This window comes from Pseudomonas fortuita (assembly GCF_026898135.2).
In the GTDB taxonomy this organism is placed as follows: domain Bacteria; phylum Pseudomonadota; class Gammaproteobacteria; order Pseudomonadales; family Pseudomonadaceae; genus Aquipseudomonas; species Aquipseudomonas fortuita.
This window is the reverse complement of the sequence record NZ_CP114035.2, coordinates 1,565,528-1,623,198: the sequence shown is the minus strand read 5'-3', so window position 1 is coordinate 1,623,198 and position 57,671 is coordinate 1,565,528. Positions and strand designations below refer to the sequence as shown.

Annotated in this window: 49 protein-coding genes and 1 tRNA gene (2 of these 50 running past the window's edge); 11 read left to right on the top strand and 39 right to left on the bottom strand. The window is 61.2% G+C overall.

From position 1 onward, the window contains the following. Window positions 1-127, top strand: partial view of an HlyD family secretion protein gene (locus OZ911_RS07335; RefSeq protein WP_023047685.1) — the end only. Its footprint begins 929 nt before the window's first position; the window shows 127 of its 1,056 coding nt (coding positions 930-1,056); the start codon falls outside the window, past its left edge; it ends in the stop codon at window positions 125-127. After that, window positions 117-1,667 carry an MDR family MFS transporter gene (locus OZ911_RS07330; RefSeq protein WP_016485502.1) on the top strand — a complete coding sequence of 517 codons (1,551 nt, stop codon included), beginning with the start codon at window positions 117-119 and terminating at the stop codon, window positions 1,665-1,667. The genes OZ911_RS07335 and OZ911_RS07330 overlap by 11 nt, the downstream gene beginning before the upstream one ends. A gap of 122 nt (window positions 1,668-1,789) precedes the next feature. Here OZ911_RS07330 and uvrB read toward each other — a convergent pair whose 3' ends face one another. Next, window positions 1,790-3,805, bottom strand: coding sequence for an excinuclease ABC subunit UvrB (gene uvrB / locus OZ911_RS07325; RefSeq protein ID WP_016485501.1), 2,016 nt, complete (start codon window positions 3,803-3,805; stop codon window positions 1,790-1,792). 287 nt (window positions 3,806-4,092) lie between these two features. On the opposite strand from uvrB, the gene OZ911_RS07320 reads away from it, so the two are divergent. Together OZ911_RS07320 and OZ911_RS07315 are read left to right on the top strand one after the other, a co-directional pair. Then, the gene (locus tag OZ911_RS07320; RefSeq protein ID WP_016485500.1) at window positions 4,093-5,289 is read left to right on the top strand and encodes an amino acid aminotransferase; all 1,197 of its coding nucleotides are present in this window, start codon (window positions 4,093-4,095) and stop codon (window positions 5,287-5,289) included. Window positions 5,290-5,351: 62 nt separating this feature from the next. After that, a tRNA-Asn gene (locus tag OZ911_RS07315) sits at window positions 5,352-5,427 on the top strand. A 58-nt stretch (window positions 5,428-5,485) separates the two neighbouring features. Here OZ911_RS07315 and OZ911_RS07310 read toward each other — a convergent pair. The 17 genes from OZ911_RS07310 to OZ911_RS07230 form a co-directional block, all read right to left on the bottom strand. Beyond that, the gene (locus OZ911_RS07310) at window positions 5,486-5,887 is read right to left on the bottom strand and encodes a cupin domain-containing protein (RefSeq protein ID WP_016485499.1); all 402 of its coding nucleotides are present in this window, start codon (window positions 5,885-5,887) and stop codon (window positions 5,486-5,488) included. A gap of 192 nt (window positions 5,888-6,079) precedes the next feature. Further along, window positions 6,080-6,640 (bottom strand): DUF1285 domain-containing protein, encoded by a 561-nt coding sequence (locus tag OZ911_RS07305; protein ID WP_016500884.1) that lies wholly within the window; start codon window positions 6,638-6,640, stop codon window positions 6,080-6,082. A gap of 10 nt (window positions 6,641-6,650) precedes the next feature. Then, window positions 6,651-7,256 (bottom strand): DUF4823 domain-containing protein, encoded by a 606-nt coding sequence (locus OZ911_RS07300; protein WP_016485497.1) that lies wholly within the window; start codon window positions 7,254-7,256, stop codon window positions 6,651-6,653. 66 nt (window positions 7,257-7,322) lie between these two features. Continuing rightward, entirely contained in the window at window positions 7,323-8,291 is a 969-nt protein-coding gene (locus tag OZ911_RS07295) for a GTP 3',8-cyclase MoaA (RefSeq protein WP_016485496.1), read from the bottom strand. A gap of 106 nt (window positions 8,292-8,397) precedes the next feature. Then, the gene (locus OZ911_RS07290; RefSeq protein WP_016485495.1) at window positions 8,398-9,033 is read right to left on the bottom strand and encodes a TetR/AcrR family transcriptional regulator; all 636 of its coding nucleotides are present in this window, start codon (window positions 9,031-9,033) and stop codon (window positions 8,398-8,400) included. Between the two features lie 1,168 nt (window positions 9,034-10,201). Further along, on the bottom strand, window positions 10,202-10,984 hold the full coding sequence (locus OZ911_RS07285; RefSeq protein WP_016485494.1) for a TatD family hydrolase: 783 nt from the start codon (window positions 10,982-10,984) through the stop codon (window positions 10,202-10,204). 30 nt (window positions 10,985-11,014) lie between these two features. After that, window positions 11,015-12,001: a DNA polymerase III subunit delta' gene (locus OZ911_RS07280; RefSeq protein WP_016485493.1), complete on the bottom strand. Its 987-nt coding sequence runs from the start codon at window positions 11,999-12,001 to the stop codon at window positions 11,015-11,017. Beyond that, window positions 11,994-12,626 (bottom strand): dTMP kinase, encoded by a 633-nt coding sequence (gene tmk / locus OZ911_RS07275; RefSeq protein WP_023048963.1) that lies wholly within the window; start codon window positions 12,624-12,626, stop codon window positions 11,994-11,996. The genes OZ911_RS07280 and tmk overlap by 8 nt, the downstream gene beginning before the upstream one ends. 9 nt (window positions 12,627-12,635) lie before the next feature. Further along, complete coding sequence (gene mltG, locus OZ911_RS07270; RefSeq protein ID WP_023048962.1) at window positions 12,636-13,826, bottom strand: endolytic transglycosylase MltG; 1,191 nt, start codon at window positions 13,824-13,826, stop codon at window positions 12,636-12,638. 4 nt (window positions 13,827-13,830) lie between these two features. Next, window positions 13,831-14,646 carry an aminodeoxychorismate lyase gene (gene pabC / locus OZ911_RS07265; protein WP_070086992.1) on the bottom strand — a complete coding sequence of 272 codons (816 nt, stop codon included), beginning with the start codon at window positions 14,644-14,646 and terminating at the stop codon, window positions 13,831-13,833. Beyond that, window positions 14,646-15,890 carry a beta-ketoacyl-ACP synthase II gene (fabF, locus tag OZ911_RS07260; protein ID WP_012271164.1) on the bottom strand — a complete coding sequence of 415 codons (1,245 nt, stop codon included), beginning with the start codon at window positions 15,888-15,890 and terminating at the stop codon, window positions 14,646-14,648. The genes pabC and fabF overlap by 1 nt, the downstream gene beginning before the upstream one ends. A 189-nt stretch (window positions 15,891-16,079) precedes the next feature. Next, a complete protein-coding gene (gene acpP, locus OZ911_RS07255) occupies window positions 16,080-16,316 on the bottom strand; it encodes an acyl carrier protein (protein WP_008096410.1) in 237 nt (78 codons plus the stop codon). 203 nt (window positions 16,317-16,519) lie between these two features. Next, complete coding sequence (fabG, locus tag OZ911_RS07250) at window positions 16,520-17,260, bottom strand: 3-oxoacyl-ACP reductase FabG (RefSeq protein ID WP_016485489.1); 741 nt, start codon at window positions 17,258-17,260, stop codon at window positions 16,520-16,522. Between the two features lie 15 nt (window positions 17,261-17,275). Beyond that, the gene (gene fabD / locus OZ911_RS07245) at window positions 17,276-18,214 is read right to left on the bottom strand and encodes an ACP S-malonyltransferase (RefSeq protein WP_083283763.1); all 939 of its coding nucleotides are present in this window, start codon (window positions 18,212-18,214) and stop codon (window positions 17,276-17,278) included. 127 nt (window positions 18,215-18,341) lie between these two features. After that, complete coding sequence (gene plsX / locus OZ911_RS07240; protein ID WP_023048420.1) at window positions 18,342-19,352, bottom strand: phosphate acyltransferase PlsX; 1,011 nt, start codon at window positions 19,350-19,352, stop codon at window positions 18,342-18,344. A gap of 3 nt (window positions 19,353-19,355) precedes the next feature. After that, the gene (gene rpmF, locus OZ911_RS07235; protein ID WP_016485486.1) at window positions 19,356-19,538 is read right to left on the bottom strand and encodes a 50S ribosomal protein L32; all 183 of its coding nucleotides are present in this window, start codon (window positions 19,536-19,538) and stop codon (window positions 19,356-19,358) included. 13 nt (window positions 19,539-19,551) lie between these two features. Further along, window positions 19,552-20,079 carry a YceD family protein gene (locus OZ911_RS07230; RefSeq protein WP_016500896.1) on the bottom strand — a complete coding sequence of 176 codons (528 nt, stop codon included), beginning with the start codon at window positions 20,077-20,079 and terminating at the stop codon, window positions 19,552-19,554. Window positions 20,080-20,175: 96 nt separating this feature from the next. Between OZ911_RS07230 and OZ911_RS07225 the strand changes: the two genes are divergently transcribed. Beyond that, complete coding sequence (locus OZ911_RS07225; RefSeq protein ID WP_023048422.1) at window positions 20,176-20,754, top strand: Maf family protein; 579 nt, start codon at window positions 20,176-20,178, stop codon at window positions 20,752-20,754. 281 nt (window positions 20,755-21,035) lie between these two features. Here OZ911_RS07225 and OZ911_RS07220 read toward each other — a convergent pair whose 3' ends face one another. From OZ911_RS07220 to rluC, 3 genes are read right to left on the bottom strand one after another with little or no spacing between them, the layout of a single operon-like run. After that, on the bottom strand, window positions 21,036-22,025 hold the full coding sequence (locus OZ911_RS07220) for a S49 family peptidase (protein ID WP_016485483.1): 990 nt from the start codon (window positions 22,023-22,025) through the stop codon (window positions 21,036-21,038). Window positions 22,026-22,031: 6 nt separating this feature from the next. Further along, window positions 22,032-22,706 carry an HAD family hydrolase gene (locus tag OZ911_RS07215; RefSeq protein ID WP_016485482.1) on the bottom strand — a complete coding sequence of 225 codons (675 nt, stop codon included), beginning with the start codon at window positions 22,704-22,706 and terminating at the stop codon, window positions 22,032-22,034. A 3-nt stretch (window positions 22,707-22,709) separates the two neighbouring features. Further along, a complete protein-coding gene (gene rluC / locus OZ911_RS07210) occupies window positions 22,710-23,666 on the bottom strand; it encodes a 23S rRNA pseudouridine(955/2504/2580) synthase RluC (RefSeq protein WP_024718201.1) in 957 nt (318 codons plus the stop codon). Between the two features lie 795 nt (window positions 23,667-24,461). Here rluC and rne point away from each other — a divergent pair. Further along, window positions 24,462-27,764, top strand: a complete 3,303-nt coding sequence (gene rne, locus OZ911_RS07205) for a ribonuclease E (protein ID WP_023048423.1) — start codon at window positions 24,462-24,464, stop codon at window positions 27,762-27,764. Window positions 27,765-27,879: 115 nt separating this feature from the next. Here the strand turns inward: rne and murB are convergent, their stop codons facing one another. From murB to OZ911_RS07165, 8 genes are all read right to left on the bottom strand, one after another. Then, window positions 27,880-28,899 (bottom strand): UDP-N-acetylmuramate dehydrogenase, encoded by a 1,020-nt coding sequence (gene murB, locus OZ911_RS07200; RefSeq protein WP_016485479.1) that lies wholly within the window; start codon window positions 28,897-28,899, stop codon window positions 27,880-27,882. Next, window positions 28,896-29,360, bottom strand: coding sequence for a low molecular weight protein-tyrosine-phosphatase (locus tag OZ911_RS07195; protein ID WP_023048424.1), 465 nt, complete (start codon window positions 29,358-29,360; stop codon window positions 28,896-28,898). The genes murB and OZ911_RS07195 overlap by 4 nt, the downstream gene beginning before the upstream one ends. Beyond that, window positions 29,360-30,124 carry a 3-deoxy-manno-octulosonate cytidylyltransferase gene (gene kdsB, locus OZ911_RS07190; RefSeq protein ID WP_023048425.1) on the bottom strand — a complete coding sequence of 255 codons (765 nt, stop codon included), beginning with the start codon at window positions 30,122-30,124 and terminating at the stop codon, window positions 29,360-29,362. The genes OZ911_RS07195 and kdsB overlap by 1 nt, the downstream gene beginning before the upstream one ends. After that, entirely contained in the window at window positions 30,121-30,306 is a 186-nt protein-coding gene (locus OZ911_RS07185; protein ID WP_003247142.1) for a Trm112 family protein, read from the bottom strand. Before OZ911_RS07185 ends, kdsB begins: the two co-directional genes overlap by 4 nt. A 44-nt stretch (window positions 30,307-30,350) precedes the next feature. Continuing rightward, a complete protein-coding gene (gene lpxK, locus OZ911_RS07180; protein WP_016485477.1) occupies window positions 30,351-31,352 on the bottom strand; it encodes a tetraacyldisaccharide 4'-kinase in 1,002 nt (333 codons plus the stop codon). Further along, window positions 31,352-31,786 carry a flagellar polar localization protein PocB gene (pocB, locus tag OZ911_RS07175; protein ID WP_016485476.1) on the bottom strand — a complete coding sequence of 145 codons (435 nt, stop codon included), beginning with the start codon at window positions 31,784-31,786 and terminating at the stop codon, window positions 31,352-31,354. The genes lpxK and pocB overlap by 1 nt, the downstream gene beginning before the upstream one ends. Continuing rightward, on the bottom strand, window positions 31,783-32,418 hold the full coding sequence (pocA, locus tag OZ911_RS07170) for a flagellar polar localization protein PocA (protein WP_016391244.1): 636 nt from the start codon (window positions 32,416-32,418) through the stop codon (window positions 31,783-31,785). The genes pocB and pocA overlap by 4 nt, the downstream gene beginning before the upstream one ends. A 204-nt stretch (window positions 32,419-32,622) precedes the next feature. Next, complete coding sequence (locus OZ911_RS07165; protein WP_070086756.1) at window positions 32,623-34,836, bottom strand: DNA internalization-related competence protein ComEC/Rec2; 2,214 nt, start codon at window positions 34,834-34,836, stop codon at window positions 32,623-32,625. Between the two features lie 142 nt (window positions 34,837-34,978). Here OZ911_RS07165 and OZ911_RS07160 point away from each other — a divergent pair, with 142 nt between their 5' ends. Beyond that, complete coding sequence (locus OZ911_RS07160; RefSeq protein ID WP_016485473.1) at window positions 34,979-35,605, top strand: DUF2062 domain-containing protein; 627 nt, start codon at window positions 34,979-34,981, stop codon at window positions 35,603-35,605. Here the strand turns inward: OZ911_RS07160 and OZ911_RS07155 are convergent. The 3 genes from OZ911_RS07155 to OZ911_RS07145 all read right to left on the bottom strand — a co-directional run bounded on the left by OZ911_RS07155 (window position 35,489) and on the right by OZ911_RS07145 (window position 37,956). Then, complete coding sequence (locus OZ911_RS07155) at window positions 35,489-36,268, bottom strand: ABC transporter permease (RefSeq protein WP_016485472.1); 780 nt, start codon at window positions 36,266-36,268, stop codon at window positions 35,489-35,491. The two genes, OZ911_RS07160 and OZ911_RS07155, sit on opposite strands and share 117 nt — an antisense overlap. Then, window positions 36,265-37,197, bottom strand: a complete 933-nt coding sequence (locus OZ911_RS07150; protein ID WP_016485471.1) for an ABC transporter ATP-binding protein — start codon at window positions 37,195-37,197, stop codon at window positions 36,265-36,267. The genes OZ911_RS07155 and OZ911_RS07150 overlap by 4 nt, the downstream gene beginning before the upstream one ends. A 135-nt stretch (window positions 37,198-37,332) precedes the next feature. Next, entirely contained in the window at window positions 37,333-37,956 is a 624-nt protein-coding gene (locus OZ911_RS07145) for a glutathione S-transferase (protein WP_023049045.1), read from the bottom strand. Between the two features lie 266 nt (window positions 37,957-38,222). Here OZ911_RS07145 and OZ911_RS07140 point away from each other — a divergent pair, with 266 nt between their 5' ends. Further along, the gene (locus OZ911_RS07140) at window positions 38,223-40,670 is read left to right on the top strand and encodes an acyl-CoA dehydrogenase (protein ID WP_070086757.1); all 2,448 of its coding nucleotides are present in this window, start codon (window positions 38,223-38,225) and stop codon (window positions 40,668-40,670) included. Window positions 40,671-40,721: 51 nt separating this feature from the next. Here the strand turns inward: OZ911_RS07140 and OZ911_RS07135 are convergent, their stop codons facing one another. After that, window positions 40,722-42,245: a hypothetical protein gene (locus OZ911_RS07135; RefSeq protein WP_016485469.1), complete on the bottom strand. Its 1,524-nt coding sequence runs from the start codon at window positions 42,243-42,245 to the stop codon at window positions 40,722-40,724. A gap of 142 nt (window positions 42,246-42,387) precedes the next feature. Between OZ911_RS07135 and OZ911_RS07130 the strand changes: the two genes are divergently transcribed. The 3 genes from OZ911_RS07130 (at window position 42,388) to OZ911_RS07120 (ending at window position 44,315) form a co-directional block, all read left to right on the top strand. After that, entirely contained in the window at window positions 42,388-42,798 is a 411-nt protein-coding gene (locus tag OZ911_RS07130) for a PA2817 family protein (protein WP_016485468.1), read from the top strand. Between the two features lie 169 nt (window positions 42,799-42,967). Next, window positions 42,968-43,519, top strand: a complete 552-nt coding sequence (locus OZ911_RS07125) for a fimbrial protein (RefSeq protein WP_016485467.1) — start codon at window positions 42,968-42,970, stop codon at window positions 43,517-43,519. 58 nt (window positions 43,520-43,577) lie between these two features. Then, window positions 43,578-44,315, top strand: a complete 738-nt coding sequence (locus tag OZ911_RS07120; protein WP_016485466.1) for a fimbrial biogenesis chaperone — start codon at window positions 43,578-43,580, stop codon at window positions 44,313-44,315. A 9-nt stretch (window positions 44,316-44,324) separates the two neighbouring features. Here the strand turns inward: OZ911_RS07120 and OZ911_RS07115 are convergent, their stop codons facing one another. From OZ911_RS07115 to OZ911_RS07090, 6 genes are all read right to left on the bottom strand, one after another. Beyond that, window positions 44,325-45,773, bottom strand: a complete 1,449-nt coding sequence (locus OZ911_RS07115; RefSeq protein ID WP_023049044.1) for a hypothetical protein — start codon at window positions 45,771-45,773, stop codon at window positions 44,325-44,327. A 64-nt stretch (window positions 45,774-45,837) separates the two neighbouring features. After that, window positions 45,838-47,952 (bottom strand): autotransporter outer membrane beta-barrel domain-containing protein, encoded by a 2,115-nt coding sequence (locus OZ911_RS07110; protein WP_023049043.1) that lies wholly within the window; start codon window positions 47,950-47,952, stop codon window positions 45,838-45,840. Window positions 47,953-48,166: 214 nt separating this feature from the next. After that, complete coding sequence (locus OZ911_RS07105) at window positions 48,167-50,110, bottom strand: hypothetical protein (protein ID WP_031312458.1); 1,944 nt, start codon at window positions 50,108-50,110, stop codon at window positions 48,167-48,169. Window positions 50,111-50,349: 239 nt separating this feature from the next. Then, window positions 50,350-54,402 (bottom strand): RHS repeat domain-containing protein, encoded by a 4,053-nt coding sequence (locus OZ911_RS07100; protein ID WP_268968589.1) that lies wholly within the window; start codon window positions 54,400-54,402, stop codon window positions 50,350-50,352. A gap of 52 nt (window positions 54,403-54,454) precedes the next feature. Continuing rightward, entirely contained in the window at window positions 54,455-57,325 is a 2,871-nt protein-coding gene (locus tag OZ911_RS07095; RefSeq protein ID WP_023048923.1) for a hypothetical protein, read from the bottom strand. Then, window positions 57,315-57,671, bottom strand: the final stretch of a protein-coding gene (locus OZ911_RS07090; RefSeq protein WP_070086968.1) for a hypothetical protein. The gene runs 2,151 nt beyond the window's last position; only the last 357 of its 2,508 coding nucleotides appear in the window; its start codon lies off the right edge, out of view; the stop codon is at window positions 57,315-57,317. Before OZ911_RS07090 ends, OZ911_RS07095 begins: the two co-directional genes overlap by 11 nt.

Genomic DNA, 57,671 nt, shown 5'->3' with positions numbered 1-57,671 from the left:
ACAGCGCATCCCGGTGAAACTCACCTTCAGCGCCGACAACCCGCTGCACGGGCGCATTCGCCCCGGCATGTCGGTGACTGCCACCGTCGACCTGCGCAGCGAAAGCGAAGGCCACAATGGCCGGTGACCAATTGCTCCGGCCCACCGCTGAGCCCACCCGCCGCGACTGGATCGCGGTAATGAGCGTGATGCTCGGTGCGTTCATGGCGGTGCTGGATATCCAGATCACCAATTCGTCGCTGAAAGACATCCAGGGCGCACTGTCAGCGACGCTGGAGGAAGGCTCATGGATTTCCACCTCGTATCTGGTGGCGGAAATCATCATGATCCCGCTGACTGCCTGGCTGGTGCAGTTACTCTCGGCGCGGCGCCTGGCGGTGTGGGTTTCTGCAGGGTTTCTGTTGTCGTCACTGCTGTGCTCGATGGCCTGGAACCTGGAGAGCATGATCCTGTTCCGCGCCCTGCAAGGCTTTACCGGCGGCGCACTGATCCCGCTGGCGTTTACCCTTACCCTGATCAAGCTGCCCGAACACCACCGCGCCAAAGGCATGGCGATGTTCGCCATGACCGCCACGTTCGCCCCCTCCATCGGCCCCACGCTGGGCGGTTGGCTGACCGAGAACTGGGGCTGGGAGTACATCTTCTACATCAACATCCCGCCCGGCCTGGTGATGATTGCCGGCCTGATGTATGGGCTGGAGAAGAAAGAGGCGCACTGGGAACTGCTGAAAAGCACCGATTACGCAGGCATCGTCACCCTGGGCCTGGGGTTGGGCTGCCTGCAGGTGTTTCTCGAAGAAGGCCACCGCAAGGACTGGCTGGAGTCGAACTTGATCGTTGGCCTGGGCAGCATCGCCCTGATCAGCCTCATCACCTTCGTCATCCTGCAGTTTTCCAAGCCGCACCCGCTGATCAACCTGCGCATTCTCGGTAACCGCAACTTCGGCTTGTCGAGCATCGCCAGCCTGGGCATGGGCGTAGGCCTGTACGGGTCAATCTACCTGTTGCCGCTGTACCTGGCGCAGGTGCAGGGTTACAACGCCCTGCAGATCGGCGAGGTGATCATGTGGATGGGTGTCCCGCAGCTGTTCCTGATCCCGTTGGTGCCGCAACTGATGAAGGTGGTGTCACCCAAAGTGTTGTGCGCCTTGGGGTTCTGCCTGTTCGGCGCCGCCAGTTTCGGTTCGGGGGTGCTGAACCCGGACTTTGCCGGGCCGCAATTCAACCAGATCCAGATCATCCGCGCCCTGGGCCAGCCGATGATCATGGTGACCATTTCGCTTATCGCCACGGCTTACATCCAGCCGCAGGATGCGGGGTCGGCATCGAGCCTGTTCAATATCCTGCGTAACCTGGGGGGTGCGATTGGTATCGCCTTGCTGGCCACGTTGCTGGATGCGCGGACCAAGGTGTATTTCGATTACCTGCGCGAATCGGTAGTGCCGAGCAACCCACAGGTGGCAGAACGGCTGGCGCAACTGGCGGAGCGCCTGGGCAATGACAATGCAGCGCTGGGCAAGCTGAGCGAGATTACCCATCAGCAGGCCATGATCATGGCCTACAACGATGCTTTCCACTTTGTCGGGATCGGGTTGGCGGTGAGCATGGTGGCAGTGTTGCTGACCCGCAAGCTGCCGGCGGGGTTGAAGGCTGGGGAAGCTCACTAGCTTGTACTGGCCCTATCGCCGGCAAGCCAGCTCTCACAGGTACCGGGCAAATTTTGAATGCAGCGGCACACCTGTGGGAGCTGGCTTGCCGACGACAGGGCCAGTTCATCCACCCAAAGGGATCAGCTGGTAATCAACCGCTCGCGCAGCTGGGTAATCTCGTCGCGCAGCTGCGCCGCAGCTTCGAACTCCAGGTCGCGGGCGAGCTGCATCATCTTCTCTTCCAGCTGCTTGATGCGCTTGGTGATCTCGCCCGGTGTACGCAGCTCTGCCTCATAGCGGGCGCTCTCCTCTGCCGCCTTGGCCATGCCCTTGCGCTTTTTGCTGCGCGCGCCGGGCACGGTAGCGCCTTCCATGATGTCGGTGATGTCCTTGACCACACCCTTGGGCACGATACCGTTGGCTTCGTTGAAAGCGATCTGCTTTTCCCGGCGTCGCTCGGTTTCGTCAATTGCCCGCTGCATCGAGCCGGTAATATTGTCGGCGTACAGAATCGCCCGGCCATTGAGGTTACGCGCAGCACGGCCAATGGTCTGGATCAGGGAGCGCTCGGAACGCAGAAAACCTTCTTTGTCCGCATCCAGAATCGCCACCAGCGACACTTCTGGCATGTCCAGGCCTTCGCGCAGCAGGTTGATGCCCACCAGCACATCGAAAGTACCCAGGCGCAGGTCGCGGATGATCTCCACCCGCTCCACCGTGTCGATGTCCGAGTGCAGGTAGCGCACCCGCACATCGTGGTCGGCGAGGTAATCGGAAAGGTCCTCGGCCATGCGCTTGGTCAGCGTAGTGGCCAGCACCCGCTCCCCCACCGCCACGCGCTTGCGGATTTCCGACAGCAGGTCGTCTACCTGGGTCAGTGCCGGGCGTATCTCGACTTGCGGGTCGACCAGGCCGGTCGGGCGCACGACCTGCTCCACCACGCGCCCGGCATGCTCAGCCTCATAGGGGCCCGGGGTCGCGGAGACGAAGATGGTCTGCGGGCTGACGTCTTCCCATTCGTCGAAGCGCATCGGCCGGTTGTCCAGTGCCGAAGGCATGCGGAAGCCGTATTCGACCAGGGTTTCCTTGCGCGAACGGTCGCCCTTGTACATGGCGCCTACCTGCGGAACGCTGACGTGGGATTCGTCGATGACCAGCAGCGCATCGGCTGGCAGGTAGTCGTACAGGGTGGGTGGTGGCGCCCCGGCCGGGCGCCCGGACAGGTAGCGTGAATAGTTCTCGATGCCGTTGCAGTAGCCCAGCTCCATGATCATCTCAAGGTCGAAGCGGGTACGCTGCTCCAGGCGTTGCGCTTCTACCAGCTTGTTGGCCTTGTGCAGGTACTCAAGGCGCTCCTTGAGCTCTTCCTTGATGCCCTCCACGGCCTCCAGCAGGGTTTCCCGCGGGGTAACGTAGTGGCTCTTGGGGTAGAAGGTGAATCGCGGCAGCTTGCGGAAAACCTCGCCAGTGAGCGGGTCGAAGGCGGCTATGTTCTCCACCTCGTCATCGAACAGCTCGATGCGGATGGCCTCTAGGTCCGACTCGGCCGGGAAGATATCGATCACATCACCCCGCACGCGGAAAGTGGCACGGGCAAAGTCCATTTCGTTGCGGGTGTACTGCAGGTCGGCCAGGCGGCGCAGCAGTGCGCGCTGATCGAGCTTGTCGCCGCGGTCCACATGCAGGACCATTTTCAGGTAGGACTCGGGGCTGCCGAGGCCATAGATGCAAGACACGGTGGTGACGATGATTGCATCGCGCCGCTCCAGCAGCGCCTTGGTCGCGGACAGGCGCATCTGCTCGATGTGGTCGTTGATCGAGGCGTCCTTCTCGATGAAGGTGTCCGACGATGGTACGTAGGCCTCGGGCTGGTAGTAGTCGTAGTAGGAAACGAAATACTCCACCGCGTTGTTGGGGAAAAACGCCTTGAATTCGCCGTAGAGCTGCGCGGCCAGGGTCTTGTTCGGTGCCAGGACAAGTGTCGGGCGCTGCACCTGCGCGATGACGTTGGCGATGCTGAAGGTCTTGCCCGACCCGGTCACGCCGAGCAGCGTCTGGTGCGACAGCCCCGCTTCGATGCCTTCGACCATCTGACGGATGGCCTCTGGCTGGTCGCCGGCCGGCTGAAAACGGGTGACGAGCTGGAACTCGGACATGTTTGACCTCGCGGTGCTGCAGCAACTGTAAATTTAGCCAGTAGTCTATACCCAAATGCGGCTAGCTGGGGGCGCTTTCAAGGCTGGGCTGTGAGCGCTTGTTACAGTGGACCCGGCAATTAGACCAATGGTCGAAAAATATTTGCGCAAATAGCCGGAAAAGCTGTGCCAGAGTGTCGCAGTGACCGGACGGTATCACTATACTGACTCCCCGTTTGTGCACCGCTTCAGTGCATTCGGCTGGAGCGTGTACGCCCTATCACTCTCCAATCAGAGCCAAGGTAACAATGAGCCTGTTTTCCGCTGTCGAGCTGGCACCCCGCGACCCTATTCTGGGCCTCAACGAAGCATTCAACGCCGACCCACGTACCGATAAGGTCAACCTGGGCGTTGGCGTGTACTGCAATGAGGAAGGCCGCATTCCGCTGCTGCGCGCCGTGATCGAAGCCGAAACCCAGCGTGCCGCCCAGCACGCCTCGCGCGGCTACCTGCCGATCGACGGCATCGCCACTTATGACCAGGCCGTGCAAAAACTTATCTTTGGCGCCGAGTCGCCACTGCTGGCCGCTGGCCGCGTGGTCACCGTGCAAGCCGTTGGCGGCACCGGCGCGCTGAAGATCGGCGCCGACTTCCTCAAGCGCCTGTCGCCCAACGCTGTGGTAGCCATCAGCGACCCGAGCTGGGAAAACCACCGCGCACTGTTCGAGACTGCCGGCTTCCCGGTACAGAATTACCGCTACTACGACGCGCCAAGCAACGACGTCAACCGCGCGGGCATGCTGGAAGACCTGAACAACCTGCCGGCCGGCTCGATCGTGGTGCTGCATGCTTGCTGCCACAACCCGACCGGTGTCGACCTGGGCCTGGACGACTGGAAAAACGTCCTGGAAGTGGTCAAGGCCAAGGGCCATGTGCCGTTCCTCGACATGGCCTATCAGGGCTTTGGTGACGGCATCGCCGAAGATGCCTTCGCCGTGCGCCTGTTCGCCGAGTCGGGCCTGGAGTTCTTCGTTTCCAGCTCGTTCTCCAAGTCGTTCTCGCTGTACGGCGAGCGCGTTGGCGCACTGTCGATCGTCACCGCCTCGAAGGATGAGAGCACTCGCGTGCTGTCGCAGGTCAAGCGTGTGATCCGTACCACCTACTCCAACCCGCCGACCCATGGCGCAACCATCGTCGCTACCGTGCTGAACAGCGACGAACTGCGCCAAATGTGGGAAGCCGAGCTGGGCGAGATGCGCCAGCGCATCCACGGCATGCGTCAGCAAATGGTCAGCCTGCTGGCTGAATATGGCGCCAAGCGCGACTTCAGCTTCGTTGGCCGACAGGCAGGCATGTTCTCCTACTCGGGCCTGACCGTTGAACAGGTAGCCCGCCTGAAGAACGAGTTTGGCATCTACGCACTGGACACCGGCCGCATCGCGGTTGCCGCGCTGAACCAGAGCAACATCCACGTGGTAACCAAGGCCATCGTCGAAGTGCTGTAACCTGTTGATTTGCCTGGGAGAGGCTTGACTTCTTCCAGGCAGTCAGTAAGATACGCACAGATTCCGCGATAGCTCAGTCGGTAGAGCAAATGACTGTTAATCATTGGGTCCCTGGTTCGAGTCCAGGTCGCGGAGCCAAACATTGAAAAGCCCCCGGGTGCGCAAGCAACCGGGGGCTTTTTGCATTGCATCGGATTTACTGGCCCAGCGGCTCGGTCACTGGCTTGCCCTCGTCCACCAGGCTCCAGACCAGCAGCTTGGCGGGCTGGGTCTTGCTGGCATTGCGTGACACGCTGTGCACGGTGCCTGGCGCCTCGTACCAGTACTCACCGGCCTTGTAGGTCTTTTCCGGATCGTTGTTGAGCTTCGACACCACTGCCCCCTCCAGAACGTAGGCCATCACTGCGCCGGGGTGCTGATGCGCGGGCGATGCCTCGCCAGGGGCGTAGCTCACCGTAAGCATGACAGCCGTTTTGCCCGGGGCGTTCGAGGGTTGTTGCTGCTGCAGGACTTTGACCTGGTCGGCAACGTCGCCGTGGGCCCAGGCGGGGGCTTGGACGGCGAGCAGGGCAAAAAGGACGATAGCCAAGGGTTTCATGGCGGGCTTCTCCTGGATGACTAATGCCAGCAGGTTAGGCCTTCGTTGGCTGAAGACAAATGGCCAATTCGAGGTAAAAGCAGGGGGCCGATTTTACCTGTGCCGCCCGCTCCCACAAGTTCATTCGCCACAGGTGCTGTACCTGTGGGAGCGGGCATGCCCGCGAAGAGGCCGGTACAGGCAACCAAGAGCTCAGCTGCTACGCCCAATCGGGTAGAACACGCCTTGGCTCCAGACCCCCAGCCATTCCTCGCCGTCGATTTCACGCGCCACCGCCAGCTCTACCAACTGATAGAAAACATTGCGGTGAATCAGCGCCTCAAGGTTGCTGCGCATCAGCACATAGGGCGATGGCTCCTGCGTCACCGGGTCGATGACCACACGCAAAGGGTTGTCCGGCCCGGCGTCAACCTGGTCCTCGACATTGCTGGTGAAGCGCAGCACCTGCTGCTCCCCCTCCCCCAGCACCTCCAGAGCCACGGCCACAAATGGGGCATCGTCGACGCGGATGCCAACCTTTTCTACCGGGGTAATCAGGAAGTAGTCATCGCCATCGCGGCGAATGATCGTGGAAAACAACCGCACCATCGGTTTGCGCCCGATCGGCGTGCCCAGGTAATACCAGGTGCCATCGCGGGCAATGCGCATATCGATGTCACCGCAAAAATCCGGGTTCCACAGATGCACCGGCGGCAGGCCCTTGGCCTTGGGGATCTGTGCCAGAAGATCATTGGCCTTGCCGGAATCACTCATCACGCCTGCCTCATTCGCTCATACCCAGAAGGCTACGAGCGTACTCGCGCATCGGCGCACCAAGCAAATCCTCCGGGGTGTTGTCGTGGAACGTCAACAAACCGCCACGGCTCTTGATGCGTGCGGTGTCGATCAGGTAGCGGGTATTGGTTTCGATCAACATCATCTGCACCACGCCAGTGTCCCACCCCAGCCGGTCGACGGCCTGTTCGTCATACCACTCATCGCCATTGCCGATGCGGTCGTCGGTACGGGCGAAGCGGGTGTACAGGACGTAGTCGGCACCCACCGAGCGTGCCTGGGCAATGGCGTCTTCCAGGCCCAATGGGCCTTGGGCGCGGCGCACCAACGGGAAATACTCGACAAAGCTCTTGAACGCCTCGTCAGCCACCGCATTCTGCCGTGGCACCGGCCCCTTGCCCGGCGGCACGAATGCGCCCTGGCCGATGAAAATGAACGAATCGGGCTGCAGGCGGATCGACAGGGTACGCCGGGTATCGCTGTGGTCCAGCAGACCGGCATCGCTCATGTGATAGCGGACGCCTTCGCCCATATCGCTGACATTCATGCAGCCGCCCAGCGCCATCAGCGCCAGCAGCAAGACCAGGCTACGCATCTTTCCTCCAGTGGCCGGCGACGAAAAACCGGCGAATAGCAGGCGGATGCAGCTTTTGCGCCAGCTTCAGCCGCCAATCACCTTCATCACCATCACATCACCGGAAAACGCCAGGTCCTGCTTGTCTGCCAGCGCCTTGACCAACAGGCGCTGCAGGGCCGGAAGGGCCTGATGACGCGGCTTTTCCAGCAGGTCACCGACGAAGTGGCGATTGCTCGAAGACAGGCAGCCATGCAACCAGCCCGTGGAGGACAGGCGCAAGCGCGAGCAGGTACGGCAAAACGGCACGCTCTCGTTGGCGATGATGCCGAAGTGGCCAATGCCCGGGATTTCATAGCGCAGGGCTGTAGCGTCCAGCGGCGCATCGACCTGGACATAGGCATACTTGCCGCCGATCAGCGCCAGCAACTGGTCGAGCCCGACGAACTGCTGCACAAAGGCATTGTGCTCACGGGCCAGGTGGCCCATGCGCATGAGTTCTATGAAGCGCAACTCGAAGCCGCGCTCCAGGCAGTAATCCAGCAGCGGCAATACCTGGTCGAGGTTGTGCCCGCGCATTGGCACCATGTTCACCTTGATTCGCATGCCCAGCGCAGTGGCCTGCTCCATACCCGCCAGCACACTGGCCAGGTCGCCGCCCCGGGCAATGCGGCGGAAGGCCTGGGGATCGAGAGTGTCGAGGGAAACATTCAGGCGTCGGATACCCGCCGCTTGCAGCTGGGGCAGCTTGCGTGCCAACAGCTGGCCATTGGTGGTCAGCGAGATATCGTCGAGGTCGAGCTTGGCCACTGCGGCCAGAAAGGCATCCAGGCGCGGGCTGACCAGCGGCTCACCCCCTGTGATGCGTAGGCGCTCGATACCCGCCGCTTCGATCAGGTAAGCCACGCCGCGGGCCAGGGCATCTGCCGAGAGCTCGTCTTGCGCCGCCACCAGGCGTTTGCCGTCGGGCACGCAGTAGGTGCAGGCATAATTGCAAGCAGCCGTCAGGCTGACACGCAGGTTGCGAAAGCGCCTGCCTTGACGATCGACAATCATGAATGACTCCGGCATGGATGATAGGGGCAGGCGAAACCTGACTCATAAATCAGGTTTTTGCAAGCCCCCGCACCCTGCCGGTTTCAGCGTCAAGTGACGGAACGCTTCAGTTCGTCGGTTCCGGATCGCGTTTGCGTTTGTTGCCCATGCGCACACCGATGTCCATCAGGAACTGGAAGAAACCTTCCTGATCCTCAAGCACATTGCTCCAGAACGGCGAGTGGTACAGCGCAACGGCGCCGTGCACCAGCGCCCAGGCGGCGCAGTAATGGAAATACGGCGGTACGTCTTCGAGCTTGCCTTCGCTGATGCGGCCCTTGATCAGCTGAGTCAGGCGATCGAAGTTGGAGGCACGGATACTGTGCAGTTGCTCGACCATTTCCGGCACCTGGTTGCCCTTGACCACCTTCTCTTCCAGGCGATCGAACAACCGGTAACGTTGCGGGTCGCGCATGCGGAACTCGAAGTAGGCGCGTGACAGGGCTTCCTTGTCACGGTCGACGTCGGCCGAGTGCAACAGTTCGTTCAGGTCGCGCTCATAGTCGAGCATCAGGCGCAGGTAGATTTCCGCCTTTGACTTGAAATGCTTGTAGATCGTGCCTTTGCCGATACCCACGGCGTCGGCGATCATTTCGACAGTGACGCTGTCCTCACCCTGTTCGAGAAACAGCTTGAGCGCGGTGTCGAGGATTTCCTGTTCGCGACGGCGAAACTCACGGACCTTACGAGGTTCTTTCTGCATGGGAAGGACTGGATGACAATCGAAGCGGTTTATTATGCCTAACTTGCAAGAAATTGCACGGATCATCCACGCATGTCTGTGTTTCACCATGCTTACTGCCATGCGCTGTGGAAGGATTGAAACCTCGGCGTATTCCAAATTTGTTTAAAAAACGACCAATATACGCTGGCACTGCGCCAAACCTGACCAATACTTGAAGTGTTGGCGCGGCGCATCCCCCCCAAGTGGCGCGCCGATAAAGGTGCTCAGGGACCGCGTACCTTTGTTTTACTCCTAATGGTCTTAACCCGGATTCCCCCCCCAGAACCCGGGTTTTTTTTGCTTGCGCGACGGGTCGCACAGCGACCCGCACTCCCCGCTCGAGGTTGTGCTGTACCGTGATTTTGATTTTGATTTTGATTTTGTTTTTTGATTTTGTTTTTTGATTTTGTATTTTGATTTTGATTTTGATTTTGATCTTCGCGACTTCAGTAGGCCGAACGCAGGCCTTGCGGAGGGAGGTGACGGGCATGGATGCCCGTCAAGCGCTGGGCCCCAGGATGGGGCCTGCAGCGCGGTCCTCCTGGGAGCGAGGCCGGAGTGAGGGAACCCCGGAGCGCAGCGCAGGGGCCGGATGATGGGAGCGCAGCGTTTTTTGGTTACTTTTTGTCGCGTCTGACAAAAAGTGACTCGCCGTAAGGGCGAAAAGGTGAGTTAGTGTCGCCATCGCAAATGGCCTATGCGCGAGCTAAAAACCAGCACTGTTTCGCTGTTCGCTGTTCGCTGTTCGCTGTTCGCTGTTCGCTGTTCGCGTTCAGGTGTGGGCATCAACAATGAGTCAACATTCATTTTCAAAGGTGGCGCCAAATCACCTTTCCGCCCTTACGGCGGGTCACTTTTTGTCAAACGCGACAAAAAGTAACCAAAAAACGCTGCGCTCCCATCATCCGGCCCCTACGCTGCGCTCCGGGGTCCCCTCGCTCCGGGCTTGCTCCCGGGAGGACCGCGCTGCAGGCCCCATCCTGGGGCCCAGCGCTTGACGGGCATCCATGCCCGTCACCTCCCTCCGCAAGCCCTGCGCTTGGCCTCCTGAAGTCGCAATCTGCGTTGCCTGAGCTACCGCGCGCTTAGAAGCCAAAGCCGAAGCAAGAGCAAGAGCAAGAGCAAGAGCACTCAGGCTCGTGGGCCATCAGGCCACCCGCGCCAACGGGAACAACCGCTTGAAGTTGGCAGTAGTCTGCTCAGCCAGTTGGTCATAACTGGCGCCCCGCAACGAAGCCACATACTCAGCCACTTCCCGTACATACTGCGGAAGGTTCGGCTTGCCACGGTACGGAATGGGTGCCAGATACGGCGAATCGGTCTCGACCAGCAAACGATCGACCGGCACCTGCCGAGCCACTTCACGCAGGGCATCGGCGTTGCGGAAGGTTACGATGCCAGACAGCGAGATGTAATACCCCAGGTCCAGCGCGGCCTTGGCCATCTCCCAGTCTTCGGTGAAGCAATGCAGCACGCCAGCCTGTGGCAGGTTGGCTTCACGCAGCAGCGCCAGGGTATCGGCACGTGCCGCCCGGGTGTGCACGATGACCGGCTTGCCGGTCTGCCGCGAGGCTTCCAGGTGCAGGCGGAACGAAGCCTGCTGCAGCTCGGCAGCTTCCGGCTCATAGTGGTAATCCAGCCCGGTTTCGCCTATCGCCACCACATGGGGGTGGGCCAGTTCGCGCAGCAACCATTCCAGCGCCGGGGTTTCACCCGGCGCCAGGTCAAGCGGGTGCACGCCCACCGAGCAATCGACATCGGCGTACTGCTCGCTCAACGCCTTCACGGCACCGGCGTTTTCGGCACTGACGCCAATACACAGAAAATGACCGACCCCACGCTCACGCGCTGCCTGCAAAGCGGCATCGAGGGAGCCCTGGTGGGCGCTCAGGTCAAGACGGTCGAGGTGGCAATGGGAATCTACGAGCATAGGATGACGACACACATGAAAAAGTGAAAATCAGCGGGTACCGGGCAGTTGCAGCCAGTGAGCCAGCAGCGATTCGAGCAGCAGGGCGCGGTTGAGGTTGGCCTTGCCCAGCACCTTCTGACGCTGCTCCAGGATCCAGGCCTGCACCTCCAGCACCTTGGCCTGGCGGCTCTTCTGCGCCAGGTATTGCACCACCTTTCGCATATCAGCCAAGCCTAATCCCTCCTCGTCCTGGGTCAACTGGTAGCGCAGGATCAGATGCGACCAATCGCAGAACCAGTCGAACAGCAACAGCAGTGGCACGCCGTTCCAGGCATCGGCCAACTGGCTGGGCGATTGCTGCTGCTTGATCAGCTTCTTCACCCCGTCAGTAACCAGCGCACGTTGCTCGCGCACACCTTGTGCCTGCAGGCTGACCGCCATCAATGGCGAACCGGCAGCCAGCGTCAGTAGCTCGTCACGCTCGGCCTCGTCACTGTCAGGCAACGCACCCGCCAGCCAGGCCTGGCTCTGGGCCAGGCTTGGCTGCGGGCACGCCACCTGCTGGCAGCGGCTCTTGATAGTCGGCAACAAGCGGCTGGGCTGGTGCGTGACCAGCAGCAGCACCGTGTCGCCAGATGGCTCTTCGAGGCTTTTGAGCAGCGCGTTGGAGGCGTTGACGTTCATCGCCTCGACAGGCTCGATCAGCACCACCTTGCGCCCACCCAATTGCGCAGTTTGCACCACGAACGCCACCAGCTCGCGCACTTGGTCGACCTTGATCGGTTTGTCGGCCTCTTCAGGCTCAAGCACAAAATTGTCCGGGTGGCTGCCGGCCTTGAGCAACATGCAGGCCTTGCACCCGCCGCAGGCATCCAGCCCTTGGGGCTGCTGGCACAGCAGGCGGGCCATCAGGCGTTCGGCCATGGCCCGCTTGCCGATACCCTGCGGCCCGTGCAGCAGGTAGGCGTGCGCGTGCTGGCTGCGGCCGGCCAGCTGCTGCCAAATAGCCTGCTGCCAGGGGTAGGCGTCAGCCACGGCAACGCTCCACAATCGCCGGGAGTAGCACATCGATAGCGCGCTGCACGGCCTCCAGCGATTGTGCGGCATCGAGCAGGCTGTAGCGCTGCGGCTCGCGCTGGGCGCGCTGCAGGTAAGCCTGGCGTACAGCTTCGAAGAACGCCTGGCCCTCCTGCTCGAAACGGTCCAGGCGGCCGCGGGCGGCAGCACGGGCCAAGCCCACTTCCACTGGCAGGTCGAAAACCAAGGTCAGGTCCGGGCGCAGGTCACCCTGGACGAATTGCTCCAGGGTGGCGATGCGCTCGACCAACAAACCGCGCCCACCGCCCTGATAGGCATAGGTAGCGTCGGTGAAGCGGTCACACAGCACCACGGCGCCGCGGGCCAGCGCCGGGCGGATTACCTGCGCGAGGTGTTGGGCGCGCGCCGCGAACACCAGCAACAGTTCGGTGTCGGCCGCCATGCTTTCATCGGTGGGGGCCAGCAGCAGCTCGCGCACTTTTTCGGCCAGCGGCGTACCACCCGGCTCACGGGTCAGCACGACATCCAGGCCCTGCTCGCGCAAGCGTGCAGCCAGGTAGTCGCGGTTGGTGCTCTTGCCCGCACCTTCGGGGCCTTCCAGCGTAATAAACAAGCCGCTCACAGGCAGTCCTTAATGTTGTTCGTCAGGCGTCGGCCGTTCGGCCGCTTGCGCGCCACCCGCAGGGGCATCCTGCGCAGGCGGCGCTTCGGGTGATGGCTGCGCAGCCGGCTCGTCAGTTGCAGGCACCTGGGGCTGGGCGTCGTCAGTACCCGGCTGTGCCTCTTGCTGCGGTGCGGGGCTGGAGCGGTAGCCTGCACGTCGCTTGAGCTGGAACTCACGCACCGCCGAGTTATGGTCGTCGAGGTCGTCGGAGAACACATGGCTGCCATCGCCGCGGGCGACGAAGTACAAGCTGGTGCCATCGGAAGGGTTGAGCGCCGCGTGAATCGCTTCACGGCCGACCATGGCAATCGGCGTGGGCGGCAACCCCGTCATGGTATAGGTGTTGTAGGGTGTCGGTTCGCGCAGATCGGCGCGGGTAATCTTGCCGTTGTACCGCTCACCCATGCCGTAGATCACCGTCGGATCGGTCTGCAGCATCATGCCCAGGCGCAGGCGCCGCACAAATACACCGGCAATCTGCCCACGCTCCTGGGGGATACCGGTTTCCTTTTCCACCAGCGACGCCATGATCAACGCCTGGTACGGATCGCGATACGGCAGGTCGGTGGTGCGCTCGGCCCATTCCTTTGCCAGCACTTCGTCCAGGCGCATGTAGGCCTGCTGCAGCAGCTCGACATCGCTCATGCCACGTACAAAGCGGTAGGTGTCCGGGAAAAAGCGCCCTTCCGGGAACACACCGGTATGGCCGAGCTTGTCCATCACCTCGGAATCCGACAGGCCGTCCAGGGTATGCTTGATTTTTTCATGCTTGGCCACGGCCGAGCGTACCTGACGGAAGGTCCAGCCTTCCACCAGGGTGAGGTTGTATTGCACCACGTCGGCCCGGCGCCAGGCGTCGAACAACTGTTCGACCGTCATGCCTGGGGTAAGGCGATACTCGCCTGTGTGCAGGGCAGTGCCTGCCATGTTGAAGCGCCAGTACAAGCGCAACCAGACGGCGTCGTCCAGCAAACCTTCTTGCTCCATGCGATAGAACATGCGGTTTGGGTTGGTGCCATTGGGCACGTCGAGCAGGCGCTCCTGCGTCACGTGCAAGGGCTGCTCAAGGACCGAGTTGACCTTCCAGGCCGACCAGCCAAGCGCCAACCCGGCAATGATCAGGCCCATTTCCAGCAGTAGCAGGAATTTACGTCTCACGAATTCAGGTTTCCAGTAACGTACGGGCAACGGCCTGCAGTTTACGGGTGAGCGGGCCAGGCGACCAGTTTAGCGCGGCTACGCCTCGCACGGGCCAGATGCCGTAAACGCTATTGCAAACAAATACTTCATCTGCCTGCTCCAACGCGTCGAACGGCAGGTCACATACCTGCGCCGGAATGCCCAGCAGCGCGGCCTGTTCCAGCAGTGCCGCACGCATCACCCCGGCCACACCACAACGGCTGAGGTCGGCAGTGAACAGCACGCCATCGCGCACCAGGAACAGATTGCTGTACACCCCTTCGATCAGCCTGCCCTGCCCGTCACGCATCAGGCCTTCGGCATGGTCGCTGTCCTGCCATTCGGCACGGGCCAGCACCTGCTCCAGGCGGTTGAGGTGTTTGAGGCCGGCCAGCAGCGGTTGTTCCCCAAGCCGGGTCTGGCACAGGAACAAGCGCACGCCCTGCTCGGCATGCTCGACAGGATAGCCGGGTAACGGGCTGCCCTGCAGAATTCGCCGCGGCGCAGCACCGGCAACCGGCGCATAGCCACGCTGGCTGTCACCACGGGTAAGGATGAGTTTGGCTACACCGTCACCGAGCTGGCTGGCATAGCGCAGGAGTTCGTCGCGCACCAGCACCAGGTCGGCGCTGAGCGCCAGGCGCTGGCAACCCAGCGCCAGGCGTGCAAGGTGGCCTTCCAGCAAGCGGGGCTGGCCACCACGCACAGCGATGGTTTCAAACAGCCCATCGCCGTAGGCCAGGCCGCGGTTCTGCAGGTTGACTGCAACCGCAGGCTGGCCATCGACCCAGCTCTGCATCAACCGGCGAACCGGCGGAACACCAGCGAGCCGTTGGTGCCACCGAAGCCGAACGAGTTGGACAGCACCACGTCGATCGGCATGCTGCGCGCCTGGTGCGGCACGAAGTCGAGGTCGCAACCTTCGTCCGGTTCGTCCAGGTTGATGGTGGGCGGGGCCATCTGGCTGTTGATCGCCAGCACACTGAAGATCGCTTCCACCGCGCCTGCGGCGCCCAGCAGGTGGCCGGTCATCGACTTGGTCGAACTGACAGCCAGCTTGTAGGCATGTTCACCGAATACGCGCTTGATCGCGGCCACTTCGGCCACGTCGCCCGCAGGGGTCGAGGTACCGTGGGCGTTGATGTAGCTGACCTCTTCCGGCTGGATACCGGCATCGCGCAAGGCGTTGGCCATGCAGCGGGCAGCACCCTCGCCGGTGTCGGGTGGCGAAGTCATGTGGTAGGCGTCGCCGCTCATGCCAAAGCCAACCAGCTCGGCATAGATGGTCGCACCACGGGCCTTGGCGTGTTCCAGCTCTTCGAGTACCAGGGCACCGGCACCGTCGGACAATACAAAGCCGTCACGGCCCTTGTCCCACGGGCGGCTGGCCCGACTTGGCTCGTCGTTGCGGGTGGACAGCGCACGGGAGGCACCGAAACCGCCCATGCCCAGGCCACAGGCAGCCATCTCTGCGCCACCTGCAATCATCACGTCAGCTTCACCGTAGGCGATATTGCGCGCTGCCATGCCGATGCAATGGGTGCCGGTGGTGCAGGCGGTGGCAATGGCGTAGTTCGGCCCCTGCAGGCCCAGGTGGATCGACAGGAACCCGGAGATCATGTTGATGATCGAGCCCGGCACAAAGAACGGGGAAATGCGACGCGGCCCCGAATCGTGCAGCGTACGGCTGGTTTCCTCGATATTGGTCAGGCCGCCGATTCCCGAGCCCATGGCCACGCCAATGCGCTCACGGTTGGCGTCGGTAACCTCCAGGCCGGCATTTCGCACCGCCTGGAAACCGGCCGCCAGGCCGTACTGGATGAACAGGTCAAGCTTGCGGGCCTCTTTGGCCGACAGGTATTGCTCAACCTCGAAGCCTTTCACCGAGCCGCCAAAACGGGTGGAGTAAGCAGACAGGTCCGTGTGTTCGATCGGACCAATGCCACTGCGGCCAGCCAGAATGCCCTGCCAGGTGCTCGGTACATCGGTACCCAGTGGCGACAGCATACCCATACCGGTGACCACGACGCGTCTACGCGACACAGTACTCTCCTTTTCTAATAACAGAGTCTCTTGCGATTACATTCAAGCGCTGGAATGGAATGGCAACAGGCTCTTGGTGCGCGGTGAGCGAAGCCGGCTCGCCAAAAAGCAGCACGTTCGCAAAGAAAAAACCGCACGCCGGCAAAGGCAGTGCGGTTTTTCTCGTCAAGTAGCGACGACTACAGCGTCTTAGGCCTTGTGGCTGTTGACGTAGTCGATAGCGGCTTGAACGGTAGTGATTTTCTCGGCTTCTTCGTCAGGGATTTCGGTCTCGAATTCCTCTTCCAGAGCCATCACCAGCTCAACGGTGTCAAGCGAATCGGCACCCAGGTCATCGACGAAGGACTTCTCGTTAGTCACTTCCTCTTCCTTCACGCCCAGTTGCTCGGCGACGATTTTCTTGACGCGTTCTTCGATGGTGCTCATACCTAGTTTTCACTCCTAATGGATATATGTCAGGCAGCTGGCCGGTGGCTAATTTTATAGAAAGACGTTCGCTTTTCAAGCTAAACGCACTCTCAGGCTAGACACCCTACCCGCTGCCTGGAATCTGGTTGCAGCTTTATAACGGATTTTAGGCTCGCAGTATGACTCTTTTTTTACGAAATCCGTCACATTGAGTTGCAGTGTTACATGTACATCCCGCCGTTGACCGGCACGGTAGCGCCGGTCACGTAGGCTGCACCGTCGGACGCCAGGAACGACACCACCTTGGCGATTTCGTCGGCCTGGCCCAGGCGGCCCAGCGGAATCTGGGTTTGCAGGGCTTCACGCTGCGCTTCTGGCAGCTCGCGGGTCATGTCGGTGTCGATGAAGCCCGGAGTCACCGAGTTTACGGTGATGCCACGCGAGCCCACTTCACGCGCCAGGGCGCGGCTGAAGCCTTCCAGGCCAGCCTTGGCGGCGGCGTAGTTGGCCTGGCCCGCGTTACCCATGGCACCGACGACCGAGCCGATGCTGATGATACGACCCCAACGTGCCTTGGTCATGCCACGCAGCACGCCCTTGGACAGACGGTAGAGGCTGTTCAGGTTGGTGTCGATCACGTCGAACCATTCGTCGTCCTTCATGCGCAGCATGAGGTTGTCGCGGGTGATACCGGCGTTGTTGACCAGGATGGCCGGCGCGCCAAACTGCTCGGCGATTGCACCCAAAACAGTTTCAACGGATTCGGCGCTGGTCACGTTCAGTTCCATGCCGGTGCCGGTGATACCGTGCTCTTTCAGGGTGGCAGCAATACGCTCGGCGCCGGAGGCCGAAGTGGCGGTACCGATCACGGTCGCGCCCTGGCGGCCCAGCTCGAGGGCGATGGCCTGGCCAATGCCACGGCTGGCGCCGGTGACCAGTGCAACTTTACCTTGCAGGCTCATGCAAGCTTCTCCAAATCAGGCCAGTGCCGCGCGGGTGGCGGCAACGGCGTCAGGGGTATTGAGGTTGTAGGTGGTCACGCCGTCGGCGCAACGCTTGTTCAGGCCAGCCAGGACCTTGCCCGGGCCGCACTCGACCAGGTTGACCGCACCGTTGGCAGCCAGGGTCTGCACGCACTCGACCCAACGCACAGGCTGGTACAGCTGTGCCAGCAGGTCATGCTTGAGGGCATCGAGGTCAGGGGCAATGGCAGCGGTGACGTTCTGCACCACCGGAATTTGTGGCGCCTTCCATTCGATGGCGTTCACGTTCTCGGCGAAACGCTCGGCGGCCGGCTTCATCAGGGCACAGTGCGACGGTACGCTGACCGCCAGTGGCAGGGCGCGCTTGGCACCAGCCTCTTTGCACAGCTCCATGGCACGGTCCACCGCAGCCTTGTTGCCAGCAATCACAACCTGGCCCGGCGAGTTGAAGTTCACCGCGCTAACCACTTCGTCTTCGGCCGCCCTACCACAGATCTCGACCACCACGGCGTCATCCAGGCCGAGGATTGCGGCCATGGCGCCATGGCCGGCCGGGACGGCTTCCTGCATCAGCTGGCCGCGACGCTCGACCAAGCGCACGGCATCTTTCAGCGACAGGCTGCCTGCGGCAACCAGGGCGCTGTATTCACCCAGGCTGTGACCAGAAACGAAAGCCGGCGTGGCGCCGCCCTCCTCCAGCCACAGGCGCCACAGCGCGATGGAAGCGGTGAGGATCGCAGGCTGAGTCTTGTCGGTTTGATTGAGTTGTTCTTCCGGGCCTTCCTGGACCAGCTTCCACAGGTCGTAACCCAGAGCGTCGGAGGCCTCCTTGAAGGTCTCAACGATCACCGGCTTTTCGGCGCCCAGTTCCTTGAGCATGCCCAGGGACTGGGAACCTTGACCGGGGAAGACGAATGCGAGGGATGCAGACATTGAACAAGCCCTTATGATCTTGTCGTCGAATGAGGTGCGCCGAGCCGTGGGCTGGACGCAGAATCTGAAAACTTGGATGAATACGCAGACCAAGCGGTCACATTTAAGCACTTCATCGGCGAAATGCCTAAGGCAACAAATCTTCAAGGCGGCCATGCAGGCGCTGCGGCAGGTTTTCCTGAATTTCGATCAACGCCCTCTGGATGGCGCTCTGGAAGCCCTGCACGCCGGCCGAGCCATGGCTCTTGATGACGATACCCTGCAACCCCAGAAAGCTCGCACCGTTGTGCCGCGCCGGCGCCAGGTCGGCCTGCAGGCGCTTGAGCAACGGCATGGCCATGACCCCGGCAACCCGGGCAAAAGCACCGCCCTTGAACAGTTTTTCGATGCGCGCACCGATCATCGTCGCCAAGCCCTCGCTGGACTTGAGCAGGATGTTGCCGACAAAACCGTCGCACACCACCACGTCCGCCTCACCCCTGTACAGGCCATCCCCTTCGACGAAACCGACATAGTTGAGGCCGCGAGCGTTCTGCAACAGCGTGGCCGCCAGCTTTACCTGCTGATTACCCTTGATGTCCTCGGTGCCGATGTTAAGCAATGCCACACGCGGCCGATGCACACCCAGGGCCTGGGCGGCCACCGAGCCCATCACCGCGAACTGATAGAGGTTTTCTGCACTGCAGTCGACGTTGGCGCCGAGGTCGAGCAACTGACAGTAACCCGCCTGGGTGGGAATCGCCGCCACCATGGCTGGCCGATCGATACCCGGCAAGGTCTTGAGCACGAAGCGTGACAGCGCCATCAGCGCCCCGGTGTTGCCGGCACTGACGCAGGCCTGGGCCTTGCCGTCGCGCACCAGTTCGAGGGCGATGCGCATCGACGAGTCCGGCTTGCCGCGTAGCGCCTGCGATGGCCGCTCGTCCATACCGATCACCTCACTGGCGGCGACAATCTGCAGGCGCGCGCGATCCGCAGCTGCAAGGCCACTGACAAGATCTTCTAGGAGGGAGGGTTGACCGACGAGGGTCAGGTGCAGCGAGGGGGTAGCCGAAAGGCAGGCAATGCTAGCCTGGACAATGCTGCGGGGACCGAAGTCCCCGCCCATTGCGTCGATCGCGATGATCTGAGCAGACAAGGATTACTCGTCAGCGCCCTTATCGATCACTTTACGACCACGGTATACGCCTTCTGGCGAAACGTGGTGACGCAGGTGAATTTCACCGGTGGTCTTTTCTACCGACAGCGCGTTTTCCGACAGGGCGTCGTGCGAACGGCGCATGTCACGGGCAGAGCGGGATTTTTTGTTCTGCTGAACAGCCATAATTGATTAACTCCTAAACGTTTGGGTCACGCTTTAACTGCGCCAAAACACTGAACGGGTTGGACCGCGATACCTCGTCCTTGCTCGATTCGGGCTCGTCTGCGCCCGCCGGCTGCTGGCATTCTTCCGGATGGTGAGCAGGCACGATTGGCAAGGCGAGCAGAAGCTCTTCCTCGACCAATGCCTGCAGATCCAAAGGATCTTCGCCCAGTTCCAGCACGTCATAGCCTTTCGGCAACGACTGGGTATTCGCACCCTCCTTCACCACAGCGTATGTACATTCGCTGTAGATCGGCAGGGTGACCAGCTCAAGACAACGCTGGCAAACCATCTTGACCTCGACGTTCAGCTCGGTGTGGATAACCACTACGTGCTGCTCATCTCGTTCAAAATCGAACTTCGCCTGCACCGTACCGACATTGTCGGAAAGCGGGTCGCAGAGTCTTTCCAAATCAGCGAGTTGCAGCGAACCGTTAAGGGTTACGCCACGATCGGCTAATTTGCGCGGGTCAACGTGAGGTGGAATCGGGTCATTCAACATAGGCGCAGCATTCTAGGGATGCCCCCCGCCCCTGTCAAAGGAAATTAGGCGGCATCGTGCGTGATAGGATTGGTTCAACCGAACCCGGAGTCTACCATGCTTCCTTTGTTACTGGCTTCCAGCTCTGCCTACCGCCGCGAACTGCTCACACGCCTGCGCCTGCCCTTCACCTGGGCAAGCCCTGATATAGACGAACAGCGACAGGATGACGAGCCCGCCGTGGACCTGGTGCGCCGACTGGCCAGGCAAAAGGCCGAGGTATTGGCGGGCAGCCACCCCGGGCACCTGATCATCGGCTCGGACCAGGTTGCGGTGCTGGGCGAACAGGTACTGGGCAAGCCGCACACCTTCGAGCGGGCTTGCGAGCAACTGCTGGAGTGCAGCGGTCAGCAGGTGAGTTTTCTGACCGGGCTGGCACTGCTGAACAGCGCCACCGGGCACTGCCAGGTGGATTGCGTGCCGTTTACCGTGACGATGCGCGAGCTGAGCCGCGAGCGGGTGGAACGCTATGTGGCGGCGGAACAACCACTGGATTGCGCGGGGAGCTTCAAGGCGGAGGGGCTGGGGGTGAGTTTGTTTCAGAGGACCCATGGGTGCGATTCGACCAGCCTGATCGGGCTGCCGTTGATTCGGTTGGTGGATATGTTGACCCGGGAGGGGGTGGTTGTCCCTTGAGCCTGGCTCGAGATTTTCTGCGCCTGTGAGACCGAGCGCCGCCCGCGCGGCGCTTCGCGGGGCAAGCCCGCTCCCACATCTGTTTCAGGCCAATTTCTCCTGTCACCATTGGCGCGCGGACCCTTTGGCGCATGACACGATATCGCGTCGTACCTCCAAGGGGGCGCGCACCAATGGCTCAGGACTGAACGGCCCAAAACAAATGTGGGAGCGGGCTTGCCCCGCGAAGCGCCGCACGGACGGCGCTCGATCTCACAGGCACCGCAAAATGCACGCCGAACTCAACGCAACTGCGGCCCCTGGAACCCCATCCACATCGCCAGGTGCTCAGCCACGCTGGCACCTACGCGCTTGGAGAAGCGATCGAAAGGCGATTCCTGAACGGTAAAGTCCACCAGCTCCTTCTCGCCAACAATCTCACGTGCCACATAGCTGGCACTGCCCAGCCCATCCACCAAGCCCAGCGCCTTGGCCTGCTCGCCCGACCAGACCAGGCCGCTGAACAACTCAGGATGTTCCTTGTCCTTCAAGCGTTCGCCACGTCCCTGCTTGACCATGGCAATGAACTGCTGGTGCGTGGTATCCAGCACACCCTGCCAGAACCGGGTTTCTTCGGGCTTTTCAGGCGAGAACGGATCAAGGAAGGCCTTGTGCTCACCCGAGGTGTAGGCGCGCCGCTCCACGCCCAGCTTTTCCATGGTGCCAACAAAACCGTAACCGGCCGCCGTCACACCAATGGAGCCCACCAGGCTGGCTTTATCGGCGTAGATTTCGTCCGCCGCACTGGCAATGTAATAGGCACCAGAAGCGCCGAGATCGGCGATGACTGCATACAGCTTGATAGCCGGGTATTCAGCACGCAGGCGGCGGATTTCGTCGTACACGTAACCCGCCTGCACCGGACTGCCACCCGGGCTGTTGATGCGCATTACCACCGCCTTGGTCTTGCTGTCCTTGAACGCCTCGCGCAGGCTCTTGACGATATTGTCCGCGCTGGCGGCCTCCTGATCGGCAATCACCCCGCGCACCTCGACCAGCGCGGTATGGCTGGCACTGCGCGATGCCGCCTTGTCGAAATCCATCAGCGGCGTGAACAACGCCAGGAAGCCGAACAGGTAGATGAAAGTCAGCAGCTTGAAGAAGATCCCCCAGCGCCGCGCCCGGCGCTGCTCCTGCACACTGGCCAGCAAGGTCTTTTCCAGCAGCTGCCAGCTCTTGCGCCCTTCGCGCTCCTCGGGTTCGGCCTCGGGGGCTTTCCATTCGTCTGCCATGCTTACCTACCTTGGAAGTGGAATTGCGGAACCACCCAGCCACTCGCGCAGCTGGGAAAAATGATCGATGCACACCTGCGGACCAAACTCGGCCAGCGCCTGCAGCGGCATGGCACCATAGCCCACCGCCACCGAATGCATCCCGGCATTGCTGGCCATCTGCAGGTCGAATGCCGAATCTCCGACCATCAGCGCACGCGCCGGTTCGACGCCGCAATGGCCGAGGATTTCCTCGAGCATCAGCGGGTGCGGCTTGCCACGGGTTTCGTCGGCAGCACGGGTGATGTCGAAGAACTGCTCCCAGCCATTGGCCTTGAGTACCCGGTCCAGCCCGCGACGCGCCTTGCCCGTAGCCACCGCCAGGCGGTAACCCTCGGCACGAAAGGCATCCAGCGACTCGACCACGCCCTCGAACAGTGGCGAAGGCTGCTGATCCAGCGCCATGTAGATATCAGCATAGTGCTGACGGAAGCTGTCGACCTGCGCAGGTGCCAGGTGCGGGTACAGGGTATGGATCGCCTCACCCAGGGCCAGACCGATGATGCCCTTGACCGCATCCTCACGGCTGGCGACCTCGCCGGCACGCTCGGCGGCGGCATTCATGGCCTCGACAATACGCCCGATAGAATCGGCCAGGGTACCGTCCCAGTCGAAGATCAGTAGCTCATAGCCTTTCTTCATGGATCAGGACGCACTCAGACGTTCAATGGTTTTCGCCCAGACTTCATCCACAGGCGCTTCAAGCTTCAGCTCACCACCATCCGGCAGCGGCACAGTCAGCGCATAGGCATGCAAGAACAGGCGTTTGCCCCCCAGCTCGCGAATTTCGCGACTGAAGTCTTCGTCACCGTACTTGCTGTCACCGGCAATCATGTGCCCCGCATGCAGGGTATGCACGCGAATCTGGTGGGTACGCCCCGTGATCGGACGGGCCTCGACAATGGTGGCGAACTCGCCAAAGCGGCGGAGCACGCGGAACAGGGTCAACGCGTCCTTGCCCTCTTCGTTCACTTCAACCATGCGCTCGCCGGAGCGCAGGTTGCTCTTGAGCAACGGCGCATTCACCTGCTTCTTCGACGTCGGCCAATGGCCGCGCACCAGCGCCATATAGCGCTTGTCGACCCCGTCACCGCGCAGGGCGGCATGCAAGTGGCGCAGCATGCTGCGCTTCTTGGCAATCATCAGCAGGCCAGAGGTGTCGCGGTCCAGGCGGTGCACCAGTTCGAGCTCCTTGGCGTCCGGGCGCAGCTGGCGCAGTGCCTCGATCACACCAAAGCTCAGGCCGCTACCGCCATGCACAGCAATGCCGGACGGCTTGTTCATCACGATCAGCGCCTTGTCTTCGTAGACAATGGCCGCCTCAAGGCGCTGCAGCAAGCCCTGGGCCACCGGTGCCGGCTCGTCACGCTCCGGCAGGCGGACGGGCGGCACCCTCACGATGTCGCCGGCCTGGATCTTGTACTCAGGCTTTACCCGACCCTTGTTCACCCGCACTTCACCCTTGCGCAGGATGCGGTAGACCAGCGTTTTGGGCACGCCCTTGAGGGCCGTGATGAGGAAATTATCAATGCGTTGGCCGGCAAGCTCCGGCGCGACTTCGATCAGCTGAACGCCGGAAGTCGGAGGGGTATTGGTCGTCATTGCGGGATCATAACAATTTTTTATGGAATTGAAGCACTTAATCATTGCTGCTATAGTCGCGAACGCCGCCAAAAGCGGCAGGCCAGCGGCAACAGGCTTTCAGCCGGCCCTGACCAACGCAATTCTCCAGGACGCGAGGCCGTCCTACGGGGTGTTCGCCAGTTTACCGAATTGCCTGGAATCGCCACCAGCGCCGTGTAGAGAAGACCGAAAAAAAACGACAAGCGCGGTGTTTCACCTGCTTACCCGATTCTTTTCGCAGCCCCTCTGCCCGCCCCGTCGCTTCCACGCAACGCACGGCGAATGCTTCGGAAATACCTGCCTTGGATATGAATGGCGCCAGTGCAGTACCTGCAGTGGCGAAAAATGCAACCCGTTGCGGATTCAGCGCGCGGCAGCACCCGAATTATCAGGGATACGTGCAGGGTGGAGATGCACAGCCCTCGGACCGTGTAGCACCGCGTCCGGCCACCAGCCCACTGACGGCTGGCGAGCGGATAAGGTCCTGAACAGATGCCCCCGGGCGTCCACGGCTGAAGGTTGATTCCTCCTCCTGACTGAGTGCACAAGGCCCGCTTGGTTGATTCGATCTCCATTCGAAGCCACCGGGGCCTTGTTGGCACCGCAGCAAACAGGACGCGTCGTCGCGACAACGGCAGGCTGGGCAACTGGCTGGTGCCGAACGTCGCTCGACACGGGGGTGGCCCGGCCACCCTTTGCGCACCTTGGCACCGACCATGAGACGTCGTGTGTGCCGAACGCCGTTTCCGGCAGCCCGGAAACCGACGGTACAACATGAAAAGAATGCTGATTAACGCAACTCAACCCGAAGAGTTGCGTGTAGCCCTGGTGGATGGCCAACGCCTCTACGACCTGGACATCGAGTCTGGTGCGCGCGAGCAGAAAAAGGCCAACATCTACAAAGGCAAGATCACCCGCATCGAACCCAGCCTCGAAGCCGCCTTCGTCGACTTCGGTTCCGAACGTCACGGCTTCCTGCCGCTGAAAGAAATCTCCCGCGAATACTTCAAGAAAGCCCCCGAAGGCCGGGTGAACATCAAGGAAGTGCTCAGCGAAGGCCAGGAAGTCATCGTCCAGGTCGAGAAGGAAGAGCGCGGCAACAAAGGCGCAGCCCTCACCACCTTCATCAGCCTGGCAGGTCGTTACCTGGTGCTGATGCCCAACAACCCACGTGCCGGCGGCATCTCCCGCCGCATCGAAGGCGAAGAGCGCAACGAACTGCGCGAAGCCCTGAACGGCCTGACCGTGCCGGGCGACATGGGCCTTATCGTGCGCACTGCCGGCCTTGGCCGCAGCAGCGAAGAAATGCAGTGGGACCTCGACTACCTGCTGCAGCTGTGGACTGCCATCAAGGAAGCGTCCCTGGACCGCGCTGCGCCATTCCTGATTTATCAGGAAAGCAACGTCATCATCCGCGCTATCCGCGACTATCTGCGCCAGGACATCGGCGAAGTGCTTATCGACAGCATCGATGCCCAGGAAGAAGCCCTGACCTTCATCCGCCAGGTAATGCCGCAGTACGCCAGCAAGGTGAAGCTGTACGAAGACAGCGTACCGCTGTTCAACCGCTTCCAGATCGAAAGCCAGATCGAAACCGCCTTCCAGCGCGTGGTCGACCTGCCGTCCGGTGGTTCGATCGTGATCGACCCGACCGAAGCCCTGGTGTCCATCGACATCAACTCGGCGCGGGCCACCAAAGGCAGCGACATCGAAGAAACCGCCCTGCAGACCAACCTGGAAGCGGCCGAGGAAATCGCACGCCAGCTGCGCCTGCGTGACATTGGCGGCCTGATCGTCATCGACTTCATCGACATGACCCCGGCGAAAAACCAGCGTGCCGTGGAAGAGCGCGTACGCGAGTGCCTGGAGGCAGACCGTGCCCGTGTTCAGGTCGGCCGCATTTCGCGCTTCGGCCTGCTGGAAATGTCCCGTCAGCGCCTGCGCCCATCGCTGGGCGAAAGCAGCGGCATCGTCTGCCCACGCTGCTCCGGCACAGGCATCATCCGTGACGTCGAATCGCTGTCGCTGGCCATCCTGCGCCTGATCGAAGAAGAAGCCCTGAAGGACCGCACCGCCGAAGTACGCGCACAAGTGCCGATCCCGGTGGCCGCATTCCTGCTCAACGAGAAACGTAACTCGATCACCAAGATCGAACTGCGCACCCGCGCACGCATCATCATCCTGCCGAACGATCACCTGGAAACCCCGCACTTCGAAGTCCAGCGCCTGCGCGACGACAACCCGGAAGTGCTGAACAACCAGTCCAGCTACGAGATCGCCGCCACCGAGACCGAAGAGGCACCGCAGCAGACCGCCACCCGCACCCTGGTTCGCCAGGAAGCGGCGGTCAAGACCGCACCGGCCCGCACCAGTGCGCCAGTACCGGCTGCTGAAGAGCCACAGGCTGTCGCCCCGGCTGCCCCAGCCCCGAGCGCCCCAGAGCCAAGCCTGTTCAAAGGCCTGGTGAAGTCGCTGGTCAGCCTGTTCGCCGGCAAGGAAGAACCTGCTGCTGCGCCGGTCGTCGCCGAGAAACCGGCTGCCGAGCGCAGCCCGCGCAACGAAGAGCGCCGCAACGGCCGTCAGCAGAGCCGCAACCGCAACGGCCGCCGTGACGAAGAGCGCAAGCCGCGTGAAGAACGTGCCGAGCGCGCCCCGCGCGAAGAACGCCAGCCACGTGAGGAGCGTGCACCACGCGAAGAACGTGCACCACGTGAAGATCGCGCCCCACGCGAAGAACGTGCACCACGTGAAGATCGCGCCCCACGCGAAGAGCGTGCACCGCGCGAAGAACGCGCCCCACGCCAGCCGCGCGAAGACCGCCGCAGCAACCGTGGCGAAGAACGCGTACGCGAGCTGCGCGAGCCGCTGGATGCCACCCCGCCAGCCGAACGCGAAGAGCGTCAGCCACGTGAAGAGCGTGTAGCCCGTGAAGAACGTGCTCCACGTGAAGAGCGCGCACCTCGCGAAGAACGTGCCCCGCGTGAAGAGCGCGCACCTCGCGAAGAACGTGCCCCGCGTGAAGAGCGCGCACCTCGTGAAGATCGCGCCCCACGTGAAGAACGTGCTCCGCGTGAAGAACGCGCACCTCGCGAAGAACGTGCCCCGCGCCCACCGCGCGAAGAGCGCCAGCCACGTGTAGCGGAAGAAGCGGCCGAGCAGGCTGCCGAACTGGCCGAAGAGCAACTGCCGAACGAAGAGTTGCTGCAAGACGAACAGGAAGGCACCGATGGCGAGCGCCCGCGCCGCCGCTCCCGTGGTCAGCGTCGTCGCAGTAACCGTCGTGAGCGCCAGCGCAACGCCAATGGCGAGTTGATCGACGGTGGCGAAGAGGACGAAGGCAGCGAAGAGCAGCCACAACAGCACAAGGCCACCGAGCTGGGTGCCGAACTGGCCGCCGGCCTCGCCGTGACTGCCACTGTTGCCAGCAGCAACATCAGCGCCGACGCCGAAGCCCAGGCCAACCAGCAGGCCGAACGTGCCACCGCCGAAGTCGCTACCGCTGCAGAGACCGACAACCGCGAGGCCGCCCAGCCGGTCGAGCAAGCTGAAAAGGTCGAGCAGGTCGAGGCCGTCGCCAAGGCTGAAGAAGTTGTCGTGGCCCCAGTGGTCGAGCAGCCTGTCAGCCAGCCGGTAATCGTGGCCGAGGTCACTGCCGAGCCAGTGGTCGAAGTTGCTCCGCAGCCAGTGGTTGACGAAGCACCTGCAGCCGAGCCTGCGATCATCGCAGAGGCACCTGTTGAAGCGCCTGCCGTCGAAGCGGGTGAAATCGAACAGGCTCCGGCCGTGACTGACACCGCTCCAGCTGCCGAGCAGCCTGCACCGGTTGTCGAAGCCCAGCCAGAAGTGGTGGCCGAGCCTGCCCCTGTGGTGGTCGAGCCTGCGCAAGTCGAAGCCCCGATTGAGGCAGAACCTGCCACTGTCATGCTGGCCAACGGCCGCGCGCCGAACGACCCGCGTGAAGTGCGCCGCCGCAAGCGTGAGGCCGAGGCCGCTGCCAAAGCCGCCCAGGAAGCTGCTGCAGCCCCCCAGGAACCCGCCCTGGAAGCCGCCGATGAGCACAAGCCTCATCACGGTTGATAGCCAAGGCTGAATGAAAAAGCCCCGCCAGTGCAAACTGGCGGGGCTTTTTCTTGGCTTGACGCTTAATGTCAATGCTGGCTGCCGCATTTGTAGGAGCGGCATCTGCACCGCCTCAGTAAAGGTTAGGCTCCATCTCCAGCTCCACCCCGAACCGCTCCAGGATATCCGCCTGGATCTGCCGCGCCAGCGCATGCATCTGCGCCCCGCTCGCCTGGCCGTAGTTCACCAGCACCAGCGACTGCAAGCGATGCACGCCCGCATCGCCATCACGATGGCCCTTCCACCCCGCCTGCTCGATCAGCCAGCCCGCCGCCAGCTTCGCCTGACCATCGGCCTGGGGATAAGCCACCACTGCCGGGTGTTTCGCACGAATACGCTCGACTTGCTCCGCAGACACCACCGGGTTCTTGAAAAAACTCCCGGCATTGCCGAGCTCCACCGGGTCTGGCAGCTTTTCGCGGCGAATGCTGCAAATGGCATTACTGATCGCCTGCGCGGTCGGTTCGGCTACACCCTGCTCCGCAAGGCGCTGACGCACCGGACCATAGTCCAGGTGGGCCTGCAGGGTGCGGCTCAAGGCAAAACGCACGCGCAGGATCAACCAGCGCCCGGGGTTGCGCTTGAACAGGCTGTCGCGATAACCGAAGGCACATTCTGCCAAACCAAAGTCATGCAGTTCGCCAGTCTCACGGTCCAGGGCCGTCAGGCCGGCAAACACGTCCTTGATCTCCACCCCGTAGGCGCCCACGTTCTGCATCGGCGCGGCGCCCACCGTACCGGGGATCAGGCTGAGGTTTTCCAGCCCGCAATAGCCCTGCGCCAGTGTCCACTGCACGAACGGGTGCCACGGCTCACCGGCCTCGGCCTCGACCACGATGTGTTCGCCATCGTCACTGAGCACGCGGCAGCCACGGCTGGCCATGTGCAGCACCAGTGCATCGACATCGCGGGTCAGCAGCAGGTTGCTGCCGCCGCCGATCACCAGCACCGGCAGACCTCGCTGCTGCGCCTGGCACAGCGCCTGTCGCACCTGCTGATCATCCTGGGCCTGGCTGAAAAAACGCGCCTTCACGTCGATGCCGAAGGTGTTAAAGGGTTTGAGCGAAACCTGCTCCTGCCACTGCACTGTCATAGGCGGCCCTTGATTTCCAGCACCAGTGCCTGGCACGCCGCCTCGACCAGGTCGAGCACCTGCTCGAAGCCATCGGCGCCACCGTAGTAAGGGTCAGGTACTTCATCCAGCACTGAGCCATAGCGGCGCAGGAACAGGTCGAGTTCGCCCGCTGCAGTGGGCGGGCGCAAGGCGCGCAGGTCGCGCAGGTTGCTCTCGTCCATGGCCAGCACCAGGTCGTACTCGGCAAAATGCGCTGCCTTGACCTGCTGGGCACGCTGCGCTGAGAGGTCGTAACCACGTGCCAGCGCTGCCTTGCAGGTGCGGCTGTCTGGCGCCTTGCCAACATGCCAGTCGCCGGTGCCGGCAGAGGCCACGTGCACCCGGTCGGCAAGCCCGGCGGCCTGCAATTGATGGCGCAGCACGCCTTCGGCGGTGGGCGAGCGGCAGATGTTGCCCAGGCACACGAACAAAACGCGCATCAAGCCTCCAGCAAGCGCCGTACGCGCTCCAGGTCTTCAGGGGTATCAACGCCTACGGCTGGCGCCTCGATGGCGTCCTCGACGTGAATGCGCACGCCGTGCCACAAGGCACGCAGTTGCTCCAGCGCTTCGGTCTGTTCAAGCCAGCATGGGCCCCAACCGACAAAGTCCTGCAGAAAGCCGACGCGGTAGGCGTACATGCCGATGTGGCGGCGATACGGCACGCCTTCGGGCAGCACATTGCGGTCGCTGGCAAAGCCATCGCGGGCCCACGGCAGCGGCGCACGGCTGAAAGTCAGGGCCAGTCCGTTCTTGTCGCTCGCCACCTTGACTGCATTGGGGTTGAACACGGTTTCCGGCTCATGGATCGGCTCGGCCAGAGTAGCGATGCCGGCCTCTGGATGCGCAGCCAGGTTGGCCGCCACCTGGTCGATGATCACCGGCGGGATCAGCGGCTCGTCGCCCTGCACGTTGACCACGATGGCATCAGCCGGCAAGCCCAGGTGCACAGCCACTTCGGCCAGGCGGTCGGTGCCCGATTCATGGTCGGCGCGGGTCATCAGCACTTCGGCACCGAACGCCTGGCAGGCCTCGAAGATACTGGCGTCATCGGTGGCGATAACCACACGGCTCGCGGCACTTTTGCGTGCCTGCTCCCACACGTGTTGCACCATCGGCTTGCCGGCAATCGGCAGCAGCGGCTTGCCTGGGAGCCGTGTGGAGCGCAACCGGGCGGGAATCACCACGGTGAAGTCCAGGCTCATTTGTCCAGACGCTCGTCGTCGGTCAGGGTGCGCGCCTCGCTTTCCAGCATGACCGGAATGCCGTCGCGGATCGGGTAGGCCAGGCCGGCGCCCTTGCTGATCAGCTCGGTCTTGTCGGCACTGAGCTTGAGCGGGCCCTTGGTGATCGGGCAGGCCAGGATGTCGAGCAGTTTAGTGTCCATTGGAGGCTTCCTTTAGGCCAGGTGGCCGGAAATTGAAAACGGGCTCAGGGCTTGCGCAGCAGCCGCTGCAGCTGGTTGTCGAACCAAGTGCTGAACGCTGGCGTGGGCTGGGCCTCGACGGCCAGGTACCACCAGTCGTCAGCGGCGAAGGCTCGGCATTTCACCGCATCCTTCTCGGTCATCACCAGCGGCAGCGGCGGGCTGAAAGCCAGGCTCCGGGCGCTGAACTGTGCATGGTCGGCGAAGGGATGCGGCACCGGCTGCCAGTTTAGCCCCAGCAGGGTATTGAAGAAACGTTGCGGATTGCCAATACCGGCCACCGCGTGCAGGCGCTGGCCTGGTGGGAAATGGTCGAGGGTACGACGTTCGCCGCTGCGCACGTTGACCAGTGCGGACGGTTGCAGGCAGAAGCCAAAACCATCGGCGCGGTCGGCACTGGCACCATTGAACAGCACCGCGTCGGCGCCTTGCAGGCGCTCGACGGGCTCGCGCAACGGGCCGGCAGGCAGGCAGCGGCCATTGCCCAGGCCGCGGGCGGCATCGATCAGCACCAGCTCCAGGTCGCGGGCCAGGCGATAGTGCTGCATGCCGTCGTCGCACAGGATCAGGTCGAGCGGTTCGCTGGCCAGCAACGCCTGCACGGCGCGGGAACGGTCAGGGTCGATCATCAGCGGCACGCCGGTGCGCTGCACGATCAGCAGCGGTTCGTCGCCCGCCTGTTCGGCCGGCTGGTCGGCCTGCACCCGCCAAGGCAGCTGTGGTGGCTTGGCACCATACCCACGGCTGACCACACCCACCTTCAGCCCCTGTTGGCGGCAGTGTTCGATCAGCCAGAGGATCATCGGCGTCTTGCCGGTGCCGCCCACGGTGATGTTGCCCACCACGATGACCGGCACTGGCGCCCGGTAACTGGCACTTTCGCCACTGAGAAAACGTGCCCGCTTGCGGGTGACCACGCGGCGGTACAACGCCTCCAGCGGGCGTAATAGCGCCAGGGCGGGGTGCCCGGCGTACCAGGCGGCGAGCAAACCGTCGGCGAAAGGCATCAAGGCGTGCCCTGTGCCGCCTCGACGGTGGTCATGCGCAACTGGCTGAAACCGAGCTTGCCGGCGGCATCCATTGCGGTGACCACAGCCTGGTGCGGGGTCTTGCCGTCGGCGCTGATGGCCAGCGGGAGCGTGTTGTCACCGCCCGACTCACGCTCGATGGCCTCGCTCAAGGTGGCCAGGTCGCTCTTGGGCAGCAGGTGGTTGTTCACCGAATACACGCCTTCGGCGCTGATGGTGATTTCCACCAGCTTGTCCTGGTCGGCTGGCGCCTTCTCGGCGCTGGCAGCTTCGGGCAGCTCGACACGCAGTTGTGTCTCGCGGGTAAAGGTAGTGGTGACCACGAAGAACAGCAGCAGGACGAACACCACATCGATCAACGACGCCAGGTTGATGTCGACGTTCTCCCGCTGACGATTGCGCCGGAACTTCACGCCTTGCCTCCGGCCACTTCCACTTCACGGTCGCCCTGGATCACTTCCACCAGCTTGATCGCCTCCTGTTCCATGCCCACCACCAGCTCATCGATGCGGCGCAGCAGGAAGCGGTGGAAGAACACTGCCGGGATGCCGACCATGAGGCCGGCCGCAGTGGTGACCAGGGCCTTGGAGATACCACCGGCCAGCACGGCCGCATTGGCGGTCATTTGCGAGCCCATGAAGGCGCTGAAGATGTCGATCATGCCCAGCACGGTGCCCAGCAGGCCCAGCAGCGGCGCCATGGCGGCGATGGTGCCGAGCGTGCTGATGTAGCGCTCCAGTTCGTGAATGACGCGCGAGGCGGCTTCCTCGATGCACTCTTTCATGATTTCGCGGCCATGACGCGAGTTGGCCAGGCCAGCAGCAAGGATTTCGCCCAATGGCGAATCGGCGCGCAAGGCCTTGAGCTTGTCACTGGTCAGTTGCTTGTCCTTGATCCACATCCATACCTGACCGAGCAGGTGCGGCGGGGTGACGCGACTGGCGCGCAGGGTCCACAGGCGCTCGACGACGATAGCCATGGCAGCGATGGAACTCAGAATGATCGGCAGCATCATCCAACCACCGGACTTGACCAATTCCCACACAGTAAACGCCCCTTCGCAAAAAGGCCGCCACTCTACCATAGGACCGCCCGAGGGCTCATCTGCCGGAGGTCAGGGAATTGGCGTGCCGGGCTGGGAAGCGTACTCCGTTACAAGTGTGGTGCCTGTGAGATCGAGCGCCGCCCGCGCGGCGCTCGATCTCACAGGCGCTGAAAATACCATGGCATGCACCTGCCTGCCTCCCCCTCACTCAGCTCGAACCCGCCAAAACCGCCGCTGCCCCCTGATACCCTCAACCTCTTCATGCCGCCCCAACACCAACCGCAACGCCCCCTCCACCGCCGTGTCATGCACCGCCAGACCATGCCGCTGATAACGCTCCATTACCTGCACATGCGGGTGCCCGAAGCTGTTGTTACGCCCTCGCGAAATCAATACCCCGCGCGGCGCACTAGCCCGGATGAACGCCTCGGTGGACGAACTGCGGCTGCCATGATGCGGTGCCTGCAACCAGTCGATACGCGGCATTTCTGTGTCCGCCAGCCAGGCCCGTTCGGCCGCAGCTTCCATATCCCCCGCCAGCAGCAAGCGCTCGCCCTGCGCCTCTACCAGCAAGACACAGGAACGGTCATTGCTACTCTGCCCGTCCGCCCAGCGCCATAGCGAAAAGCGCACGCCATCCCAGTTCCATTGTTCGCCACTGGCACAAGGCTGCAACGGCACATCATCCAGCGCTTCCCCACCGATCAGCCGCCTGACCGGCAGCCCACGCTGTATGGCCGCAGCACCGCCCGCATGGTCGGCATGCGCATGGCTGATGACCATCAAGTCCAGGCTGTCCACCCCCAGCTTGCTCAAGGTCGGGAGCACCACCCGCTCGCCCAGGTCGGTCTCCCCTCTGGCCGGCCCGGCGTCGTACAGCAGGTTGTAATGCCGGGTACGCAACAGCACCGCCAGCCCTTGGCCAACGTCTAGCTGCCAGACCTCGACCTGGCCGAGCGGCACCGGCTCCGTGGGCACCCACAGCGCCAACAACATGACCCCACCCAACCCCCGCAAAGGCACGCCACGAGGCAGCAGCACCAGCAGCGCACCCAGCAATACCAGCAGCCAGGCCCACAACGGCAAGGCCGGGGCCAGCCACGCCGGGCGCTGATGCGCCACCAACGCCAACAGCCGGAACAGCCCATCCAGCAGGCCACCCGCCAGCCACAGCAACGCTTCCCCTACCCCACCCAGCGGCAGCAGCAACGTCCCCAGCAACGCCAACGGCAACACCGCCAGGCTAACCCATGGCACCGCGACAAGATTGGCCAGCGGCGCACTCAGACTCACCGGTAAACCTGTGGCCAGCAACACCGGCAGCAAGCCGATGGCGATCACCCATTGCGCGCGCGTCCAGGCCTGCCAGGGCCGCCAACCGCCCAAACGGCCGCTGAAGCAGTAGATGAGCGTGGCCACTGCGGCAAACGACAGCCAGAACCCAGGCAGCAGCGCCGCCAAGGGTTCGACCAGCAGCACCGCGACCAGCGCCAGCAATAGCGGCAGCATTGCGCCGAGGTGGCGAAAACGCAGGCGCCACAACAGCACTACCGCCAGCATCAGGCAGGCACGCTGCACCGGTACACCCGCACCGGCCAGCCAGCCGTAGGCCAACGCCGCCGCCATGGCCAGGGCACAGGCACAGGGCAGCCACGGCAACCGGGCGGGCCACAGCCCCCAACGCGCCAGCCCGGCCACCAGGCCGTACAGCAGACCGGCCACCAGGCCGATGTGCTGGCCAGAAATAACCAGCAAGTGCACCGTACCGGTGGCCTGCAACGTCTGCCAGTCCTCCCGGGCCAGGCCAGCGCCGTCACCCAGCACCAGTGCCACCAATGCGGCCTGCCGGCCATTGGCTTGGACCACCAGCAAGCGCTGACGCAGCGCATCGCGCCAACCACCGCTTACCGGCGCCAGTAGCTGCCCGGCTTTTACCGTACCGGTGGCGCCCACCCGCCGCGCCAGCAGTTGCGCCTCCCGGTCGGGCCCATGTGGGTTGAGCAGCCCGGCCGGGCGCTGCAAGGTCACCGCCAGCCGCCACTGCTCGCCCGCCCGCAGCGGCGGCCCATCGAACCAGCTCAGTTGCAGCCGTTGCGGCAGTTCGGCCCGCCGCGAGCGTGCCGCCTCCAGCTCGAAGCGCACGCCCTGCGCAGTTCGCGCTGGAAGGCCGACCACCCGCCCCTCCAGCCACAAGGTGCGGCCGTCCAGGCCGGCAGCCAGGCGATCGTCAAGGGCCTGCTGGGCAGACCAGCACGCCCAACACAGCCCCAGCACAAAACAGCCCAATGGCCAAACGCGGGTAAACACGCTGACGGCCGCGCAGGCAGCCAGCGTTATCAACCATCCGACCGATGGCAATGCGGGGAAAAGGCCCGGGCACAACAGCCCGAGCGCGAGCGCAAACATCCCTGTGCGCATGAGGTAGAGCTCCAGAAGGTAAATCACCCCCTGAGGCATAGCTCAATTGCCGGCAACGCTTGCTCAACAATTGTCACAAACTCTAAACGAGGCCGAGCAGGATTAAAGGCATACTGCCCGGGTCAACGCTCCGGGAGCCTACATGCCGCGCCGACTTTTCAAACGCTACATGCCGGACCCGACCAGCATTCGGGAACACAAGTCCTTACGCTTTTTCGGCAAGCTGCTGCACGACCCCAACCTCTGGCACCTGAACCGCCACTCGGTGGCGCGGGCCATGGGGGTGGGCCTGTTCGCGGCGCTGATTCCCATCCCCATGCAGATGCTGCTGGCGGCGGCGCTGGCAATCCCGGTACGCGGCAACCTGCCGATCGCCGTCAGCCTGGTGTGGCTGACCAACCCGCTGACCATGCCGCCGGTGTTCTTCGTCACCTACATGACCGGCGCCTGGCTGATGCAGGTGCCGCCGCGCACCTTGCCCGACGAATTGACCTTCGAGTGGATCACCGACCAGCTTGCCACCGTGTGGCAGCCGTTCCTGCTGGGTTCGGTGGTGTGCGGGGTGGTGCTGGGCATCGTCGCCTACTTCACCACCCTGCTGTACTGGCGCTGGTGGATTGGCCGGCAGTGGCGCCGGCGCAAGCTCCGTTGCTCATGCACGCATGCCGCGGCCGCTGACCAGCAGCCGGATGCACAACGCGTAGAGCACAGCGGTGGCCACCAGCATGAAGGTGATCGCCGTGCCAATGCTGATATCCGACACCCCTAGGATGCCGTAGCGGAACGAGTTGACCATGTGCAGCACCGGGTTTGCCAGCGATACGGTCTGCCAGAATGGCGGTAACAGGTTGATCGAGTAGAACACCCCGCCCAGGTAGGTCAGCGGCGTCAGCACAAAGGTCGGAATGATCGAGATATCGTCGAAGTTGCGTGCAAACACGGCGTTGACGAACCCCAGCAGCGAGAAGATGGTGGCCGTCAGCAGCACCACGACCACGGTCACGCCCAGGTGGTGCACCTGCAGGTCGGTAAAGAACATCGACAGGATGGTCACGATCACACCGACCGCCAGGCCGCGCAGCACGCCCCCCAGCACATAGCCGACGAGAATGGTGTGCGGCGACACCGGCGACACCATCAGCTCTTCGATCGAGCGCTGGAACTTGCTGCCGAAGAAGCTCGACACCACGTTGCCGTAAGAGTTGGTAATCACCGACATCATGATCAGCCCCGGCACGATGTACTGCATGTAGGTGAAGCCACCCATATCGCCGATCTGCCGGCCGATCAGGTTACCGAAGATGACGAAGTACAGGACCATGGTGATGGCAGGCGGCAGCAAGGTTTGCGGCCAGATGCGCAAGAAGCGCCGCACCTCGCGGTAGACGATGGTGTTCAGGGCGACCCAGTTGGTGCGCAGTTCCACACTCATACGGCCACCTTCGACAGGTTTTTTTCCACCAGGGACACAAACAGCTCCTCAAGTCGGTTGGTCTTGTTGCGCAGGCTCTGCACCTCGATGTTCTGCAGCGCCAGCTGGCCGAACAGCGCGGTAATGCCAATGTCCTTGTCCACCTGCACTTCAAGGGTGTGCGGCGTCAGCAGGCGGCATGGGTAGCCCTGCAGGGCCGGCGCCTGGGCCAGGTCCTGCCTGAGGTCGAGGACGAAGGTCTCGACATGCAGCTTGCCCAGCAGCTTGCGCATGCTGGTGTTCTCGACGATGGTGCCGTGGTCGATGATGCCGATGTTACGGCACAGCTGCTCGGCTTCTTCCAGGTAGTGGGTAGTCAGGATGATGGTGATGCCCTTCTGGTTGAGCTCGGTGAGAAAGCTCCACATCGAGCGGCGCAACTCGATGTCTACCCCGGCGGTCGGCTCGTCGAGGATCAGCAGGCGCGGCTCGTGGATCAGTGCACGGGCAATCATCAACCGGCGCTTCATCCCGCCCGACAACGAGCGCGACTGCACATCGCGTTTGTCCCACAGGCCGAGCTGGGTCAGGTACTGCTCGGCGCGTTCCTTGGCCAGCTTCGGCGGGATACCGTAGTAGCCGGCCTGGGTCACGACGATGTCGAAGGTTTTCTCGAACTGGTTGAAGTTGAATTCCTGCGGCACCACACCCAGGCAGCGCTTGAGCGCCGCCGGCTCACGGTCCAGGTCATGGCCGAACACGTTGACCGTACCGCTGGTCTTGTTGACCAAGGTCGAGAGGATGCCGATGGTGGTGGATTTGCCGGCGCCGTTGGGGCCAAGCAAGGCGAAGAAGTCACCTTCGGCAACATCCAGGTCGATGCCCTTGAGGGCCTGGAAGCCATTACCGTAGGTCTTGGTCAGCTGTCGGATGGACAGGGCAGAACTCATAGCGGGTCACGTACCGAATAAAGAATGGTTCAGGACACGCCAGGCGAAGTCACTGGCGCAGTGAGTGCGGCCATGGTGCAAGGCCATGCCGCACAAGTACAGTCACATCTATTGATAATGACTATCGAAGCAGGTTCAGGTCAGTGCAGTCATCACTGCCGCCTGGTAGGCCGGGCGCTGTTTCAGACGTTGATACCAGGCTTCGAGGTGGCGCATGGCCGGGCGCTCGATGGGCATTTCAAACCAGGCATAGACAAAGCTACCCAGTGGGATGTCGCCCATGCCGATCTGGTCACCGGACAGGTAAGGTTGTTTGGCCAGGGTTTCGTCAGCAATGGCCAGCAACTGGGCACATTGCTTGTGCGCGGCGTTGATCGCCACCCAGTCGCGCTGGTCTTCAGGCGTGCGCAGCAGGCCCCAGAACAGCGGGCGGAACGGGGTGGCGAGTGACGAGGTTGTCCAGTCCATCCACTTGTCGGCCAGGGCGCGCTGGCGCGGGTCGTCCAGGTACCAGCCCTGCTCCGCGCCGTATTCGGCGCACAAGTAGCGGACGATGGTATTGGATTCCCACAGCACCAGGTCGCCATCTTCGAGCATGGGCACCAGGCCGTTGGGGTTGAGGGCGCGGTAATGCGGTTCGTTGACCACACCGAAAGCGCCGCCGGCGTCGATGGACTCGAAATCCAGGCCCAACTCGTGGGCGATCCACAGCGCCTTGCGCACATTGCTCGAATTCTTGCGGCCCCAGATCTTCAGCATGGCGACGTCCTTATGAATGCGGAGATCGTGCAGTCTACTCCAGACCTTCGCCGCCTGTACCGGCCTCTTCGCGGGGCAAGCCCGCTCCCACAATCAATACGTTGTTCAATGAGAGCGGGTATGCCTGCAAAGAGGCCGGCACTCACGAACAAATGAACTGAAACTCCCACCGCCACACTCTGTCACTGTTCTGAAGCTGCCGTTCACAGCATTGCGTCTAAGCTGTCTGGGACGGCTCAAGCCCTTGGTTCCAAGGAGGACCGATTATGTTGCTGTTGTGGTTGGTAGTGCTGGTGATCGGCGCGGCGTACCTCACGCACCGGCGCCTGGCGCCCTTGCAGATTCTCGGCATCATGGCGGCCTATGTGCTGCTGATGGGCATTTTCAGCAGTGCCCCTGGCTGGCTACTGGCCCTGATCTGGGTGGTGCTGGCCCTGAAGATCGCTTTGGTGGCACTGCCGGAGTGGCGGCGCAAAGTGTTTACCGCTCCGGTGTTCCGCTGGTTCCAGCGCACCCTGCCACCCATGTCGCAAACCGAGCGCGAAGCCATCGATGCTGGCACGGTCTGGTGGGACGGTGAACTGTTCAGCGGCCGCCCAGACTGGCGCACCCTGCTGGCCTACCCGGCACCAAAGCTGACCGAAGAAGAGCAGGCGTTCATCGATGGGCCTACGGAAGCACTGTGCGCCATGGTCAGCGACTGGCAGATCGGCCAGGACCTGGACCTGCCGCCCGAAGCCTGGCAGCACATCAAGGAGAACGGCTTCTTCGCCCTGATCATTCCCAAGGAATACGGTGGCAAGGGCTTCTCTGCCTACGCGCACTCGCAGGTTGCGATGAAACTGGCCACACGCAGTGGCGACCTGGCCTCCACGGTCATGGTGCCCAACTCCCTCGGCCCGGCCGAACTGCTGCTGCATTACGGCACCGATGAACAACGCAACCACTACCTGCCACGCCTGGCCCGCGGCGATGAGATCCCCTGCTTCGCACTCACTGGCCCCCTGGCCGGGTCCGACGCGGGCGCCATGCCCGACACCGGCATCATCTGCAAGGGCCAGTGGCGCGGCGAAGAAGTGCTGGGCCTGCGCCTGAACTGGGAAAAGCGCTACATCACCCTGGGCCCGGTCGCGACTTTGCTGGGCCTGGCATTCAAGGCCTACGACCCGGACCACTTGCTGGGCGAGCAGGAGGAACTGGGTATCAGCCTGGCCCTGATCCCCACCGACACCCCCGGTGTCGAGATCGGCAAACGCCACCTGCCGCTGGGCGCGGCCTTCATGAACGGCCCCAACAGCGGCAAGGACGTGTTCGTGCCGCTGGACATGCTGATAGGCGGCCAAGCCATGCTCGGCAAGGGCTGGATGATGCTGATGAACTGCCTGTCGGTAGGGCGCTCCATTTCCCTGCCAGCGGTCGGCACTGGTGCGGCCAAGTACACCAGCCTGGTCACTGGCCAGTACGCGAACATACGCGAGCAGTTCAACGTGCCGCTGGCGGCCTTCGAGGGCATCCAGGAATCGCTGGCACGCATTGGCGGCAACGCCTGGTTGATGGACAGCGCTCGCCTGCTGACCGCCAAGGCCGTGGACCTGGGCGAGAAGCCTTCGGTGCTGTCGGCAATCCTCAAGTACCACCTTACCGAACGTGGGCGCGAATGCATTCAGCACGCCATGGACGTGCACGGCGGCAAAGGCATCATCATGGGCCCCAACAATTACCTGGGTCGCAACTGGCAAGGGGCGCCGATCTTCATCACGGTCGAGGGCGCGAACATTCTCTCGCGCAACCTGATGATCTTCGGCCAGGGTGCCATCCGCTGCCATCCATTCGTGCTGAAGGAAATGGCCTTGGCCGGGCGCGAAGACCGGGAGCAGGCACTGATAGAGTTCGACGACCTGCTGATGAAACACATCATGTTCGCAGCCGGCAATGCCGCCAGCACGCTGGTGTTCAACCTGGGCCTTGGGCACCTCGAGCCAGTACCTGGGGATGCCTTGAGCCAAGGTTACTTCCGTGCCCTCAACCGTCAGGCCGCCGCCTTCGCCCTGCTGGCTGACCTGTCGATGATGCTGCTGGGCGGTGCGCTCAAGCGCCGCGAACGCCTTAGCGCGCGCCTGGGCGATGTGCTCAGCTACCTGTACCTGTCCAGCGCCGCGCTCAAGCGCTATCACGACCTGGGCTCACCCGAGCATATGCAGCCCTTGCTGCGCTGGGCCATGGAAGAAAGCCTGGGCCAGGCGGAAAAAGCTCTTGATCAGCTGCTCGACAATTTTCCTAACCGTTTCGTTGGCTGCGCACTACGCCTGCTGGTTTTCCCCTTCGGCCGCCGCCACACCGGGCCAAGCGACGAACTGGATGCCGAGATCGCGGCCCTGATAGGGCGCAGCAAGGGCGATCCGGCGCTGGAAGAGCTGCTGGCGGGCTGCTTCAGGCCGCAGGCCAAAGGCGACCCGGTGGCGCAGCTGCAACGGGCAAGCGATTTGCTGGATGAAACAGCGCCCGCGCGCAAGGAACTGCATCAGGCGCTGAAGGACGGCAAAGTGAAGCCTCGACATGGGCAATCGTCAATCGACGCGGCAGTTGAGGCGGGCATCCTTCAGCAGAGCGAGTGCCAGCGGCTGCAAGCGTTGGAAGCCGCGCGAAGACTGGTGATCGATGTGGATGCCTTCGACCCACAAACGCTGCTACCAACCAAAGGCCAAGTGCGCTGACTGCACACTGCACGCGCTCCCGGCAACGCCGGGGGCGCGCATTGGTGTGGCTCATTGCAGATCCACCAACTGATCGACAGCTAGCGGCGGCAACACGGCGACCGCCCAGTACCATCTACGGTTATCCGACTCGACGGCCAAAATAGCCGAACAGCCACGCAAATCCGTACCAGGGGTGTACAGGCCCTCTTGAGAAACCGAGCCGTTGCCCGCCAACACCGTCCACTCAATATCTGCGGGGTCGACAACCTCCTCGACATCGTTTTTGTTAATGAAACACAGTGACAGCTGCAGCTTCCCCTGGACCTTCCCCAGGCGTAAGAAATGAGTGGGTGTCATGTTGAAGATAAGAAAAGCTGCGGAAGCTGACGCCCCACCGCCATCAATTTGTGCGATGTCAATATTTACCGGGACCAGATCGCCTGCCTTCAAGACGGCCAAGGGTACGGTTTTACTGTCGTCGTCAGGCGTCACACTCGATGCTGGCAGGACGGGTGGCGATTTATAGAACCATACCCCAGCCTCGCGCTGCAAAGTACCGCGGACGTCTCCTATCAAAGAGACGCCTGCGGGGTGAGTCATTGCCACCTGCATGGGGTAACGCACCGATCCGCGCTGAACCACCGTGATGATCGGATTGATGTCCTTTATTGCATCCAGCGGTTCAGCACGTACTGTGATCGCATCCGGTAAAGACAGCCTTGGCAAGAAGATCATCTGGTAGATCTCTTCTGAAATGGGCTGCCACTGCCCTGCCCTGAGCGTCTGATAGGGATAGATGATATAAGGCAGGTTCAGTAGCCACTCGCTTTCTGCGTCCCCGGGAACGCGCTTCGTGGCCATGCGCACCTGGACCATGAATGAGTGGTTTTTATCGTGTTCGACCCGATGAACTGGAGTCGTTGGTACAGCAGATCGCAACGTGTCGCGTATTGCTTGCGAAAACGAAAAATACAGTACGAGCTCTTCACTATAAATAATTGGCTTGACGACGGTGAGTTTGAACGAAGCATTGGCAAACAGTGGCGAGTTGTACTGTTGCCTACCCAAACTCATGAGGGAATCATTGATACTACGCAGCGCCTGCGCATATCTGGCAGCCATAAGCGTATCGTCCTGGCCATCTCGAATCAGGTGGTAATCAGCAGCAGGCACGTCGCTAAGCACCACTAGCCCGTCCGGCCGATAGGTGCCCTCACGTTCAGCCAGGAGGAAATCCGCCCGCAATAGCGCGTCACGGCTGGGTTTACTGACCTGCATGACGCTTCTGACGGGCACACCCGAATTCTTGCTCATGATCAATTCGACAGCTTCCGAGAGCACACGGGACAACGATGCAGAAGCCGCTGAACCCGCAGTGCTACCCACAGCAAGCAAAGGAGCCCCCACTACGCCGTAGGACCTGAACCAGGTCTGGCCAGGGGTAATGATCGTTTCAAGCATCAAGGGCTGAGAATCAGTTTGCTCGTGTGCTTTAGCCAACGCAGTGTTCAGTTGGTTTACGCTGACCATGATCAGCCCGTCCCACCCATTCAGTTCAGAGGACGATTGGTTGTGTTCGTTATCCATCGCCATGCTCGCTCTCCCAGGTCAGGTGTAAGCGAACACTAGACCCGCCTCGCTGAGCCCTACAACTGGCAAAACTATCAGTACGTGCCCCTGCTCGTCGGTCACGCGTATACTTCAACCTCGTTTTTTACACCCCGAGGACCGCCTTATGGCCAACCCACATCTGGAATACCACCTGCAACTGCTGAACCACCTGCGCACTATCCTGGTGGCACTGGGTGAAGCCGAGCAGGTACCGCAGGAGAGCCACGGCCTGTTCCTCGAACGCTTCGACGAAATGCTCACCCTGCTGCCGCAAGACCCGCTGGAAAGCCAGTATCTGGGCCAAGACCTGCTCTGCCAGGTAGTCCAGCGCTACCCTCAAATTGCCCACTTGGTGCCACGCGACCTGTTGTGGTTCTTCGGTGGCGACTGCCTGCACTACATGCCCGACGAGGAACTCGCGCTGTATCAACAACTTGAGGAACTGCGCTACGAAGCCGGTGAACGCGGCGAACCTTTCGACTGGCACCAGCACAAGCAACTGCTTAGCCTGTCAGGTAACAGCCAGAACCAATGACCGGGGGCCCCTGCTAGTGGTAGGGGTCTGTCGAAAATGCCCATCGGTTTGCATGACTCGACCTACAGCCCCAAGCAATCACCATCCCTACCCTGTACGGCGCACTGGATAAATACAGAAAGTGCCGTGCGTTTGGCGCACGCCAACCAACAGCGTAGGAAGCACATCAATGAAGATAGCCATCATCCCTCTGGCACTGGCGTTCGCCAGCACTGCCGCCATGGCAGCACCGGCAACAGGCACTATCAATTTCTATGGCGCAGTGACCGATGGGGGCCCATGCCCCATCGAGGTGGTTGACCCCGACTCCGGCGTCCCTGCCCGCGTTGAACTGGGCCATCCATACACAAGCCACTTCAAAAACGTCGGCGATAAGACCGAGCCTCGTCAGTTTGCCCTCAAGATCACACCCAACAGTGAGTGCAGTATCCCTAGCGGCACGGAAGTGGATGTCACTTTTAATGCCGTAGGCAGCCCTGTTGGCCCAGCAAGCGACCTGTTCCCGCTCGTGGCTGGCGGTACCTCGACCCCGGATCTCGCCATCTCGATCCGCGACAAGACCGATACCCGCCTCGCCCCGGGAGAAACCTCGGCGAGGTACCTGCTGGACGAACTTGCTCCCACGCTCATGCTGTTCTCCGCCCATTACGAGGCCATCAGCACACCGGTCAAGGAAGGGTCTGCGCTCGCCAACGTGAATTTCGTCGTTAACCTTCCATAACGCAGCACGCCGGGTGCGCCAGCACCCGGTCCTTGCTCTCAACCGCCAGGCTTACACAATGTCATTCACTTCTCCCCGGCTGCGCTCTGCCGCCTGTCTGTTCGCGTTGCTCGGCTGCCTGAACAGCGCTCACGCAGCTCTAACACTCAGCAACAGCCGCATCATCCACGAAAGCGACAAGAACAGTAGCTCCGTCACAGTCGGCAATCCCAGTACGAAAACCTACGCGGCGCAAGCGTGGGTCAACACCGAAACGGACGACACCACCACGGCCGTGCCGTTGATCGCCTCTCCCGCCCTGTTCCGCATACAACCGGGCGATGAGCAGTCGGTACAGATCAACCGCCTGCCCAATGACCTGCCGCAAGATCGCGAGTCGCTGTTTTTCTTCAACCTGCAAGAAATCCCCCAGGCCGAGGCCAATGAGCGTAATACCCTCAACATCGCCTTGCGCACCCGGATCAAGCTGTTTTACCGGCCGAGCCAGCTCAAAGGCAACCCGCAAACCCACCTCAAAGACCTGAAGTGGTCAGTGCAGCGCCTCGAGGGCCAACTGCGCCTGGTGGTCGACAACCCCTCGCCGTTCCACTTCACGTTCGGCATGCTCGAAGTCAAGGGCAAGGGCAAGACAGAACCGCTCAAAGGGCGCGAAATGGTAGCGCCGTTCGGGCGCCAAACCTACACGCTTGCCAGCACCACGGAGTCGGACGACCTTTCATTGACGCTCAATGCGTACAATGATTACGGCGGGATCACGCCAGCCATCACGGTGCCTCTGCCCGTCGCGGTCCAGTAACGCGGCCATTCATAGTATGTTCATCCAGAGCCTGCCAAAGTTGGGCAGTAGTGGCCAGGTTGTACCATTGTCGTAGCTGAGCTTGGCGGTGACCTCCAGCTGTGAGCCGGGAACCAACTGGCGGAGGTATGACAGCGGAATAGGCACTGGCACGCCGCTACCGATACCTTCGGCCACATCGGTTTCAGACAACTTGTAATTGACCAGAATAGGGTGGAGTACCTGGCCGTTGCGGGATAATCCCTCTGCCTGGAGCGATACCCGTTGATCGACGCTGATGTGCAACCACGTTCCCAGCGTGACCAAAGGATCCGAGGTCAACCCTCCTACGTCCAGGTTGCCTCCTGAGCGTCCGCCGAGCTGTGGCGTAGGCATATTGGCCGTTGGAGTAGGGGTCACTTTGACACTGCGTGTATCTGAAGGCAGTGGCTCGTCACCCACCAGCACCCGGTAGTACAACTGTGCTTGCTTGCTGGCCATGGCCACCACATTACGCAACGGAACGGCGTAATCGTTCTTTCCTGGGACGCCTTCCTCACGCCAGGCGCCGAAGCACTCCTCGTCGCCCCAGAGCAACTCGAATGCCTCACCCGGTTTTATGACCGCAGCCTGCGGAATGCTCACATCAAGCGCGGCGTTGAGCTTTCTCAGCTCCAGCTCGGCCGACTGGCCCAACAACGGCACTTCCAAAGCCGGCAGTACACGCGGCGCCGGCTGCGCAGCGACCTCCAGGACCGATGGCGTCGCGACCTGGCTGGCATTACCAGCGCGATCCTCGATGAGGTACTGCGCATAACGCATCCCATCCCCTCGATCAACGATCACGTCGCCTGTGTAGGCAAACTCCAAAGGTTTTGCAAGGTCCTCGCGGGTGAGCACCCAACGGTCGACCTCGTTGTTTTCAAACGGTTCGCTGTCCCAGTAATAGATGATGACATCCCCCGGCGCTGCGCCCTGGTAGTCAGGCATCAGGGCCAGCAGACGATTACCGTGGGTGAGCAGGAAATCTTCCGTCAGGTCGCTGTCACCCAGTTCGGGAAACTGCAAACGCCCATTGTTGGCGCCCAGCACCGGCGGGGTCTTGTCGACTGTCAGTGTGAGGTCATCTGAACGCAGTTCGCTGGCGTTATAGACATGCCCCACATAGTGAAACTGCAACGTGCCTTCGCTGAAGCAGTCGGGCGTGATTTCCACGAAACGTTCACTTTCTGGTAATGGCTGAGTCCATCTCCTGTCGCCTACCTTGACACCCTCACAGAAAATTTCGACCGACTCGGGTTCCGTCGGCGTCGGCCTGGAATGCTGCCACAACGTGAACTCGAGACGCACAGGGTCGGCCAATGCCTTGATGGGCATCAGGTTCGGTACACCCCCCGGGATGTTCGGCAGAGCAGCGGGGGCGGTGGGCGCCGGCAGGGCATTGGCGACCCTCACTCGAACGATGTCTGCATTATCCATAGCGGTCTCCTGGCTCAATGGCGAAAAAAAAGGGTAGGCCCAATGCCTACCCTGTACTAATGCCTCACCAGCTGTAGCGCACCCCGACATTCGCCCCCCAGGGCTGTTCAATGTGTTCACCATTGCTGTAGTCGAAATCGGCATGCAGTTGCAGCCGCTCGTTAAGTGATATCGCCAGCCCCGCCCCCAGTTCACCACGTGAGCCGGACAGGTCGTTGTCGAAACGGTTGTCATTGACTTTGACGTCGTTACTGTTGACGAACTCATGAGCGTATGCCAGGCGCACGTATGGCTGAGCGAAGCGCCCTTGGCCAAGGTCGTAGGTACGGCCCACGGTAGCGCCGACTTTGCCCAGCAGCGAGCGGGTATCGTCGCTATTTGCCCGCAGGCCGTTATCCAGCTGGTAATCCTTGCCTTCGATACTGACGGCCGACCATTGGGTGTAGGGCTCGACGAAATAGCCATTGCCCAGTTCGACATGGCGGCCGAACTCGGCAGACACGCCCAGCCCGAGGTTGTCGTAATCACCCTTGGTACGCTTGCCATCACTGAGGGTCACCTCGGAGGAGTTGTCAAACCGGTTGAGTTTGACGACACCGTCGAAGTAATACCCGCTCGCGGCATCCAGCCACGTGCTGTAAAGCCCCAGGTAATAGCTTTTCACGTCGGCCGAAGCCCCGCGATCAAGGTTCAGGTCCGAACTGCTATGGCCCGCCATGACCCCGACCAGCCACTGCCCATCACCCACCGGCAGCGGGGCATCGGCACCGATGGAGAACCCTTGCTGGACCTGTTGATAGCCGCTGCCGGCTGTGGTCGATACATTGAATTTGTTGCCGTATGCCCGGACCCAGCCACCCGCCTTGCCTTCATCCTGGCGCAATTCACCCATACGGCTACGCAGCGTGGTGAGTTCGCCATACCAGACAGTAGGGGCGGTGTTGAACAAGGCCAGCACCGACGCCGTGCCCGGGCTGATGATCTTCCTCGAACCATCCAGGAACCAGTCGTTACCCCGCTGCGCCAGTTCATAGGAGAACGCGCCAAGGTCGACCGAGCCGTTGAGGAGCGAAAACTGTGCATCACCACTGCCAGCATGAACCAGGTGAAGCTGGCTTGCCTCCAGCGGATCCGCGCCGCTGCTGCCAACCAGCAGGCTGTGAGCACCCGTGGCAGAGCCGGTCACTTCAAGAAAGTCAGTTTGCCCGGTGCTGAAATCGGCATCCATGATGAAGGTGCCATTGCCACTCAACTCCCCAACCGTCAGGCGCTGGTACTGATCGGCTTCGCCAAAACGTACCGAGCCTGCATTCAGGGCCAGGCTGCCAACGGTGCTGTCTTCGACCATATTCCAGCGCGCGCGGTTGGCCACGGACAATGCCTCGACGTTTTCCAGGCGCCCGGTCAGGCTTGCGTCTTTGTCGAGGCTGATGCTCGCACTGGAGCCCGCTTCCACCTTCACATCGCCGACCAACGCACTGCCCTCGACAGCCATCGTCGCTGCCGAGTTGCCCAGCACCTCCAGCAGGATGCCATTGCTGCCCACCAGACTCGAACCGGGCCCTACCTGGACAGCGGCCTTCGCTGGCCTGCCAGGATAGTCGCCGACGACAATCGCCGAGCCATCCTTGCCCTCCACTGTGCTGCCCACCAGGGTGACCTTGGCGGGTTCCGTGAATGCACTGTCACTGATTATCTCCAAGCCACTGCCTGCCCCCGTCAAGGTGCTGCCTTGGGCATTTAGCGCGGCGTTGCCAAACAACGTGGCGGCACTGGATGTGCCCTCTCCGACCAAGGTGCTGCCCTCCAGGTTCAAGGTAGAATTCGCCGACAGCAGCGCACCGCCTTGCCCCCCCTCCACATGGCTGTTGACCACTGTCGCTGTGGACCCCTCGAGATCGCTACGCTGCAAACGCAAACCGACGCGGTCGCTGACAACCTTCGAATTGCCAGAGATGATGGCATTCCCATTGACCACCGAAACGGCATCAGTGCCATTACCCGTGACAGTGCTGTCGGTCATCCGAAGCGTACCGGCACGCACATCGATCCTTTCGGTTGTGGCACCTTCGGCAACCAGTTCCGCCCCCCGGTTGACGCGGTAGCTGTCAAGAGGCGTATCTTGGCCAATGTTCAACTGATCATCGACAATCGTAACCGCGTGGCTGACTTGTGACATTGAAAATGCCGAGGCCAATAGTAAGGCGTGGGCGAGCGGATGCATTCTTGCATGTCCAGGAATCATGGATTTTACCCCGTTAATACTTCGTATAAATGAACTGTTCTGACGCTACGAATTCCCGAGATTACAAGTCCAGTTCCGAAATAACTGTAGGAAAATTCTGATTTTCATTTTGACTTCATCCGTGACTTTTCTACGCACCCCACTCCACCTACGGTTTAGGTCTCAAGTCGCAGGTTGTTAGGCCGTTATGCATGGTAGCAATCGTCTCCTGAACGGGGGACTCGTAAGTTTTTTCATTCAAAACAAACGAATAATTCGCTCGCGCACGACCATCGGGCCTATTATTCTCCGGGTCATAAATTTGCTTCACGTATGTTTCGAATGGTACTTTCCAGATATAACCTTGTGCTTTGATCTGCCCCCAAGTTAACTCTTCATCCAACGCAGCTCCCGCCACAGGATCTTCGCCAGTATAATCATGCACTGCGGACCAGTGCATAAATACGTGGTCCTCGTCCTTCAAACCATGCTCGGCCAGGTCTGGCACTTTCACACGGACTGCCGGTTCCACGTCATCTTCACCTACGTAAATCGATCTACAGTCCAACCAACCCAATTCGCTAAGCCCGAGGAAATCAGGTGCAACAGGATGAATACCCACAGCCTCTACCAGCACATGGGTCTCTTCCGAGCGAATCGGGTTCGGGTTTCCTGGGCGTTGCACTCTGTAATAAACGAGCACGGTGTCGTCGCCTCGCGCCTTGATAACGTCCCACGGGACTGTTTTGGTTATTTCAGTTCCGGGTTCGCCATCCTGAACTTCATGATCTATACCTTCTATATAGGCATCGCCCCAATAAAAGGTCAGCACATCACCCTGCTTGAGCGCGGCATTGACTAGAAGTGTGAGCGTTGCCGGCTGTTCATAGTCCCCAGGATCTACCAAGTGGTTCTCCCCACCCGATTCCCCGTTGATCGTGACTTTCTCCAGCCCCGGATTCAACGGATCCGGCCACTTAGGGTTACCAGGGCCAATTTGCTCCAGGTTGACATTCACAACGATGTTTTTCGAACCTTGCAGCACAGTGCCGCGACGAACCTCATAGGCCACGGAAGTTGATTTATCCCCTGTACCGTCTGCGCCGTAGTCCGCAAGCAAGGTGTCAGCATGGATGGAGAACGCTAGTGGGAACACCGGCGAGTCAGTGACCGGCCGCCACTCCGAAGGGGCCTGCTCGCCCCAAATAACCCGCACCTGGTCGGTGGGTTTCCAGTTGTCAAACTTGGGGACCTGCACAATAACCCCGTCAAAGGCATCCTGCTGGTAGATTCCCCCATCCGCCGCCTGCGGTACGATCGGGTCCTTGAGGTTTGCGGGCAGCGCCCCTAGGGCGACGCCGATGTGGGTGATATCTGACAGGTGGCTGTTGTTGCCTGCCTTGTCCAGCAAGACGTAGACAGCCATTACACCGCCATCCCCCACCTTCTCGATCACGTCGGCTGAAACAGGCAGTTGTGCCGGTAGTGCACCAACTTCCACGATACCGACCGGGTCAACACCCCACGGGTCTTCAGGAATCGATGCTTCCCACCAGTAGGCAACCCGGTCACCAGGCTGGTAGTCAACATATTCGGGCAGTTCGAGTTTGACGCCGCCTTTGTTGGCATCCGTGACTGCAGGGATAGCCGGGATTTTTGTAGGTGCAGTCTGATTGTAGGGTGGCACACGGTCGAAAATAAGTTCAAGGTCTAGCGAGTCACTATGCTCCCCATGGTAATGCGCAACTTCATAAGTGAAGGTATTTATACCCTCCCCCCACTTAGCAATCAATTCCTTTGGCACTTCGCAATCAAAGGGGAATTTTCCTTCGTCTCCCCGAAAAAACTCTGCGGTCGTGATTTCTGTACCGGTTTGCACATGCAAAATCGTCAGCGTATCGTGAAAAGTAGGATGGCCCGGCATCTGCCAAGGATTTTCAATCGTGATAATCAGTCGCGATGCTTCCTCCCTGAGGTACTTCACAAGCACAGTATTATCCTTTGGAACCGCCAGCAGTTCGTCCTTGATCGTCATGGCGTCCAACGTTGCCAGGGGTTGTGCACCGGCGTTGCGCATGTGGCGCACGAAACCTGAATTCTTGGCACTGTTCATGTGTAACCTCGCACAAGGTTTACGCTGTATTGAGGCGCAGAACAATCCACCTCCCTTTTCGTCCATACTCGTATCTGCACTGCCCTCACGCAACTGGCACTTTTATCAGTTGACAATGCGCCATACCCTAAGAAATTTTATTCATGGACTGCCGGTTACTGGCTCCCTCGAACTTGCGCGAGGCACCATAAAAAAACCCGCCTGTTACGGCGGGCTTCTAACTATTTGAAAGGGTCTGATTAATATGCCTGACTGGTCAATCTGTCCAACGCATCATACCCATACTCTGCAGTTTCAGCGCGCTGTACGGTGTCACACCACAAGAGCCTGCCGCTTTCCTCACGCCAGGCTGACAACAGCTTCCCTCCAGCCCCTTGTCTGCGCCTAACGCCACTGATTGGGCGTGTTACAGATGGCACATCCACCCTGATCACATTGCCTTGCTCGTCAGCCGTGAATCGCCGATTACCCTGGTCCCAGACACGGTTGCCCTGTTGGTCGAACGCCTCGCCGAACAATTGGGGGGCTTCCACACTGATCAGCCGCCCGAGCCCATCGTACGTCAACTTGCGCCCGGCATCGTCGCAGGTAAGATTGCCATCGCAGTCATATTCCAGCTTGATATTGGTCGGGTAATCTGCATGGCTGTTTTCGATGCGGCTCAGTTGCGCCGGGTCGTCTTCCTCGAAGTAGTACCTGGCCAGGTTATTACCTTCGGGATAGGTCGTACTGACCCGGGTAATGTTGTCCAGTTCATCAAACCGGAACACCTGCTCCCGTATGATATTGCCATACGGGTCCTCGGGAGAAAGGCGGCCCTCGCAATTATAGATGCGCAACCGGCCACGAATGTCGTATACGTAGGTTTCATGGCGTAACACTTCAAGGATTTCACCTTCACCCAGTGTCTTCCACACGATCGCATCTTCCGCATCGTAACCTTGGGTCAGCGATTGCAGCGTAGCGCCCGTGTCGAATTCACGCTTCACTTCTCTGTCGAATTCGTCAAATGCCAGTCGTGTTTCAAGGTATTGGCTACCTTCCGTGGTCCGGGTCTTGAACAGCCGCCCAAGGCCATCGTATTCGAAGTTCGCCGTCATCGTGCCCAATGTCGTTTTGTCCAGCCTGCCGTAGCGGTCGTAGGCATAGGACTGCTGCCCGCCGACTACGTCGGTGTAAGCCAGCTGGCGCCCCAGCAAACTGGCCTGGTAGTGCATGACATGGGTTTCACCCTCATACTCCCGGGTCTCGCTCTTGACCTCCCCGTGGCTGAAATACTCACGCGACAGTACCAGCCCCAGTTCCTCGCAGCGCTTCAGACGCGCGTTCTTGTTGTCGAACTCGTAGTCGGCCTTGATCCCCTTCTCGACGATCTGCCGCAACTGCGGTTCGTCACTGAGCTCAGGCTGATAGCGGTACTCGATCAGTTGATTGCTTGGGGTCAAGACCGTGCTGGGTTTCATCTCGCCCGGCTTGAAACCGAATTCGCGCACCCGCCCACCCGTGATCGATTTGACCATGCGGTCCAGGCCATCGAAACGCTGCTCGCCCAACACCATGCCGTTGACACTGATCTGGACAGGCAGATCCTCTCGGCTATGCTCGGCGTAGTCGCGGTGCACCACGCTGTCATCAGCGAGGGTTTCATCCATCAGACGATCGAATACATCGTAGACAAAGCGCTGAGTTTCACTGCGAGCATTGACTTCACGCGCTTTGCGCTGCAAACCATCATGGAACGTCAGGTTGATGCTGTACGACTTGGCGTCGGCATCAAACCGCTCGACACGCGCTGGCTCATCGAACAGGGTAAGCCAGGTGACGGTTCTGGCGCTGCGCTGCGTGCCATCAGCGGACTCGCGCCACTGCGTTCGGCTGGGCCCTGGCGAGCCAGAGATGCCAATCGGATCGTAGCGATCAAAGTGACGCACCCTGTCCGCTGCGATTTCGCAATACTGCCGGCCCCAGCCATCGAACAGCATCTGCCGCGGCAACGCCAACTCGCAGGGTTGCTGCTCCGGGTAGTCCATCCAGTCGAAATCGGTTTCGCCAACCAAATTGCCCAGCGCGTCGTATTGGGCAGCATAGCGCGGCCGCCAGCCGGCGCGCTTGTTGACGTCAACATTGTCGGCGTCCTGGCGTGACTGCGCGACCACCCGATTGAGCCCATCGACCAGGGTGCGGGTAATCACCCCCTTGACATCCTTGGCGGTTTGATCGGCCTGCCCGCCCGCCCCGCTGACCAAGGTATAGGTGTATTCGCGCTCGGCTTTCAAGTCTTCGTCATTTGGCGAGACCGTTTCCTTGATCACACGCCGTAAGGCATCGTAAGCGTAAGCGATTTGCACATCATTATCGTCGTAGTTCAGCATGGGCTGGTTGATGAACACAGAATGGTGCAGGGTAGATACCTTCTGGGCGTGGCGAATAGTGCCACCATCAAGCGCTTGGCCATGGTCGAAACCGGTGAAGGTGCGCACCTCCTCCAGCACCTCATCACCCAACTCTGCGCGTTTGGCGAACCGGTGCTCAACTTTCGTATCGTAGCCATTGAGCGTCTGCACCTGCCGGGTCATGCGGCCGTGCTGCAGTGCAGTTGCAGGCGCGTTCTCGTAGTGACGGACGGTGTACTGCAGCCCCTGCTCCTGCTCCCCAATGACCTGCATCAGGTCTTCCTCATGGGCCTCGAGCCAGCCCTTGCCCACCTCTGAGCCGCCCAGCGCTGGCAGGTGCTGGTAACGGAAACGGGTGCGCAGGGTCTGCGCCTGGCCTTCGCCGGTGGTGGCCGGGTGCACGGTGCTGGTCTTGCGGCTACGGGTGAACAGCTGCGGGTCGGCCGGGCAATCGCTGCCTTCGCCGGTGTGCGGGTAGTAAGTGTGCCGGGCGTGGATCGTGCCGGCCAGGGTGGCGAGCTCGTCGATCGCATCGCCTTGATAGACCGGTGCTGCGGCCTGGGACTCCAGCTTCAGGTTGCCATGATCGTCGTAGTCGGTAATGAGCACTTCCTCACGCAGCCGGGTGGGAAGCTCCTTGATCTTCCAGCGCTTGAACTGATGCCTGGGCATCTGGAAGTAAGCCGGTTGCTGCTCGAAACTGGCATTGGTTTCGTGGTAAATGGTCTCGACTTCTTCAATACAGGTTTCGCGACGGGGCTGCTCGGCGCCTTCGTCGTATACCTCATGGGCTTGCTCGGTACGTTGCAGGGTCAGCAGGTGGAAGCGGTTGAAGCTGCGCTCGATGCTGCGCAGCGGTGTGTCGCCGACGAGGTAGGTGGCAGTCGAGCCGTAGCTGAAGCTAGTACCGGTGAATTGGTAGAGGTTGTCCTCGCCATTGTCGCGCCAGGAAATGCCACTGCCCATGCCGAGGAAGTTGTTGCTGGTGTAGTTGTAGGTGGTGACCATGTCGGGCTGGTCGAAGCCAGGCTTGATGGTGTGCCTGGTAACCCGGGGCAACGGGTCGTGCGCATCGCCGGGGAAGCGGTGGCCGGCATCGTTGTAGTCGATGGTTTCGGTGCCGCCGACGGGTGTACGCACGGTTTTCAGGCACACCACACCACGCACCTTGTCGTAAGTGAGCCCCCAGCTGGCCTTGTCGTCGCTGGGCAGCACGATGGTATGGGGCAGGCGAACCGCGGGGGTGAAACGCTGGTCGAGCTGGAGCGTGTAGGTCGCCAGGGCGGTGCCGCCTGGGCCGGATCTGGGGTGCAGGGCAAGGATGATTTCAGCGCTGGTGTAGTTGATGGCCAGCAGCTCGAGCCCAGTGTCGTCCTTGATGCCGGTCAGGCAAGGGGCCCCCTGGAAATTACTGTAGCTAAGGGTGATGCCATGGCCCGAAGGCGCCTCGACCCGGGTGGGCAGGGCAACGCGGTTGTCGCTGGGGCCTTGCAGTTCCAGCAGCTCGATCAGGCCGGCCTTGTGCTCAACGCGCCAGCCGCTGCCGTGGTCGTGGAAGTGGAAGCTTCTGAGCTTGCGTTCCTTGAATACCTTGCCGGTGCCGTCACTGGCGTCGCTGCCTGTGACCTTATAGCTTTCGCCGGTGTGCAGGTGCAGCAGGTTGCTGGCGGGGTCGTACTGGGTGAGGTTGAGTGTCCAGCCCATGCCGAAGCCCGAGTCCTGGGTGTTCATCGGGTTGAAGCCGATGTGCAGGGGCAACGACGGGCCGCTGAGATTGTTGGCGGCGAGCTCCGGCAACTCGATGCCCAGCGTGTATTGGCCGGTGCGGGGGTCGACGCTGTTGTTGATGAAACTCAGGAAGTTGAAGGCGTTTGAATGCAGCATTGATTTGGTAGTCATGACCAGGTCCTTGAGTAGGAGGACCCACCCCGCTTGGCGAGGCGGGGACACATCATTGAGCAGACCACTCCAGCGTGTTGCGACTGTCTTCAATGCTGGGTTCAGGGAATCCGATACGCAACCGATGCCGTGTTCCATCCTGATCGTAGAGTACGAACATCAAAGGCTTGTCCAGCATTTTTCTGTACTTTTTGCTTTCTTCGTCTGTCATATCGTCACTCCAGAAGGGCATGTCCGACAGGCGATGCAGCATGATCAACAATTCTCCCGGCCCTGGCTCTTTGCCTGCGATCAGGTTTTTCTCTATTTTTAGGTAGGACAATTCCTTGGCCATTTGCGTCAGATAGCTGTCATCCTTGAGCTCGGCGACTTTCTCCGGTTGCCCCGGTTCCGGCAATTCCCTGAACGCATAGGACAGGTAACTGAAGAACACCTCATCCACCTGCTCGCTTTCCCACCGTACCGATGCCGCTGCCGAATCCTTGTCGACCCTGCACGTGGCGAACTTGATGTTTTTCCCTTTGAACCTATGCACCAGCCTCCAGTAATCGATCGATTCCAGCATGTAGCTGAATTCGTCCTTGGGCGCCCCATTGCCCGGGTCGTGAATTCTGCCCGCACCGTTGCGTACGCGCTGGCGGACAAGCTCGTAGTCGTCTGTTGAGGGACTATCGACGGGGGCGGCAGTGACGCAGACAAAGCCTTGTTTGTCACGGGAGTCCCACCAGGTGCCGTCATCAGCCTGGAACTTGGCATAGAACTCCTCCGTCGCGGCGACGCTGCTATGGAGCCAGAGTTCACGGGTGCTGCGTGTGGCTTCGGAACGCACTTGCGGCATTTCACTCTCTGTTACAGGACCGTACAGATTGAAACGGTTTCGCTTGACGCTTGTGGCCCATTTTGGAATTTCAAGCGGCAAGCCTTCCTGACCAGGTTCAAGGAACTCTACCTCGGAATTGCCGCTGCGATAGACCAGCCTCATGGTAGAGAGCTCGGTCACTGTAAGCGGAATGGGATATGTGACACCGCCCACACTGACCTCCTTGGGTTCAACCACGATTTCCAACGGTATCTGCTGCATGCCATTGGCCAGGCAGATGGGGGTGCCCTTTACGTTGATTTTAAAACCTTCGAGCTCTGTCCATCTGATAGGGGGCTCTTGGTAGGCGTGCTGGACAATCGCGTAACCGGTTTGCTGGTCATTGATATCGGCCATCACTACGCTGATGGGGGCCTGGGCCTGAATCGGCGGGTTATACACTCCGTCTTCGTTGATCTCTCCCTCACCAAATACCTTCCAGGTTGCAGCCTCGTGCCACTCAGCGGGCAAGCGGAAGGCAATCGGCGCGATGCCGGTCATCACAGGCACATGAAATGGCGTCACATTAAGTTGCTGGGGGTAGGCAAAGATGACCACGGTGGCAATATCGCTGGTAGTTGTCGCCTGGTCAGTGACTCGGATTTTCTGCAAACGCACTTCAGGCAAGTAACTCTCAGGATCGAAAGGTGTGAAAAGCCGCCCCGCAGGTCGCTCGGGATCCACGACCAGATCACCGTGCAACTGCCCATTGTCCGGGATCAGCTCCCAGCTCAAGTCGCCACCTGTTACAGCGCCGGCATGCAGCTTGATAGGGCCCATGCCAATACCCCAAGTGGCCACACGAGGGATCACGTTTACAGCTTGCCGGGATTCCACAACCAACCCCGTGCGTACCTGCTCCCCCGCAGCGGAAGAAAAACGCCCCGATACCAACACCAATTGCTGATCGCGCTGGAACTTCTCAGTCCCCATCGCCTGGTAGGTCCCATCCTGCATGCTACCGGCCGCGAGTGGCTGATTGATATTGACTGCCTGCCATTGCGCCCTGACCTCGTTTCCCTCGTTGTCGATGATAAAATGTTGCGTGCTTTCCGGTAATAATGCGCTTTGCAGGGGCTCGACGAAAAATGACAGTGCAGTAGGCTCGATGCTGCCGAAAATTACATGATCCAGTGGGTCCTCGCGATCTACCATGCTCATCTGAAGCGCGTTGGGCAAAGTGAATTTCTGCAGAATGCCAGGCGCTTGCTGGTCATCGATAAAATGGCGCAACGGTGCCGCGATCAACGCCGTGGCGTTATAGGCAGGCGCTCCTTGCACGGTCAGGTCATCCGGTATCAGATACGGGTAGTCGTCAGGATTACCCGGCATCCTGCCCGGCTCGCTGTTGACACGCAGGTGGCAGAACAGTACGACCGCGCCGTTACCGTATTGGTCCGAATGCTTGTCGCCACCCTCAGGTGCCGGCTGGGTACGCACCTGGAAACTGCGCGGGCTCAATGGCCCATAATCGTTGAAATCCATCATCGCGCAGCTGTAGATCTGCCTGTAGGCAGGGTGCGACTGGATTTGCTCGCCCAGTTTGGCGCCGATCGCCAGCCTAGCGTCATCACTCAATCCCAGGTTGCAGCTGAACCGCTCCCCCTGCGAGAGGTCCAGCATCAATTTGCCCCTGTCGTCCACGCTGCCCACCCGCACACCCAGCTCAGCAGTCATTTCGAGCATCAGCCCCATGTCTTCACGCAACGTCTCACTGCGTAAAAGGTAGGGCGGGCTGCCAGGGGGATGGAAGGTGGAGGAATAAGTACCTGCCACAATATTGAGCCTGACCGTGGCCTTGGCATTGGTAAAGGTGGCACTTTCAAAGGAGACCTGCGGCGCACCGAGTACGATATCGCTCAAAGTGACGTGCTCAAGGTCGCCGATGACCACCTCATCGCTGAATGGCAACAAGAAGCTAAGGTCGTTGAACGCTGCCATGTATTGTTCCCGCAGCATACGGTTAACCTGGCCGCGGTCAAACGCCAGGATGGCGCCCCAGTCGAACATCACGTTGCCTTGAGCCAGACGCTGCAACAAAGCGGATTTGGGGTTACTTTTCATTGTCCGACCCTCCAGGCAAGGCTGCGTCTTCATCTTGTGCCGTCAGTTTCTCAACCAGCAATTCAGGCGTGAGGAACGGGATGGGTAATATGGCGTACGTCCACAGCCAGAAAGTTCTGTTGTCTTCAATTGCTGCCACCACCGCATAACGGCTCAAGGGTTGGCCATCGTTGGCTATCGGGGTATACAAACCATCCTCGAACGTACCGTTGCCAAGCACCAGGTACCAGGTCGTGTCTTCGGCAGGCACTTCGTAGTCATTCCCCTTGCCTGATCCCCAGAACTTCAACCGTATGCCGTTACCCTCAACATGGTGGGTGAACCAGTTGGTTTCATTTCGTAATGG

Bases quoted from the DNA above. Each gene is read 5' to 3' on its own strand.
- OZ911_RS07330 (WP_016485502.1), top strand. From the start codon at position 117: ATGGCCGGTGACCAATTGCTCCGGCCCACCGCTGAGCCCACCCGCCGC.
- uvrB (WP_016485501.1), bottom strand. From the start codon at position 3,805: ATGTCCGAGTTCCAGCTCGTCACCCGTTTTCAGCCGGCCGGCGACCAG.
- OZ911_RS07320 (WP_016485500.1), top strand. From the start codon at position 4,093: ATGAGCCTGTTTTCCGCTGTCGAGCTGGCACCCCGCGACCCTATTCTG.
- OZ911_RS07310 (WP_016485499.1), bottom strand. From the start codon at position 5,887: ATGAAACCCTTGGCTATCGTCCTTTTTGCCCTGCTCGCCGTCCAAGCC.
- OZ911_RS07305 (WP_016500884.1), bottom strand. From the start codon at position 6,640: ATGAGTGATTCCGGCAAGGCCAATGATCTTCTGGCACAGATCCCCAAG.
- OZ911_RS07300 (WP_016485497.1), bottom strand. From the start codon at position 7,256: ATGCGTAGCCTGGTCTTGCTGCTGGCGCTGATGGCGCTGGGCGGCTGC.
- OZ911_RS07295 (WP_016485496.1), bottom strand. From the start codon at position 8,291: ATGATTGTCGATCGTCAAGGCAGGCGCTTTCGCAACCTGCGTGTCAGC.
- OZ911_RS07290 (WP_016485495.1), bottom strand. From the start codon at position 9,033: ATGCAGAAAGAACCTCGTAAGGTCCGTGAGTTTCGCCGTCGCGAACAG.
- OZ911_RS07285 (WP_016485494.1), bottom strand. From the start codon at position 10,984: ATGCTCGTAGATTCCCATTGCCACCTCGACCGTCTTGACCTGAGCGCC.
- pabC (WP_070086992.1), bottom strand. From the start codon at position 14,646: ATGCAGAGCTGGGTCGATGGCCAGCCTGCGGTTGCAGTCAACCTGCAG.
- acpP (WP_008096410.1), bottom strand. From the start codon at position 16,316: ATGAGCACCATCGAAGAACGCGTCAAGAAAATCGTCGCCGAGCAACTG.
- fabG (WP_016485489.1), bottom strand. From the start codon at position 17,260: ATGAGCCTGCAAGGTAAAGTTGCACTGGTCACCGGCGCCAGCCGTGGC.
- fabD (WP_083283763.1), bottom strand. From the start codon at position 18,214: ATGTCTGCATCCCTCGCATTCGTCTTCCCCGGTCAAGGTTCCCAGTCC.
- rpmF (WP_016485486.1), bottom strand. From the start codon at position 19,538: ATGGCTGTTCAGCAGAACAAAAAATCCCGCTCTGCCCGTGACATGCGC.
- OZ911_RS07230 (WP_016500896.1), bottom strand. From the start codon at position 20,079: ATGTTGAATGACCCGATTCCACCTCACGTTGACCCGCGCAAATTAGCC.
- OZ911_RS07225 (WP_023048422.1), top strand. From the start codon at position 20,176: ATGCTTCCTTTGTTACTGGCTTCCAGCTCTGCCTACCGCCGCGAACTG.
- OZ911_RS07220 (WP_016485483.1), bottom strand. From the start codon at position 22,025: ATGGCAGACGAATGGAAAGCCCCCGAGGCCGAACCCGAGGAGCGCGAA.
- OZ911_RS07215 (WP_016485482.1), bottom strand. From the start codon at position 22,706: ATGAAGAAAGGCTATGAGCTACTGATCTTCGACTGGGACGGTACCCTG.
- rluC (WP_024718201.1), bottom strand. From the start codon at position 23,666: ATGACGACCAATACCCCTCCGACTTCCGGCGTTCAGCTGATCGAAGTC.
- rne (WP_023048423.1), top strand. From the start codon at position 24,462: ATGAAAAGAATGCTGATTAACGCAACTCAACCCGAAGAGTTGCGTGTA.
- murB (WP_016485479.1), bottom strand. From the start codon at position 28,899: ATGACAGTGCAGTGGCAGGAGCAGGTTTCGCTCAAACCCTTTAACACC.
- OZ911_RS07195 (WP_023048424.1), bottom strand. From the start codon at position 29,360: ATGCGCGTTTTGTTCGTGTGCCTGGGCAACATCTGCCGCTCGCCCACC.
- kdsB (WP_023048425.1), bottom strand. From the start codon at position 30,124: ATGAGCCTGGACTTCACCGTGGTGATTCCCGCCCGGTTGCGCTCCACA.
- OZ911_RS07185 (WP_003247142.1), bottom strand. From the start codon at position 30,306: ATGGACACTAAACTGCTCGACATCCTGGCCTGCCCGATCACCAAGGGC.
- lpxK (WP_016485477.1), bottom strand. From the start codon at position 31,352: ATGCCTTTCGCCGACGGTTTGCTCGCCGCCTGGTACGCCGGGCACCCC.
- OZ911_RS07165 (WP_070086756.1), bottom strand. From the start codon at position 34,836: ATGCGCACAGGGATGTTTGCGCTCGCGCTCGGGCTGTTGTGCCCGGGC.
- OZ911_RS07160 (WP_016485473.1), top strand. From the start codon at position 34,979: ATGCCGCGCCGACTTTTCAAACGCTACATGCCGGACCCGACCAGCATT.
- OZ911_RS07155 (WP_016485472.1), bottom strand. From the start codon at position 36,268: ATGAGTGTGGAACTGCGCACCAACTGGGTCGCCCTGAACACCATCGTC.
- OZ911_RS07150 (WP_016485471.1), bottom strand. From the start codon at position 37,197: ATGAGTTCTGCCCTGTCCATCCGACAGCTGACCAAGACCTACGGTAAT.
- OZ911_RS07145 (WP_023049045.1), bottom strand. From the start codon at position 37,956: ATGCTGAAGATCTGGGGCCGCAAGAATTCGAGCAATGTGCGCAAGGCG.
- OZ911_RS07140 (WP_070086757.1), top strand. From the start codon at position 38,223: ATGTTGCTGTTGTGGTTGGTAGTGCTGGTGATCGGCGCGGCGTACCTC.
- OZ911_RS07135 (WP_016485469.1), bottom strand. From the start codon at position 42,245: ATGGCGATGGATAACGAACACAACCAATCGTCCTCTGAACTGAATGGG.
- OZ911_RS07130 (WP_016485468.1), top strand. From the start codon at position 42,388: ATGGCCAACCCACATCTGGAATACCACCTGCAACTGCTGAACCACCTG.
- OZ911_RS07125 (WP_016485467.1), top strand. From the start codon at position 42,968: ATGAAGATAGCCATCATCCCTCTGGCACTGGCGTTCGCCAGCACTGCC.
- OZ911_RS07120 (WP_016485466.1), top strand. From the start codon at position 43,578: ATGTCATTCACTTCTCCCCGGCTGCGCTCTGCCGCCTGTCTGTTCGCG.
- OZ911_RS07115 (WP_023049044.1), bottom strand. From the start codon at position 45,773: ATGGATAATGCAGACATCGTTCGAGTGAGGGTCGCCAATGCCCTGCCG.
- OZ911_RS07110 (WP_023049043.1), bottom strand. From the start codon at position 47,952: ATGTCACAAGTCAGCCACGCGGTTACGATTGTCGATGATCAGTTGAAC.
- OZ911_RS07105 (WP_031312458.1), bottom strand. From the start codon at position 50,110: ATGAACAGTGCCAAGAATTCAGGTTTCGTGCGCCACATGCGCAACGCC.
- OZ911_RS07100 (WP_268968589.1), bottom strand. From the start codon at position 54,402: ATGACTACCAAATCAATGCTGCATTCAAACGCCTTCAACTTCCTGAGT.
- OZ911_RS07095 (WP_023048923.1), bottom strand. From the start codon at position 57,325: ATGAAAAGTAACCCCAAATCCGCTTTGTTGCAGCGTCTGGCTCAAGGC.